Origin of the sequence: Streptosporangium sp. NPDC002524 (genome assembly GCF_040295985.1) — a bacterium.
In the GTDB taxonomy this organism is placed as follows: domain Bacteria; phylum Actinomycetota; class Actinomycetes; order Streptosporangiales; family Streptosporangiaceae; genus Streptosporangium.
In genome coordinates, this window is the sequence record NZ_JBEOWK010000021.1 from 57672 (window position 1) to 114148 (window position 56477).

56 protein-coding genes, 3 tRNA genes and 1 pseudogene (2 of these 60 cut by a window edge) are annotated in these 56477 nt (G+C 71.0%); 32 read left to right on the forward strand and 28 right to left on the reverse strand.

The window, feature by feature from the left end; all coding sequences use genetic code 11:
- From ABT053_RS31065 to ABT053_RS31075, 3 genes are all read left to right on the forward strand, one after another.
- On the forward strand, positions 1-650 hold the 3' end of the coding sequence (locus ABT053_RS31065; RefSeq protein ID WP_350973787.1) for an ABC transporter family substrate-binding protein. It extends 1087 nt beyond the left edge of the window; the window shows 650 of its 1737 coding nt (coding positions 1088-1737); its start codon lies off the left edge, out of view; the stop codon is at positions 648-650.
- A gap of 81 nt (positions 651-731) precedes the next feature.
- Entirely contained in the window at positions 732-1124 is a 393-nt protein-coding gene (locus ABT053_RS31070; protein ID WP_350973790.1) for a DUF3224 domain-containing protein, read from the forward strand.
- 644 nt (positions 1125-1768) lie between these two features.
- A complete protein-coding gene (locus ABT053_RS31075) occupies positions 1769-5416 on the forward strand; it encodes a CARDB domain-containing protein (protein WP_350973792.1) in 3648 nt (1215 codons plus the stop codon).
- A 300-nt stretch (positions 5417-5716) separates the two neighbouring features.
- Here the strand turns inward: ABT053_RS31075 and ABT053_RS31080 are convergent, their stop codons facing one another.
- The 5 genes from ABT053_RS31080 to ABT053_RS31100 form a co-directional block, all read right to left on the reverse strand.
- A complete protein-coding gene (locus tag ABT053_RS31080; RefSeq protein WP_350973794.1) occupies positions 5717-6145 on the reverse strand; it encodes a type II toxin-antitoxin system VapC family toxin in 429 nt (142 codons plus the stop codon).
- Positions 6142-6429: a hypothetical protein gene (locus tag ABT053_RS31085; protein WP_350973796.1), complete on the reverse strand. Its 288-nt coding sequence runs from the start codon at positions 6427-6429 to the stop codon at positions 6142-6144. Before ABT053_RS31085 ends, ABT053_RS31080 begins: the two co-directional genes overlap by 4 nt.
- A gap of 328 nt (positions 6430-6757) precedes the next feature.
- Positions 6758-6830 (reverse strand) — tRNA-Ala (locus tag ABT053_RS31090).
- Between the two features lie 211 nt (positions 6831-7041).
- Positions 7042-8640 (reverse strand): vWA domain-containing protein, encoded by a 1599-nt coding sequence (locus ABT053_RS31095; protein ID WP_350973797.1) that lies wholly within the window; start codon positions 8638-8640, stop codon positions 7042-7044.
- 106 nt (positions 8641-8746) lie between these two features.
- Positions 8747-9280, reverse strand: coding sequence for a TIGR03086 family metal-binding protein (locus tag ABT053_RS31100; protein WP_350973799.1), 534 nt, complete (start codon positions 9278-9280; stop codon positions 8747-8749).
- A gap of 65 nt (positions 9281-9345) precedes the next feature.
- Here ABT053_RS31100 and ABT053_RS31105 point away from each other — a divergent pair, with 65 nt between their 5' ends.
- On the forward strand, positions 9346-11181 hold the full coding sequence (locus ABT053_RS31105; RefSeq protein WP_350973801.1) for an asparagine synthase-related protein: 1836 nt from the start codon (positions 9346-9348) through the stop codon (positions 11179-11181).
- Positions 11178-12029 carry a DUF6597 domain-containing transcriptional factor gene (locus ABT053_RS31110; RefSeq protein WP_350973802.1) on the forward strand — a complete coding sequence of 284 codons (852 nt, stop codon included), beginning with the start codon at positions 11178-11180 and terminating at the stop codon, positions 12027-12029. The genes ABT053_RS31105 and ABT053_RS31110 overlap by 4 nt, the downstream gene beginning before the upstream one ends.
- A 2-nt stretch (positions 12030-12031) precedes the next feature.
- On the opposite strand, the gene ABT053_RS31115 is transcribed toward ABT053_RS31110, so the two are convergent.
- A complete protein-coding gene (locus ABT053_RS31115; RefSeq protein ID WP_350973805.1) occupies positions 12032-12508 on the reverse strand; it encodes a rhodanese-like domain-containing protein in 477 nt (158 codons plus the stop codon).
- A 261-nt stretch (positions 12509-12769) separates the two neighbouring features.
- Here ABT053_RS31115 and ABT053_RS31120 point away from each other — a divergent pair, with 261 nt between their 5' ends.
- The 5 genes from ABT053_RS31120 (at position 12770) to ABT053_RS31140 (ending at position 20021) form a co-directional block, all read left to right on the forward strand.
- Positions 12770-13843: a helix-turn-helix domain-containing protein gene (locus tag ABT053_RS31120; RefSeq protein WP_350973806.1), complete on the forward strand. Its 1074-nt coding sequence runs from the start codon at positions 12770-12772 to the stop codon at positions 13841-13843.
- Between the two features lie 977 nt (positions 13844-14820).
- Positions 14821-15696, forward strand: a complete 876-nt coding sequence (locus ABT053_RS31125; RefSeq protein ID WP_350973809.1) for a hypothetical protein — start codon at positions 14821-14823, stop codon at positions 15694-15696.
- A gap of 747 nt (positions 15697-16443) precedes the next feature.
- Positions 16444-17829, forward strand: coding sequence for a selenium-binding protein SBP56-related protein (locus ABT053_RS31130; protein WP_350973811.1), 1386 nt, complete (start codon positions 16444-16446; stop codon positions 17827-17829).
- Positions 17830-17971: 142 nt separating this feature from the next.
- Complete coding sequence (locus tag ABT053_RS31135; protein WP_350973812.1) at positions 17972-18613, forward strand: hypothetical protein; 642 nt, start codon at positions 17972-17974, stop codon at positions 18611-18613.
- Between the two features lie 157 nt (positions 18614-18770).
- A complete protein-coding gene (locus ABT053_RS31140) occupies positions 18771-20021 on the forward strand; it encodes a serpin family protein (protein ID WP_350973813.1) in 1251 nt (416 codons plus the stop codon).
- A gap of 122 nt (positions 20022-20143) precedes the next feature.
- On the opposite strand, the gene ABT053_RS31145 is transcribed toward ABT053_RS31140, so the two are convergent.
- Positions 20144-20977, reverse strand: a complete 834-nt coding sequence (locus ABT053_RS31145; RefSeq protein WP_350973814.1) for an SCO6745 family protein — start codon at positions 20975-20977, stop codon at positions 20144-20146.
- A gap of 237 nt (positions 20978-21214) precedes the next feature.
- Between ABT053_RS31145 and ABT053_RS31150 the strand changes: the two genes are divergently transcribed.
- Positions 21215-22036 carry a MerR family transcriptional regulator gene (locus ABT053_RS31150; RefSeq protein ID WP_350973816.1) on the forward strand — a complete coding sequence of 274 codons (822 nt, stop codon included), beginning with the start codon at positions 21215-21217 and terminating at the stop codon, positions 22034-22036.
- Positions 22037-22175: 139 nt separating this feature from the next.
- Here ABT053_RS31150 and ABT053_RS31155 read toward each other — a convergent pair whose 3' ends face one another.
- The 3 genes from ABT053_RS31155 to ABT053_RS31165 all read right to left on the reverse strand — a co-directional run bounded on the left by ABT053_RS31155 (position 22176) and on the right by ABT053_RS31165 (position 24698).
- Complete coding sequence (locus ABT053_RS31155; RefSeq protein ID WP_350973818.1) at positions 22176-22670, reverse strand: SRPBCC family protein; 495 nt, start codon at positions 22668-22670, stop codon at positions 22176-22178.
- On the reverse strand, positions 22667-23587 hold the full coding sequence (locus tag ABT053_RS31160) for an oxidoreductase (protein ID WP_350973819.1): 921 nt from the start codon (positions 23585-23587) through the stop codon (positions 22667-22669). The genes ABT053_RS31155 and ABT053_RS31160 overlap by 4 nt, the downstream gene beginning before the upstream one ends.
- 166 nt (positions 23588-23753) lie before the next feature.
- Positions 23754-24698: a diacylglycerol/lipid kinase family protein gene (locus ABT053_RS31165; protein WP_350973820.1), complete on the reverse strand. Its 945-nt coding sequence runs from the start codon at positions 24696-24698 to the stop codon at positions 23754-23756.
- 224 nt (positions 24699-24922) lie between these two features.
- Here ABT053_RS31165 and ABT053_RS31170 point away from each other — a divergent pair, with 224 nt between their 5' ends.
- Positions 24923-25420: a hypothetical protein gene (locus ABT053_RS31170; protein WP_350973822.1), complete on the forward strand. Its 498-nt coding sequence runs from the start codon at positions 24923-24925 to the stop codon at positions 25418-25420.
- Between the two features lie 32 nt (positions 25421-25452).
- Positions 25453-25986: an NTPase gene (locus ABT053_RS31175; RefSeq protein WP_350973823.1), complete on the forward strand. Its 534-nt coding sequence runs from the start codon at positions 25453-25455 to the stop codon at positions 25984-25986.
- On the opposite strand, the gene ABT053_RS31180 is transcribed toward ABT053_RS31175, so the two are convergent.
- Positions 25952-27526: a helix-turn-helix domain-containing protein gene (locus ABT053_RS31180; protein WP_350973826.1), complete on the reverse strand. Its 1575-nt coding sequence runs from the start codon at positions 27524-27526 to the stop codon at positions 25952-25954. The two genes, ABT053_RS31175 and ABT053_RS31180, sit on opposite strands and share 35 nt — an antisense overlap.
- Positions 27527-27803: 277 nt before the next feature.
- Between ABT053_RS31180 and ABT053_RS31185 the strand changes: the two genes are divergently transcribed.
- Positions 27804-28247 (forward strand): ATP-binding protein, encoded by a 444-nt coding sequence (locus tag ABT053_RS31185; RefSeq protein WP_350973827.1) that lies wholly within the window; start codon positions 27804-27806, stop codon positions 28245-28247.
- A gap of 293 nt (positions 28248-28540) precedes the next feature.
- Here ABT053_RS31185 and ABT053_RS31190 read toward each other — a convergent pair.
- Together ABT053_RS31190 and ABT053_RS31195 are read right to left on the reverse strand one after the other, a co-directional pair.
- Positions 28541-28613: transfer RNA gene (locus tag ABT053_RS31190), tRNA-Ala, on the reverse strand.
- Between the two features lie 19 nt (positions 28614-28632).
- Positions 28633-30063, reverse strand: a complete 1431-nt coding sequence (locus tag ABT053_RS31195) for an MFS transporter (RefSeq protein ID WP_350973829.1) — start codon at positions 30061-30063, stop codon at positions 28633-28635.
- A 118-nt stretch (positions 30064-30181) separates the two neighbouring features.
- On the opposite strand from ABT053_RS31195, the gene sigJ reads away from it, so the two are divergent.
- A complete protein-coding gene (sigJ, locus tag ABT053_RS31200) occupies positions 30182-31138 on the forward strand; it encodes an RNA polymerase sigma factor SigJ (RefSeq protein ID WP_350973830.1) in 957 nt (318 codons plus the stop codon).
- Between the two features lie 47 nt (positions 31139-31185).
- Positions 31186-32397, forward strand: a complete 1212-nt coding sequence (locus ABT053_RS31205) for an NAD(P)-binding protein (RefSeq protein ID WP_350973832.1) — start codon at positions 31186-31188, stop codon at positions 32395-32397.
- A gap of 119 nt (positions 32398-32516) precedes the next feature.
- Here the strand turns inward: ABT053_RS31205 and ABT053_RS31210 are convergent, their stop codons facing one another.
- The 4 genes from ABT053_RS31210 to ABT053_RS31225 all read right to left on the reverse strand — a co-directional run bounded on the left by ABT053_RS31210 (position 32517) and on the right by ABT053_RS31225 (position 35633).
- On the reverse strand, positions 32517-33746 hold the full coding sequence (locus tag ABT053_RS31210; protein ID WP_350973834.1) for a CynX/NimT family MFS transporter: 1230 nt from the start codon (positions 33744-33746) through the stop codon (positions 32517-32519).
- Between the two features lie 387 nt (positions 33747-34133).
- Positions 34134-34826: an SRPBCC family protein gene (locus tag ABT053_RS31215; protein WP_350973836.1), complete on the reverse strand. Its 693-nt coding sequence runs from the start codon at positions 34824-34826 to the stop codon at positions 34134-34136.
- Positions 34827-34893: 67 nt separating this feature from the next.
- On the reverse strand, positions 34894-35274 hold the full coding sequence (locus ABT053_RS31220; protein ID WP_350973837.1) for a hypothetical protein: 381 nt from the start codon (positions 35272-35274) through the stop codon (positions 34894-34896).
- On the reverse strand, positions 35271-35633 hold the full coding sequence (locus tag ABT053_RS31225) for a hypothetical protein (protein ID WP_350973839.1): 363 nt from the start codon (positions 35631-35633) through the stop codon (positions 35271-35273). The genes ABT053_RS31220 and ABT053_RS31225 overlap by 4 nt, the downstream gene beginning before the upstream one ends.
- 86 nt (positions 35634-35719) lie before the next feature.
- On the opposite strand from ABT053_RS31225, the pseudogene ABT053_RS31230 reads away from it, so the two are divergent.
- A pseudogene (locus ABT053_RS31230) lies at positions 35720-36205 on the forward strand (2-thiouracil desulfurase family protein); the annotation flags it as partial.
- Positions 36206-36330: 125 nt separating this feature from the next.
- Here ABT053_RS31230 and ABT053_RS31235 read toward each other — a convergent pair.
- Positions 36331-37020, reverse strand: a complete 690-nt coding sequence (locus ABT053_RS31235; protein ID WP_350973841.1) for a hypothetical protein — start codon at positions 37018-37020, stop codon at positions 36331-36333.
- Between the two features lie 50 nt (positions 37021-37070).
- Here ABT053_RS31235 and ABT053_RS31240 point away from each other — a divergent pair, with 50 nt between their 5' ends.
- The 6 genes from ABT053_RS31240 to ABT053_RS31265 all read left to right on the forward strand — a co-directional run bounded on the left by ABT053_RS31240 (position 37071) and on the right by ABT053_RS31265 (position 43589).
- Positions 37071-37748, forward strand: coding sequence for a response regulator transcription factor (locus ABT053_RS31240; protein WP_350973844.1), 678 nt, complete (start codon positions 37071-37073; stop codon positions 37746-37748).
- Positions 37745-39085, forward strand: coding sequence for a sensor histidine kinase (locus ABT053_RS31245; protein WP_350973845.1), 1341 nt, complete (start codon positions 37745-37747; stop codon positions 39083-39085). Before ABT053_RS31240 ends, ABT053_RS31245 begins: the two co-directional genes overlap by 4 nt.
- Before the next feature lie 466 nt (positions 39086-39551).
- The gene (locus ABT053_RS31250) at positions 39552-40538 is read left to right on the forward strand and encodes a helix-turn-helix transcriptional regulator (RefSeq protein WP_350973846.1); all 987 of its coding nucleotides are present in this window, start codon (positions 39552-39554) and stop codon (positions 40536-40538) included.
- 159 nt (positions 40539-40697) lie between these two features.
- The gene (locus tag ABT053_RS31255; RefSeq protein WP_350973848.1) at positions 40698-41606 is read left to right on the forward strand and encodes a hypothetical protein; all 909 of its coding nucleotides are present in this window, start codon (positions 40698-40700) and stop codon (positions 41604-41606) included.
- A gap of 257 nt (positions 41607-41863) precedes the next feature.
- Positions 41864-42892 (forward strand): DUF4397 domain-containing protein, encoded by a 1029-nt coding sequence (locus ABT053_RS31260; RefSeq protein WP_350973850.1) that lies wholly within the window; start codon positions 41864-41866, stop codon positions 42890-42892.
- A gap of 1 nt (position 42893) precedes the next feature.
- On the forward strand, positions 42894-43589 hold the full coding sequence (locus ABT053_RS31265) for a class F sortase (RefSeq protein WP_350973851.1): 696 nt from the start codon (positions 42894-42896) through the stop codon (positions 43587-43589).
- Between the two features lie 193 nt (positions 43590-43782).
- On the opposite strand, the gene ABT053_RS31270 is transcribed toward ABT053_RS31265, so the two are convergent.
- From ABT053_RS31270 to ABT053_RS31300, 7 genes are all read right to left on the reverse strand, one after another.
- Positions 43783-45903: a WD40 repeat domain-containing serine/threonine protein kinase gene (locus ABT053_RS31270; protein WP_350973852.1), complete on the reverse strand. Its 2121-nt coding sequence runs from the start codon at positions 45901-45903 to the stop codon at positions 43783-43785.
- Positions 45904-46313: 410 nt separating this feature from the next.
- Complete coding sequence (locus tag ABT053_RS31275; protein ID WP_350973853.1) at positions 46314-47318, reverse strand: hypothetical protein; 1005 nt, start codon at positions 47316-47318, stop codon at positions 46314-46316.
- Positions 47319-47815: 497 nt separating this feature from the next.
- Positions 47816-47888: transfer RNA gene (locus ABT053_RS31280), tRNA-Ala, on the reverse strand.
- 148 nt (positions 47889-48036) lie between these two features.
- The gene (locus tag ABT053_RS31285; protein ID WP_350973854.1) at positions 48037-48690 is read right to left on the reverse strand and encodes a histidine phosphatase family protein; all 654 of its coding nucleotides are present in this window, start codon (positions 48688-48690) and stop codon (positions 48037-48039) included.
- Positions 48687-49094: a ribosome silencing factor gene (gene rsfS / locus ABT053_RS31290; RefSeq protein ID WP_350973855.1), complete on the reverse strand. Its 408-nt coding sequence runs from the start codon at positions 49092-49094 to the stop codon at positions 48687-48689. The genes ABT053_RS31285 and rsfS overlap by 4 nt, the downstream gene beginning before the upstream one ends.
- Positions 49095-49851: 757 nt before the next feature.
- Positions 49852-50418 (reverse strand): SMI1/KNR4 family protein, encoded by a 567-nt coding sequence (locus tag ABT053_RS31295; RefSeq protein WP_350973857.1) that lies wholly within the window; start codon positions 50416-50418, stop codon positions 49852-49854.
- A 493-nt stretch (positions 50419-50911) separates the two neighbouring features.
- A complete protein-coding gene (locus ABT053_RS31300) occupies positions 50912-51136 on the reverse strand; it encodes a hypothetical protein (protein ID WP_350973858.1) in 225 nt (74 codons plus the stop codon).
- A 185-nt stretch (positions 51137-51321) separates the two neighbouring features.
- On the opposite strand from ABT053_RS31300, the gene ABT053_RS31305 reads away from it, so the two are divergent.
- The 7 genes from ABT053_RS31305 (at position 51322) to ABT053_RS31335 (ending at position 54027) form a co-directional block, all read left to right on the forward strand.
- Positions 51322-51912, forward strand: coding sequence for a hypothetical protein (locus ABT053_RS31305; protein ID WP_350973861.1), 591 nt, complete (start codon positions 51322-51324; stop codon positions 51910-51912).
- Positions 51909-52127: a hypothetical protein gene (locus ABT053_RS31310; RefSeq protein WP_350973862.1), complete on the forward strand. Its 219-nt coding sequence runs from the start codon at positions 51909-51911 to the stop codon at positions 52125-52127. Before ABT053_RS31305 ends, ABT053_RS31310 begins: the two co-directional genes overlap by 4 nt.
- 74 nt (positions 52128-52201) lie before the next feature.
- Entirely contained in the window at positions 52202-52537 is a 336-nt protein-coding gene (locus tag ABT053_RS31315) for a hypothetical protein (protein WP_350973864.1), read from the forward strand.
- The gene (locus tag ABT053_RS31320; protein ID WP_350973866.1) at positions 52534-53277 is read left to right on the forward strand and encodes a DUF2637 domain-containing protein; all 744 of its coding nucleotides are present in this window, start codon (positions 52534-52536) and stop codon (positions 53275-53277) included. Before ABT053_RS31315 ends, ABT053_RS31320 begins: the two co-directional genes overlap by 4 nt.
- The gene (locus ABT053_RS31325) at positions 53274-53501 is read left to right on the forward strand and encodes a hypothetical protein (protein ID WP_350973867.1); all 228 of its coding nucleotides are present in this window, start codon (positions 53274-53276) and stop codon (positions 53499-53501) included. Before ABT053_RS31320 ends, ABT053_RS31325 begins: the two co-directional genes overlap by 4 nt.
- Positions 53498-53860: an HNH endonuclease gene (locus ABT053_RS31330; protein ID WP_350973869.1), complete on the forward strand. Its 363-nt coding sequence runs from the start codon at positions 53498-53500 to the stop codon at positions 53858-53860. The genes ABT053_RS31325 and ABT053_RS31330 overlap by 4 nt, the downstream gene beginning before the upstream one ends.
- Positions 53860-54027: a hypothetical protein gene (locus ABT053_RS31335; RefSeq protein WP_350973871.1), complete on the forward strand. Its 168-nt coding sequence runs from the start codon at positions 53860-53862 to the stop codon at positions 54025-54027. The genes ABT053_RS31330 and ABT053_RS31335 overlap by 1 nt, the downstream gene beginning before the upstream one ends.
- A 666-nt stretch (positions 54028-54693) precedes the next feature.
- Here ABT053_RS31335 and ABT053_RS31340 read toward each other — a convergent pair.
- Entirely contained in the window at positions 54694-54981 is a 288-nt protein-coding gene (locus tag ABT053_RS31340) for a GntR family transcriptional regulator (protein WP_350973872.1), read from the reverse strand.
- Between the two features lie 49 nt (positions 54982-55030).
- Here ABT053_RS31340 and ABT053_RS31345 point away from each other — a divergent pair, with 49 nt between their 5' ends.
- The gene (locus ABT053_RS31345; protein ID WP_350973873.1) at positions 55031-55171 is read left to right on the forward strand and encodes a hypothetical protein; all 141 of its coding nucleotides are present in this window, start codon (positions 55031-55033) and stop codon (positions 55169-55171) included.
- Positions 55168-55365 carry a hypothetical protein gene (locus tag ABT053_RS31350; protein ID WP_350973875.1) on the forward strand — a complete coding sequence of 66 codons (198 nt, stop codon included), beginning with the start codon at positions 55168-55170 and terminating at the stop codon, positions 55363-55365. The genes ABT053_RS31345 and ABT053_RS31350 overlap by 4 nt, the downstream gene beginning before the upstream one ends.
- Positions 55366-55679: 314 nt before the next feature.
- Here the strand turns inward: ABT053_RS31350 and ABT053_RS31355 are convergent, their stop codons facing one another.
- Together ABT053_RS31355 and ABT053_RS31360 are read right to left on the reverse strand one after the other, a co-directional pair.
- Positions 55680-55808, reverse strand: coding sequence for a hypothetical protein (locus tag ABT053_RS31355; protein ID WP_350973876.1), 129 nt, complete (start codon positions 55806-55808; stop codon positions 55680-55682).
- A gap of 293 nt (positions 55809-56101) precedes the next feature.
- On the reverse strand, positions 56102-56477 hold the final stretch of the coding sequence (locus tag ABT053_RS31360) for a hypothetical protein (RefSeq protein WP_350973878.1). Its footprint extends 3107 nt past the window's final position; 376 of the gene's 3483 nt are visible here — the last part of the coding sequence; its start codon lies off the right edge, out of view; the stop codon is at positions 56102-56104.

Sequence of the window (56477 nt, forward strand, 5' to 3'; positions counted from 1 at the left end):
TCTCGCCCGCCGCCAAGCCCCTGGAGGTCCGCACCGTGGCCCCGTTCCAGGCCAACAGCGCGGCGGTCGTCGCGGCCAGCGGCAGCGCGGGCGTGTACGCGCGGCAGGACATCGCGGGCGCCAGGGCGTTGCTGCGGAAGGCGGGCAAGACAGGGCTGGAGATCAACATCGGCTACCAGACCCCGAACCCGCGCCGTACCGCGGCGGTGCAGCTCATCATCGACGCCTGCAACAAGGCCGGTTTCAAGGTCGTCGACAAGGGCTCCGAGGACTTCCTCGGCACCGTGATGCCGGCCAACGGCTACGACGTGGCCCTGTTCGCCTGGTCGGGGTCCGCCCTGGTCAGCAACTGGGCCTCCAACTTCGTATCGCCCTGGAAGTGCGACGCCCAGAACAAGGGCAACAACAACGGCTGCTACTCCAACCGGCAGGTCGACCGCCTCATCGCGAAGCTGAACTCGACGGTGGACCTGGCGGCCCAGAACCCGATCATCGGCGCGATCGAGAAGCGGCTCTGGCAGGACCTGGCGACCATCCCGCTGTTCCAGCACCCGGGTCTCAGCGCGTGGGACGAGACGCTCCAGAACGTCGTCCCCAACCCCGCGCAGTCGACCATCACCTGGAACATGGACAAGTGGAGCCTCTCGTAGAGGGTTCCGTATCTGACATCAGGTGACAGGTACGGTCGCCAGGATGGGCGCGAAACCCCGGAATTCTCCAAGGGAGCCCATATGCCGCACGCCACCGGAACCTTCACCGTCGACAGCTGGGAACAGCGGCCCTACGACGAGGCCGAGGGGGCCACGCTCTCCCGCGTCCACCTCACCAAGACCTTCGACGGCGACCTGGCCGGCACCAGCACCACCGACATCATCACCGCGATCGCCCAGGTCGAGACGTCGGCGGCCTACGCAGGCTTCGAGCGCTTCACCGGCACCGCGCACGGCCGCAGGGGCACCTTCGTGCTCCACCACACGGCCACGAGCGGTCCCGGCGAGTCGGCGCTGAGCTGGACGATCCTCCCCGACTCCGGCACCGGCGAGCTGCTGGGCATCCGGGGCGGCGGCCAGATCGTCAACGACGACGGCGCCCACTCCTTCCACCTCGACTACGAGCTGGACTGAGGACGGCCGCCCCACGCCGACGATCACCCACGCCCGCGCGAGGCCGCCCCGCCCTGACGGCGGCCTCGCGCCGGTAACCGTCCAGCCGTCAAGACCGGTGCCCACAACCTGGTACGCACACCCTCGCGCCGGTGACCGTCCAGCTGTCAAGACCGGTGCCCACAACCCGGCACGCACGTCCTCGCGCCGACGGTTGTCCAGCTGCTAAGACCGGTGTCCACAACCCGGTACGCACACCCTCGCGCCCACCCGGCCGGCGTCCACCCCCGGCATCCCCGGCATCCCCGGCATCCCCGGCATCTGCGGCATCCGCGCCCGGCGTTCACGACCCGACGTTCGCGACCCGACGTTCGCGACCCGACGTTCACGGCCCGGCGTTCACCGGCGTTCTGACCTCTTGTCACATCTCGCGTCGAGCCAGTTGAGAAAGCTGCTTCACAGCCGTTGACGCGCCCGTAGCACGTATGTAACATTTGGCCAACGTCATGCAAGAATATTGCAATCTCTTGTTCAGTTTCTTGCTATTCCTCGCAACTCTCCAAGGATGCACTGCGTCGTGCACCTGCCCCCCAATTACGTGTGCGGTGAAGGCGCAGCCTTCACGCCTCGGCCCTGCCGTGCCTGACGAGAGAAGAAGAGCGCGAATGAGAATGCTGTACAGACCGTTACGGCTGGTGGCGACGATGGTCGCCACCGGCTTACTCCTCATCGTGGGGTCGGTCGTCCCGGCCTCCGCCGCAGCCGGACCCAACCTGTCGCCGGGCAAGGCGACCCTGGCGAGCAGCTCCACGGGCGGGCAGGCGGTGTCCGCCGTCAACGACGGAAACGCCTCCACCTACTGGGAGAGCGCCAACAACAGCTTCCCGCAGTGGGCGCGGATCGACCTCGGCACCGCCACGAGCGTCGACCAGATCGTCCTGAAGCTGCCCCCGGCGGCCGTCTGGCAGACCCGCACCCAGACGCTCTCCGTCCAGGGCGGCGCCGACGGCAACACCTTCAGCACGGTCGTGGGCTCGGCGACCTACACGTTCAACCCGGCGACCGGCAACACGGTCACGATCAACTTCGGTGCCGCGTCCCACCGCTACTGGCGCGTCAACATCACCGCCAACACCGGCTGGCCCGCCGCGCAGATCTCCGAGTTCGAGATCTACGGCGCCGCCGGCACCGGCGGTGACACCCAGAACCCGTCGGCCCCCGGCGGCCTCTCCTACACCCAGCCGGCCACCGGCCAGATCAGGCTCGCCTGGAACGCCTCCACGGACAACGTGGGCGTCACCGGGTACGACATCTACGCCAACAACCAGCTGCGGGGCAGCGTCGGCAACGTGCTGACCTACACCGACAACCAGCCCGCGTCGGCGACCGTGACGTACTTCGTGCGGGCCAAGGACGCGGCGGGCAACCAGTCGGCCAACAGCAACTCCGTGACCCGCACCGGCACCGGCGACCCGGGGTCGAACCTCGCGATCGGCAAGGAGATCGTCGCGTCGGGCCACGTGCACTCGTTCGTCCCCGCGAACGCGAACGACAACAACCTGGCCACCTACTGGGAGGCCAACTCCGGCGCGTTCCCGAACACGCTGACCGCCAGGCTCGGCGCCAACGCCGCCGTCACCTCGGTCGTGGTGAAGCTCAACCCCGACTCCGCGTGGGGCACCCGTACGCAGAACATCCAGGTCCTGGGCCGTGAGCAGAACGCCACGGGCTACACCAACCTGGTGTCGGCGCAGAACTACACGTTCAACCCGGCCTCCGGCGGCAACTCGGTGACGATCAACGTCAGCGCCACCGTCGCCGACGTGCAGCTGAGGTTCACCAGCAACAGCGGCGCGCCCGGCGGTCAGGTCGCCGAGTTCCAGGTCCTCGGCGTCCCCGCGCCGAACCCCGACCTCACGGTCACGAACCTCACGTGGACCCCGGCGTCCCCGAGCGAGGCCAGCGCGATCACGCTGTCGGCCACGGTCAGGAACGCGGGCAACGCCGCCGCCCCCGCGGACAGCGTCAACCTCAACCTCGACGGCACCCTCGTCGGCACCGTCGCCGTCCCCGCCCTGGCCGCCGGCGCCACGGCCACGGTGACCCACAACATCGGCACCCGCGGCGAGGGCAGCTACACGGTCAGCGCCAGGGTGGACGCGGACAACACCGTCTTCGAGCAGAACGAGGGCAACAACGTCCTCACCGCGTCGTCCCCGCTGGTGGTCGCGCAGGCTCCCGGCCCCGACCTGCAGGTCCTCAGCGTCACCTCCAACCCGCCGAACCCGGCCGTCGGCGCGCCGGTCACGTTCACCGTAGCGGTGCGGAACCGGGGAACCGCCGCCTCCGGCGCGACCACGGTCACCCGCGTGGTGGTGGGCGGCACCACGCTCAACGGCAACACCGCGTCGATCGCCGCGGGCGCGACGGCCAACGTGGCCGTCAGCGGAAGCTGGACCGCCACCAGCGGCGGCGCCACCATCACCGCCACCGCCGACGCGACCAACACCGTCACCGAGACCAACGAGAACAACAACACGTTCTCGCAGTCGATCGTGGTCGGGCGCGGCGCGGCCGTCCCGTACGTCGAGTACGAGGCCGAGTCCGCCAGCTACCAGGGCACCCTGCTGGAGACCGACCCGCTGCGCACCTTCGGGCACACCAACTTCGCCACCGAGTCCTCGGGCCGCAAGTCGGTGCGGCTGAACAGCACCGGGCAGTTCGTCGAGTTCACCTCGACCAGCCCCGCCAACTCGATCGTCGTCCGCAACTCCATCCCCGACGCGGCGGGCGGCGGCGGCATCGAGGCCACCATCAGCCTCTACATCAACGGCACCTTCTCCAGGAAGCTCACCCTCTCGTCGCGCCACAGCTGGCTGTACGGGAACACCGACGGCCCCGAGGCGCTGACGAACACCCCCCAGGGCGACGCCCGGAGGTTGTTCGACGAGTCGAACGCGCTGCTCTCGCAGAGCTACCCGGCCGGCACCAAGTTCAAGCTGCAGCGTGACGCGGGCGACACGGCCTCGTTCTACATCATCGACCTGATCGACCTGGAGCAGGTGGCACCGCCGACGAGCCAGCCGGCCGGTTGCACCTCGATCACGAACTACGGCGCGGTGCCCAACGACGGTCTCGACGACACGGCCGCCATCCAGCGGGCGGTCACGGACGACCAGAACGGCGTCATCAGCTGCGTGTGGATCCCGGCGGGCCAGTGGCGCCAGGAGCAGAAGATCCTCACCGACGACCCGCTGAACCGGGGTCAGTGGAACCAGGTGGGCATCAGCAACGTCACGATCCGCGGCGCGGGCATGTGGCACTCCCAGCTGTACACCCTGACCGAGCCGCAGGACGTGGTGGGCGGCATCAACCACCCGCACGAGGGCAACTTCGGCTTCGACATCGACAGCAACACCCAGATCTCCGACATCGCCATCTTCGGCTCGGGCCGCATCCGCGGCGGAGACGGCAACGACGAGGGCGGCGTGGGCCTGAACGGCCGGTTCGGCCCGAACACCAAGATCACCAACGTGTGGATCGAGCACGCCAACGTGGGTGCCTGGGTCGGCCGCGACTACGACAACATCCCGGCCCTGTGGGGTCCCGGCGACAACCTGCTGTTCAGCGGGATGCGCATCCGCAACACCTACGCCGACGGCATCAACTTCACCAACGGCACGCGGAACTCGCGGGTGTTCAACTCCTCGTTCCGCAACACCGGTGACGACGCCCTCGCGATCTGGGCCAACCAGGCCGTGAAGGACCGGGTCGTCGACAACACGCACGACAACCACTTCGTCAACAACACCATCCAGCTGCCCTGGCGGGCGAACGGCATCGCGATCTACGGCGGCTACGACAACTCCGCCGAGAACAACCTGATCTACGACACCATGAACTATCCGGGCATCATGCTGGCGACCGACCACAGCCCCCTGCCCTTCTCGGGGACCACGCTGCTCGCCAACAACGGGCTGTACCGCACGGGTGGCGCGTTCTGGAACGAGGACCAGGAGTTCGGGGCGATCACCTTGTTCCCACAGGGCAACGAGATCCCCGGTGTCACCATCCGCGACACCGACATCGTCGACTCGACCTACGACGGCATCCAGTTCAAGACGGGCGGCGGCAACATGCCGAACGTCGCGATCACCAATGTGAGGATCGACAAGTCCAACAACGGGGCCGGAATCCTGGCCATGAGCGGCGCCCGGGGCAACGCGATCCTGTCGAACGTGACCATCACGAACTCGGCGGACGGCAACATCGTGAGGCAGCCGGGAACGAGCTTCGTGATCACCGGCCAGTGATCCCTCCGGCGAACGCTCCGGTAACCCCTCATCAGGGGCCCGGCGCCTGAGAAAACGACCGGCCATGTGGCGTGCTCCCCGGGGAACACCTGGGGAGCACGCTCATGGCCGCTTCGCGTTCATCCCGGCGAAGCTCGCCGATCACGCCGCGCCTCCTCCGACGAAGGACGAAGAGATCCCCGGGAGCGAGCTTTCCGCCCACGAACAGCGGGCCTCGGTCACCGAAGTGGATCCGGTACCGCTTACTCGAATTACTCGAACACCGCGCCGCAAGTGGCAGACTGCCTCACGTGCCCGCGGCTAACCTGTCGCACCGTAAGGGCGCGTCACGGCGAGCACGTCCACTATCCGTTCCAGGCCGTCGAAGTCCTTGGGGTTGGCGGTGAACAGCGGCAGCTCGTTACTGGCGGCCGTCGCGGCGATCATCAAGTCAGCGGTCCGGCTTCGCGGCTGCCGGCCCTGCGCGTACACAACGGCACAGATCTGCCCGAACATACGGGCCGCCTCGGCGTCGTACGGCAGCGGGTCACCGAATGCCGCTTCGGCGTACTGAAGCACCGCGATCCTTCCCGCCCGCTTGACCGGATCATCGGTGGCGTACGGACCACGCGACAGCTCGCCGAGCGTGACGGCCGTGATCGCCGACTCCGCCGGCAGCTCGGCGGGGTCGAAGAGCTTGAAGGCGGCCACGATGTTGGTGTCCAGAACGCCGCGCTCGTGCCGGATCACAGACCGGTCCCGTCGAACGGATCACGCAGTTCGTCATCGATCACTGTGTCCAGATCGGCCCGCACCCGGTCCCAGTCGACAGCCGGAGCGGTGGCGAAGACGGCTTGCGCCTCGGTTGTGGGAACAAACCGGCGGCGCTTGATCGGTTTCACCTCCGCGAGCGGCTCGCCGTTGATCGTCAAGATGTATCGCCTCCCCTCACGCAGGCCACGCGTGATGCTGCCGGAGTCGTTGACGAATTGGCGCACGCTCACCTCGGTCGGGCGAAGCCTCGGAACATCCATGGTTCAACCGTACCTCGACGTACCACGGCATACCATGTCCAGCCGTAGGACCTCTATGACCTGGGCGCGGTCAGGGAGCCGAGGAGCCTCAGCCGCACCCGGGCCGTACCCTGGTCGGGTTTGCCGGGGACGGGACGCCTTGATGCCGCCGACTTCAGCCGCGTACCGGTACAGGTCAAGGAGCGCCACTCTCATGCCTGGATCCGGTAACCGGAGACGACCGGGAGGGAAGCGAGGACCAAGAGGGAAGCGGCCATGCGCCCCCGCCCCGGCCACGACGAGAAGCACAAAGGCCTCGGATCGAAGGATCCGAGGCCTTTGTGACCGGTGGAGCTATGGGGATTCGAACCCCAGACCTCCTCCATGCCATGGAGGCGCGCTACCAGCTGCGCCATAGCCCCTCGGGTGTAACCGATGTCCCCGGGCGGGCCCGGCGACCACGCCAGTGTATAGGAAATCACCCCGCACCCTGTAACCGCCGCGACGCCGGCCAGGATCCGGCTTCCCGGCCGGCTGCGCCGCCTCGCGCCCGAGATCCGGCCACCGGACAGAACCCGCGGCGAGGGCCGGTCCACGGGAACCGGCCCATCCGGCCACGGCGTGTACGGGCACCTACCTGAGTGACGCGGCCTTCTCGATCAGCCCGGCGAGCTCGGTCACCGCCGGGTCCTCGGTGGACGCGGCCAGGCGGGTGGCGTGGGCGGCGAGGTCGTCGGGCCCGGCTCCGGCGATCCCCTCCCCGGCGCGGAGATACTCCGCGAAGCCCGCGGCCACCACGTCGACCTGGAACCTCGGCGTGGGCCCCTCCCACGGTGAGGCCGCCAGGTCGCCCGCCTCCAGGGAACGGGCGGCTTCCGAGGGGGCGCGGGTGTCGGGATCCTGCCAGCGCACGGTGGCGGTGGCCAGCTGTCCCGACGCCCCGCCGCGCAGCCGGACCTCGTACAGCGCCGTCACCGAGTGGCCGGGGCCGATCTCGCCGCCGTCCTTGCCGTCGTCCCGGAAGTCCTCGGTCGCGATCTGCCGGTTCTCGTAGCCGATCAGCCGGTAGGACTCCACCACCGAGGGGTTGAACACGACCTGCGCCTTGGCGTCGCGGGCGCGCAGATCGAGGTTGGTGGCGAGCTGCTCGACGAAGACCTTGCGCGCGTCGTCGACGGAGCTGACGTAGACCGCGGCGCCGTCGCCGTTGTCGGCGAGCTGCTCCATCAGCTCGTCGCCGTAGTCGCGGCCGACGCCGACGCACAGCAGGGTGATCTTCTTGCCCGCGGCGTCCGCGACCCGGTCGAGGATGCCCTGCCAGGTGGTGTCGCCGGTGTTGGCCAGGCCGTCGGAGAGCAGGATGACGCGGTTGACGGCCACCGGCCGGAAAGCCGCCGCGGCCTCGGCGTACCCGCTGGTCAGCCCGGCCTCCAGGTTCGTCGACTGCTGGATGGCGAGGCGTTCGACGGCGGCGTGGAGCCTGTCCCTGTCGGTCGCCGGGGTCATGGAGAGGACGACGTCCGCCCGGTCGCTGAAGGCCACGAGGGAGACGTGGTCGCCGGGCCCGAGCTGGTCGACGAGCTTGTGCAGGGCCTCCCTGACCAGGTCGAGCCTGCCGTCCTCGTCCATCGAGCCCGACACGTCCACCACGAAGGTGAGGTTCGCCGGGCGCCGGGCCTCCGCGCTCGCCCCGCGGGTCTGCAGGCCGACGCGGAGCAGCGCGGTGCCGTTCCCCGGCGTGCGGGCGCCGTCCATGTGCACGGTGAAACCGTCGTCCTTGGGCTCCGCGTAGTCCTGCTTGAAGGAGTTGACGAACTCCTCCGGCCTGACCTGGCCCGCCTCCGGCAGCCTGCCCTCGGTGATGGCCCGTTTGCTGTAGCCGTACGAGGCGGTGTCCACGTCGAGGGCGAAGGTGGAGATCTGCTCGGCGGAGGTGTCGCGCCGCCGGGCGGCCTCGGTCTTGGACTCCTCGCTCCCGGTGGTGGCCCGAGCCCTGGTCTCGGTCTCGGCCTCGTTCCCGTTTTCGTTCCCGTTCTCGTTCCCGGCCTTGGCGGTGTCGTCTCCGGCCTCGGGCGGACGGCCGTCCGGGGGCATGGACGGGACCGCCTTCCCGGATTCGGGCATCGGCTGGCCGGCGGATTCGCTCGCGTCCGAACCGCCGCAGGCGGCGGCGAACATCAGGGCGAACAGCGCGAGCACGGCGAGGGCAATGGCGAGCGGACGTGACTTCATGTCGCCTCCTGGGATGCGGGTCATCCCCTACGACGACTCCTCGCCCCGGTCCGCCGGGAGCTTGACCCAAGCGAGCGCAAACCGTGTTCGGCGCGTGATCAGGGTTTCAGCGTCTCCACGCCGGGTCCCGCCCGCTGAGCCCGAGCGCCCGCTCGAACGGCGAAGCGTCCTCCGCCACGGGCACCTCCTCCCCGAAGACCCCCATCCGCCGTCCCTGCGGCGCCATCCCCGCGACGAAGGCGGCCACGGCCTCACCGGTCTCGGCGTCCACCGCGTAGTCCTGGCCGGTGGCCCTGGCGAGGTCCCAGCCGTGGATCGCCATGTCGCCCAGCACCAGCTGGAGCACCAGGGCCATGGGCATCCCCAGCGTGGGACTGGTCCCCTCGGTCACCCCGGGTGCGGACCAGGCGGCGAGCACCGCGCCGGCCCGATCGGCGAAGGGGGCGTGATCGGCGTCCTGCGGCGGCGGCTGCTCGCGGCGGGCCAGCGCCTCGAACATCGCCGCCGTCCAGGCCAGGTGGCCGAGCAGCTCCCGTACGTCGAAGCCCTCGCAGGGGGTGGGCAGGTCCAGCTGGTCGTCGCGGACGCCGCGGGCGACGGCCGCCGTGCCGGTGACGGCGCGTGACAGCATCTCGTTCATGACGGCCATGCTGTCGAGCCGGACTCACAGCTGTCTTGAAAAAACGCGACATAGGATCCTGCACCATGCGCGTGTACCTCGGCCTCGCGGCCAAAGACCCGGGAGCCGGAATACCGGAGGCGATGCTGCACACCGTCAGGGGCGCGATCGACAGCGCGTTCCCCGTACCGCCCGAGGTCATCAGGTCCCGGGAGTGGCACCGTCCCGGCGTCTCCGTGTTCGCCTGGACCAACGAGCCGGACGACTCGCGGCGGCCTCCCCTGCTGGAGACCGGGCACGACCGGGTGACCGGGGTGAACGGCTACCTGGCCGCGCCGGACGACGTGAACCGGCTCGCGGCCATGCCCACTCTGGACACCGAGGCGGTCGGCGGGTGCTTCTCCGCGTTCCGGGCCGCCGAGGACGAGCTGTCGGCCGCCACCGCGATCCACCGGGTCTGCCCGGTCTACTACGCCGAGACCCCCGACGCGCACGTGATCGGCAGCAGGGCGCTGCTGGTCCACCTCGCGGGCGGCGGCGACCGGGTCGAGTGGGACGTGCTCGCGCTGCAGTCGATGATCCGGCAGGGGTACTTCCTGTCGGACGAGACGCCCTACCGGGGGGTGAGCGCGCTGCCGCCGTCCTCGTCGGTGACCGTCAGGGGCGGCCGTCGTACGGTCACCACGACCCCGCTCCCCGCCGCCGTGCCCGCGCCCACGTCGCGCAGGGGGAAGAAGGAGCTGGTCGGCGAGCTGGCGAGCGCGCTGCTGGCGACGGTGGAGCCGCTGCGCGCGGCCGGGGAGCCGGTGAACCTCGCCCTCACCGGCGGCAGGGACAGCCGGCTGATCGCCGCGACGCTGCACGCGGCCGGCATCCCGCTGCGCGCGACCACCAACGGCCTCGACACCCATCCCGACGTGATCATCGCCGGTCGGGTCGCCCGCGCGCTCCGCGTCGAGCACACCGTCATCCCCCCGGCCCGCACCGGGAACGCCGGGAACACCAGGAACACTGGGAACGCCGGGAACGCCGGGAACGCCGGGAACGCCGGGAAGAAGGACGCGATCGTCGTCGAGCACCCCCTCGCGCGGGCCTACGAGACGCTGCGCGCCTGCGAGGGCATGACGTCGGCGTACGAGTCGATCGTCGGTTATCTCCCCTACAGCGCCAAACCGACCATGTCGGGGCAGAGCGGGGAGATCCTGCGGGCCGGGGGCCTGCTGCTGCTCCAGACCGACCTGACGGAGAAGGCCCTGCGCCGCCGGGTGGACGTGACCTTCCTGCGGGACCCGGCGCTGTTCACCGAGGAGGCCAACGCGCACGCCCGCGAGCTGGCCGGGCCCTGGCTGGAGCGGGCCCCGCTGGAGGCGCTCGACCACATGTACATCTCCTACAAGGTCGGCCGCTGGCACGCGGGGGCGCGGGCGGGCTCGCTGCGCAGGGGCGACCAGATCTGGCCGTTCCTCGACAACCGGGTGGTCCGCGCCGCGCTGGGCCTCGACCAGACCTGGCGGCTGTCGGAGGAGGTCATCTACGAGCTGCTCGGTGTCCTGGCCCCCTCGCTCAGGGACATCCCGGTCGAGGGCAAGCCCTGGCGGTTCAGCGTCGGGAGGCGCTACTACCCCTGGCAGCGCAGGCCACAGGTGCTGACCGCGCCGAAGACCGGCGGGGGCGGCTGGAACTGGCGGACCAGCCCCGGCGAGGAACTCACCGGCCTGATGCGCGACCACGTCCTCGGCCGCCTGGACCTGCTGGCGCCCATCGTCAGGCCCGACGAGGTCCGCAAGCTGTTCGCCGAGCCCGTCCTGAGGAAGCCCAACCAGGCCTGGCACCTCTACACCGTGGCCACCATGCTGGGCGGGGACTACCCGGGCAAGGAGCCGCAGGGCCTGCCGAAGGTCCACATCCCCATCCCGTCGTGAGCCACCCATCCGGCCCCGGGACCTCTCCGGGCGGGACGGGGGTTTCCCTTGGTGGGACGGGGGCGCCCGCCGGCGACACCCGGGGCATCCTGAACTTCGGGGCGGCCAAGTTCCGCTACGGGCGCCACGCGTGCCACCCGGCCCTCGCCCCCTTCGTCGAGCACCACTGGATCGTCCGCTGGGAGCTGGCCGAGCCGTACGAGCAGCGGATCGTCTCCCACCCGTCGGTGAACCTGGTCTTCCACGAGCACGGTTCCCGGGTGGCCGGGGTCATCACCGGCGACTACCTGGAGGTCCTGACCGGCACCGGGGTCGTGGTCGGCACCCGCTTCCGGCCCGCCGGTTTCCGGCCCTTCCTCGGCGCCCCGCTCTCCACGATCACCGATCGTTTCACCCCCGCCTCCCGGATCCTCGGCCCGGACGCCGACGCGGTGGCCCCGGCCGTACTGGCCGCCTCCTCGGACTCCGACGCGGAGGCCCTGCAGGTGCTGGAGGGGTTCCTGCTCGCGCGGCTCCCCGCCCGCGACCCCGTCGCCGAGCGGGCGGCGAACCTCGTCGCGAGCGTGCTCGCCGACCCGGCCATCGTCCGCGTCGGCGACCTCGCCGCCCTGCACGGGCTGAGCGTGCGGCACCTGCAGCGGCTGTTCAGCGACTACGTCGGCGTCTCCCCCAAGTGGGTGATCCGCCGCTACCGCATCCACGAGGCCGCCGAACGGGCCGGGCCCGCCACCGACTGGTCGCGGCTGGCCGCCGATCTCGGCTACAGCGACCAGTCCCACTTCACCCGCGACTTCACCGCCGTGATCGGCATGCCTCCCACCGCGTACGCCCGCCGCCTGGCGGAGTGACGTCAGCAGGCGCAGGCGATGCCGGAGACCGGCGCGGTCAGGGCGTCGACGGGGCGGCGGGACACCCCCGCGCCGGTCTCGACGGGGAAGCCCTCCCTGGCCCAGTACTCGAAGCCGCCGAGCATCTCCTTGACCGGGTAGCCGAGCCGGGCGAACTCCAGCGCGGCCCGGGTGGCGCCGTTGCACCCCGGCCCCCAGCAGTAGGTCACCACGGTCACATTCGCGGGGACGACCGAGCGGGCGCGGGTGGCGATCAGCGCGGTGGGCAGGTGGAGGGCTCCCTGGACGTGACCCTGGTCCCAGCTCTCCCGGCTCCGGGAGTCGACCACGACGATGTCCGCGACCCCGGCGGCGAGGTCGGCGGCGACGTCGGACACGTCGGTCTCGAACGCCAGCCTCGCGGCGAAGTGCGCCAGCGCGTCGGCGTTCCCCGCCGCCGGTACCGCGGTGACGGAGGAGGAGTGAGTGGTGACGGACATGTGTGACCTTTCAGGTAGGGGTGACGAGGGACGCGGCGGGGCGACGGTGCCGCCGCGACGCCCGGACCGAGCTCCGGCACCGGTCGCCGGGCGATCTCACCGGTCGCCGGGTGATGGTGCTGGTCGCGAGTGTCAGTAGCCGGTCGCGATGTCCCGTGTCGCGCGCCGGTGCGGGTCGTGACGCCCGACACAGGTAATGGTGCCGGTCGTGATGCCGGACCCGACAGTGGCACGAATGCCGCTTATCGTTAATATCTCGCCATGTTCGTCCCGCCGCCGGTACCCCGCGCCACGCGTCCCACCGTCTCCGTGCTCGCCTTCGACGGCATGTCCCCCTTCGAGCTGGGCTGCGTGGTCGAGATCTTCGGCATCGCCCGCCCCGAGTTGGAAGTCCCCTGGTACGAGCTGTCGGTCTGCGCCGAGAGCCGCACCGACCTGCGGGTCACGGGCGGGTTCACGATGCGGGCGGAGCACGGTCTCGACGTGCTGACGGCCGCGGACACGGTGATCGTGCCCGGCGTGGCGGACGTCCACGGCGAGGTGTCCCTCGAGGTGGTCGCGGCCCTGCGGCGAGCCCGCGACCGGGGGGCGCGGGTCGTGTCCATCTGCTCGGGAGCGTTCGCGCTGGCCGCCGCGGGACTGCTGGACGACAGGGAGGCGACGACCCACTGGAGGTACGCCGACCTGCTCCAGCGGAGGTTCCCGCGGGTCAGGGTCGATCCGGACGTGCTCTACGTGGACGGTGAGGACGTGCTGACCAGCGCGGGCAGCGCGGCGGGACTGGACCTGCTGATCCATCTGGTACGCAAGGACCACGGGCCGGGCGTGGCCAACGAGGTCGCGCGAAGGCTCGTCATCCCCCCGCACCGGGACGGGGGGCAGGCACAGTTCGTCCAGGCCGCGGTCACCCCGGTGGAGGACGGTGCCGCCATGGCGGCCGCGATGACCTGGGCACTGGAGCACCTCGCCGAACCCATCACGATCGCCTCCCTCGCCGAGGCCGCGCACATGTCCCGGCGTACGTTCATCAGGCACTTCGGGCGGCAGACCGGAACGAGCCCGCTGCGGTGGGTGATCTCCCAGCGGGTCACGGCCAGCCTGGCGATGCTGGAGTCCACCTCCGCGCCGGTGGAGGAGATCGCGTCCGCGGTGGGCTTCGACAGCGCGGCGACCTTCCGCCACCACTTCACCCGGACGATGCGCACCTCCCCCTCGGCCTACCGGCGGGCCTTCCGCGCCCCGGCGCCGTCCGGCCCCGCGAGCTCGCACGGATCCGAGCACCGGACCGGGGAGCTGGATCCGGCCACCGAACTTCACCGCGAAGCAAGCCGTTAGCGTAATTTACCCTTTATCTTATCGTGGTTCACTTATCCGACTAATCATGACAACGGCGCCATTAAACTTTTATACAGAGACCCAAATTTGCGGAACGCAAAGAAACGCGCACCCCCCATCAAGCTTCCATTCCGGATTCGAAGCACACTTCTCCCGCCTATCCCCCGGACGCCCCAAGAATAGCCGTACAGCGTTTTCTCTCAATAGGAGGGGAGAGACAACGCACGTGTCTACTTTCATGAAACGGACCCTTGCGGGCGGCGCGCTCGCCGGGGCCGTCCTTCTTTTGCACTCCCCTGTCCCAGTTTCGGCCGATTCGCAACTTCAAATATCGGCGCAAGCCCACCACGACGAGATCCGGTCCATCGGAAGCACACAGGGCGACCCCTGCCCCACGGTGCTTTCCAGCATTTGCACGAACTTCATCTCCGTACCTACGGTGATCCGCAGCAGGGATGTCGTAGCCACCGGAACGATCATCCACGACGGGTTGCGTCCGACCGCGAGCGACGCGATTTACCTCCCGCTGTGCAGGTGGCTGGGGCTGCCCAGTTTCCTCTGCCGGATCCCTGACGGGATTCAGGGCCCGCCCGGCCCCGCGGGTCCCGCGGGACCCGCAGGCCCCAGGGGCCCGGTAGGCCCCCGAGGCCCCGCAGGCCCGGCCGGTGCCGACGGCACCGACGGCGCACCCGGACCCGAGGGACCCAGGGGACCGGTAGGCCCGAGGGGACCGGCAGGCCTCCCCGGACCCGCAGGACCGGCAGGACCGGAAGGCCCCGCAGGCACTGACGGCGCACCCGGACCCGAGGGACCCGCAGGACCGGCAGGACCCGCAGGCGCCGACGGAGCACCCGGAGCCGACGGAGCACCCGGACCTGAGGGACCAGCAGGACCCGCAGGCGCCGACGGCGCACCCGGACCGGAAGGACCGGCAGGACCCGCAGGCGCCGACGGAGCACCCGGAGCACCCGGAGCCGATGGCGCACCCGGACCCGAGGGACCCGCAGGACCGGCAGGACCGGCAGGACCGGCAGGCGCCGACGGCGCACCAGGAGCCGACGGAGCACCCGGACCTGAGGGACCCGCAGGACCCGCAGGCGCCGACGGCGCACCCGGAGCACCGGGAGCCGATGGCGCACCCGGACCCGAGGGACCCGCAGGACCCGCAGGACCCGCAGGCGCCGACGGCGCACCCGGAGCACCGGGAGCCGACGGCGCACCCGGACCCGAGGGACCCGCAGGACCCGCAGGACCCGCAGGCGCCGACGGCGCACCCGGAGCACCGGGAGCCGACGGAGCACCCGGACCGGAAGGACCCGCAGGACCGGCAGGACCGGCAGGCGCCGACGGCGCACCAGGAGCCGACGGAGCACCCGGACCTGAGGGACCGGCAGGACCCGCAGGCGCCGACGGAGCACCCGGAGCACCCGGAGCCGATGGCGCACCCGGACCTGAAGGACCCGCAGGCGCCGACGGCGCACCTGGACCCGAGGGACCCGCAGGACCCGCAGGCGCCGACGGCGCACCCGGAGCACCGGGAGCCGACGGCGCACCTGGACCCGAGGGACCCGCAGGACCCGCAGGCGCCGACGGCGCACCCGGAGCCGACGGAGCACCCGGACCCGAAGGACCAGCAGGACCCGCGGGCGCCGATGGCGCACCCGGGCCCGAAGGACCGGCAGGACCCGAGGGACCCGCAGGACCGGAAGGGCCTCCCGGGCCTCCTGGACCTCCCGGAGCCGAGGGACCCGAAGGACCGGAAGGTCCCGCAGGACCGGCAGGACCCGAAGGCCCCGAAGGGCCGGAAGGACCTGCAGGACCTCCGGGAGCCGACGGTGAGACCGGCCCGATAGGCCCCGGCGCCCCGCCCGGACCGGAAGGACCCGCAGGACCGGCAGGACCGGCAGGACCTCCGGGACCGGAAGGACCGGCAGGACCCGCGGGCGTCGACGGCGCACCCGGCGCACCCGGGCCCGCGGGACCGGCAGGACCTCCGGGACCTCAGGGTCCCGTCGGACCTCAGGGTCCGATCGGGCCGCAGGGCCCGGCCGGATCGTCGCCGGTCAGGGCACCGTTCGCCGCTTACCCGGTCGTCAGTACCCCGGTCGTCAGCGTCCCGGTCTACTGGGCCTATCCGAGGGCCTGCACGGCGGCGGCTGTACGAGTCTGCTGAGCTTTTCCGGGGGCCTCCGAAAAGAGGCCCCCGGAAAAGACCCCGAAAGGGCCTCATGAAAGCAGGCCGCTTGACGCGTCCCGGCCCGGCTGTTCACTTCGAAGGTCCAGTAGGACCGGAAAAGTGAAACCCGGAAACGGCCGCGCGGGCCAGGTGGCCGTCAACTGAAACACGGAGAGGTGCGGGGCATTACGCCTCGCACCTCTCCGCGTATCCGAAACATTCTCTCGCCCCCTCCACCCGCAACCCTCACCAGAGGATCCCGCGCCTCACGCGGACCACCTTCCACGTTCACCGGCCCGGCGAACCGGCAGGACCCGGCAGCCGGAGACTCCCGCCGGTCACGCAACATGACCTCTGGACAACAGACAGTTTTCCTACATGATTAGTTGGGTACCGGTTCCGGCTACGAGTTCAGGAGTTCACCGTGGCGCTCATCCAGCCCGATCCCACCTTCTACCCCTCGGCCCGCGAGGCCATGGCGGCCCCGAAGGAGGAGCTCGCCTACGTCGCGCTGCTCGCCACGACCGGCGACGACCGGCCTGACGGGCTCGCCACGATCGACCTGTCGAACGGGTCGATCGCCGACGTGCACGACATGTCCGTCCCCGGCGACGAACTCCACCACTTCGGCTGGAACGTGTGCAGCGCGGCCCTGTGCCCGTACGCGCCGCACCCCCACGTGGAGCGGCGCTACCTGGTCCTTCCCGGCCTGAGGTCCAGCAGGATCTACATCTTCGACGTCAAGGACGACCCCTGGTCCCCCAAGCTCGTCAAGACGATCGAGCCAGAGACGATCTTCGAGAAGACCGGCTACAGCCGCCCGCACACCGTCCACTGCGGCACCGACGCCATCTACGTCAGCGCGCTCGGCAACGTGGACGGCGACGCGCCCGGCGGTGTGTTCACGCTCGACCACGACACCTTCGAGCCCAAGGGCCGCTGGGAGGCCGACCGGGGCTCGCAGCGGCTGCACTACGACTTCTGGTGGCACCTCGGGCACGACACGATGATCACCAGCGAGTGGGGGACGCCCAACCAGATCGAGCCGGGGCCCTCGCTGGAGTTCCTGGTCGGCCGGCAGTACGGTCACAAGCTGCACGTATGGGACCTGGCCAAGCGCAGGCACCTCCAGGAGATCGACCTGGGCGACCAGCACCAGATGGCCCTGGAGCTCCGGCCCGCCCACGACCCGACCAAGACCTACGGCTTCGTCAACAGCGTGATCAACGTCGAGGACCTGTCGGCCAACATCTTCACCTGGTACCTGGAGGACGGCGTCTGGAAGGCCCGTAAGACGATCACGATCCCGGCCGAGCCCGCCGACCCCGGCCTGCTGCCCGAGCCGCTCAAGCAGTTCGGCGCGGTGCCCCCGCTGGTCAGTGACATCTCGCTCACCCTCGACGACCGGATCCTGCTCGTCTCCGCCTGGGGAACCGGCGAGCTCAAGGCGTACGACGTCTCCGACCCGTTCGCGCCGCGCGAGACCGGTTCGGTGCGGATCGGCGGGATCGCGAGGCGCGACGGCCACCCCGCCGCCCCGGGCCGGGCGCTGAACGGGGGTCCGCAGATGGTCGAGGCGAGCAGGGACGGGCGTCGGGTCTATTTCACCAACTCGCTCTACCGCTCCTGGGACGACGTCTTCTACCCCGACGGCATCTCCGGCTGGATGGCGAAGGTGGACATCGCCGACGACGGTTCGATCGCCCTCGACCCGGGCTTCTTCGTCGACTTCGCCTCCGACGGCCGCCGGGCGCACCAGGTCCGCCTGCAGGGTGGCGACTCCTCCTCCGACTCCTACTGCTTCCCGTGACCGTGACCGTGACCGTGACCGAGACCGTGACCGAGACCGTGATCCTGCCCCGCCCCCTGCCCCCGGCCCCGGTCGCGGGCCCACCGGACCCACCGGGCCCACCGGACGCCGCCACTTTCCCACTCTCCGCGAGGCGTGACCGATGGATCTGACGTCCCTGCTCATCCTGGCCGGGCTCGGCGCCTTCCACGGCCTGAACCCGGCCATGGGCTGGCTCTTCGCGGTCGCGCTCGGGCTGCAGGAACGCTCGCGCGACGGGGTGCTGCGCGCGCTGCCGCCCATCGTGCTCGGCCACGCGGGCTCGGTGCTCATCACCCTCGCGCTGGTGTCGGCGGCCCGGCTGGCCGCGCCGCCCAAGGTGGTCTCGTACGGCGTGGCGGCCGTGGTGTGCGGGTTCGGCCTCTGGCGGCTGCTGAGGCGGCGCCATCCCCGCTGGGTCGGCATGAAGGTGACGAAGTGGCAGCTGGCCGGGTGGTCGTTCCTGATGGCCACCGCCCACGGGGCCGGGCTGATGGTGCTCCCGGTCACCCTGAACAGCGGACACAGTGGACATGGCGGACACGTTGGGCACGGCGGCCACGAGGGCGAGGCCGCCGCGCTGGCCTCGCAGAGCCTGCTGACGACCGGGGTGCACACGATGGCCATGCTGGTGACGACCACCGTGCTGGCCCTGGTCGTCTACGAACGGCTGGGGGTGGCGGTGCTCCGCAAGGCGTGGTTCAACCTCGACCTCGCCTGGGCCGTCGCCCTCATCGGGGCGGGCGCCTTCGCCGCGCTCACCTGACGCCGCCCGGGGAACGCCCCGAACACCACGCGAACCGGACGTACGAACCAAACACGCGACCCGAACGCCGCACGAGCCAGACACACAGGCCGAACACGCGAACCCAACGCCGCGCGAACCGGGTGAACCACCCGGCGGCGGCGTACGTTTCAGGATCATGCGCCGACTGTTACCCGCCCTGCTGGCCGTCGCCGCCCTCTCGGCGTGTGCCATGACCGAGTCCAGCGCGATCACCGCGAAGGGGGTGAAACGCGAGGTCCCCAAGGATCCTCCCATCGCGGAGACCGTACGCGGTCTGACCTCCTTCGGGCACGCCCTGTTCGCCGCGACCGCGAAACCCGGGACCAACGCCGTCCTGTCGCCCCTGAGCATCGGCTACGCCTTCGGACTGGCGAGGGCGGGAGCCGCCGGGAGCACCGCCACCGAACTCGACGAGGTCTTCGGATTCCCCTCCGAGGGGCCGCACACCTCCCTCAACGCGCTCACCCGGCGGATCGTCACGACCGACGACCCGCCGCCCCTCCCCGACCCGGACGCGGAACGGGACGCCCAGGCGGGCGCACCCGAGCCGCCGGTCGTGGGCATCGCCAACGAGGTGTTCACCCAGGAGGGGCTGAGCGTCAAGCCCGGGTTCCTGCGCACGCTCGCGGCGCAGTACGGCACCGGCGTGCGCCAGGTGGACTTCGCCGGGAACGCCACGGAGGTCATCGACGCCTGGGCCGAGGAGCGGACCGCCGGGCGGATCAAGAAGGTGTTCGACAGGCTGCCCGCGAGGACCAAGCTGGTCATCGCCAACGCCGTCTACCTCAGGGCCGACTGGACGACGCCGTTCACCGACCCGCCTGAGGAGGGCGCCACCTTCACCCGCGCGGACGGCACGACGGCCCGCACGACCCTGATGCGCCGCGAGGGCTTCATCCCGTACGCGGAGGGGTCCGGCTGGCAGGCCGTGGAGCTGCGCTACGCCGGGGACGAGCTGGCCATGTGGGTCCTCGTGCCGCGAGCGGGCGGCTCCCCCGCCGACCTGCTCTCCCCCGACGTGATGACGCGGGTCGCCACCGGGCTCGGGGAGCGGCGGCCGGTGCGGCTCGCCATGCCCCGGTGGGACTTCTCCGCGAGCCTGGACCTGGCGGAACCGCTCGCGAGGCTGGGGCTGCGGGGGAACGACTACTCGGGGCTCGTCGACGGGGCCACGCTCGACCAGGCGGTCCACCGCGCCAACATCACCGTGGACGAGTGGGGCACCGAGGCCGCCGCCGTCACCGGTCTCATGTTCGCCATATCGGCCCCGCCCCCGCCGGAGGCCGAGGTCCGCGCCGACCACCCGTTCGCCTTCGCGATCGTCCACCGGCCGACGCTGACCCCGCTCTTCATCGGCCAGGTCGGCGACCCGTCCGCGGGCGGCTGAGCCGTCCTCCCCACGCGGTCGCGAAAGCCCCGCGCGGTCGCGAAAGCCCCGCGCGGTCACGAAAGCCCCGCGCGGTCACGAAAGCCTGGCGAAGTCGCGAAGGCCCCGCGGGGACACGAGGCTCAGACGGAGAGGGTGAGCAGGCCGTTGTCCACCACGGCCCGGCCGAAGACGCGCGCGAGCTCGGCCAGGCGGGCCAGCTCGTCGTCGGAGAGCGCGGCGTACGCGGGCAGCGCCAGCTCGTCGGTGCGGTCCTCGATCCGCTGCCTGAGCGCCGCGCCCTCCTCGCTGAGCCCGTCGCCGTCCAGCAGGCCGCGCCCGCGCAGTCCCTCCTCGGCCGCGGCCCACTCCTCCTCGGGCCAGTCGCGGCTGAACTTGAGGAACACCGTGGGGACGTGCCCGCTCGCGGCGTGCAGGACCAGCGCGTCCAGCGGGCCGACGCCCTCGGTCAGCAGGGCCGCGACGTGCCCGTCACCCCGGAACTCGCGAAGCAGCGTCTGGGCGTGCCAGAGCCGCAGGAGCGGCTCCGAGGGCCAGGGCAGCGCGGCGTGCGCGGCGAACAGCGGGCGTCCCTGGGGGTGCTCGCAGGCCCGCTCCGCGGCGCGGGCGGCGAGCTCCGTCGTCTCGGCGAGGGTCTCGATCTCGTGGATCCCGGCCCGGCGCAGGGCCGCCCCGGCGGCTTCGAGACGGGCTGCGAGCAGCTTCTCCGGCGTCGTGACCTGCCACGCGGCGGGGAGCGCACGCCGTACGAGGGCGGGGTGGAAGTTGTAGAAGGTCGCGATGACCAGCTCGGCGGAGGCGGTGCCGAAGGCGGCGGAGCGGGAGGCGAAGTAGCCCGCGCGGCTGTCGAGGCCGAGCGCGGCGTAGCGCTCGGTGGCCTCGGGCACGAAGTAGATCATCCCGTGGACGGGCTCCAGGCGGCGCCAGGATTGACGGGCCAGCCGGACGTCGGTCATTCACGCCTCCAGGGAGTCAGCGAACGGCCGGCGTCCAGGATCCCCGGCCTCGCACCGGGCGAGGCATATGTCCCTTTTCAAACCGACCAGTTGGTATCTGGAAACCTATTCCTACTCGCCAGTAGCCGTCAACGACACCTGGCCGAGGTGTCACGGTGACGGCCGCGAGCCAGGACGCACGGGCGGGGTCCGAGGGTTGCGGCTGACACGGTGTCAGCCCCTATACCTGGAGGCACCATGTTCAGTATCGGAGAGTTCTCCCAGCTCGGCCAGGTGTCGGTGCGCATGTTGCGGCACTACGACGCGATCGGCCTGCTCCGGCCCGCCCACGTCGACCCGGGCAGCGGGCACCGCTTCTACCGGGCCGACCAGCTGTCGCGGCTCAACCGCGTCATCGCCCTGAAGGACCTCGGCCTCACCCTGCGCCAGATCGGTTCGATCCTGGACGAGCGGGTCGACGCCGCGGAGCTGTACGGGATGCTGCGGCTGCGCCGCGCCGAGCTGGAGGAACGGATCGCGTCGGACACGGCCCGGCTCGTCCGGGTGGAAGTACGGCTCACGACAATCGCCAAGGAAGGTCACATGCACCCCGAAGAGGTTCTTCTCAAGTCGATCCCCTCGACGCGCGTGGCGGAGCTCAGCGCCGTCGCGGCCAGCTACGACGGCGAGGACATCGGCCCCGTCATCCAGCCGCTCTTCGCCGACCTGTGCTGTCGCGTCGGCGCCGCCGGGGTGAGGATCACCGGATACGGCATCGCCCGGTACGAGCCCGAGGCCGACGGCCGGGTGACCATACGCGCGGGGCTGGAGGTCGACGCGGAGACGGGCGGCGACCACGACTTCGCGGTCGTGGACCTGCCGGAGATCGAGCAGGCCGCCACCATCATCCACCGAGGCTCGATGGAGGAGGTGGGACCGACGTTCCAGACGCTGGCCCACTGGATCGACGAGCACGGCTACCGCGGCGTCGGGCTGGCCAGGGAGGTGTCCATCGACTGCCCCGAGGGCGACTACGACAACTGGGTGACCGAACTGCAGATGACGGTCACCCGGGCGTGACCGTCCCGCGGCGGCGACACCACGGCCCACGTCCGCACGAACGCGACCCCCGCACCGCCGCGTCCACCCAAACACCAACACCGCGATGACCACGGAAAACCGTCATGAGGACGGCGACGCCACGTTCACGCGAACACGGTCACCGCGATGACCACGGACGCCGGTCGCGCGGGGTGGCCGCCGTCCGCGGGTGGTGCCACGCGTCCGTGGTGACCAGGTCGCCGAGGCGGCGGACGTTCTGCTGGAGCTTGCGCCTGAGCATGCGTTCGAGCAGGGGAGCGCGCAGCCGCAGCAGGCCGGGGAGCCTGAGCCGGAACCACATGGTCACCCGGCACCGGTCGTCGTCCAGGGGCACGACCGACCTGCCGCCCTCGACGTCGATCCCCGACGTCCCCCGCCAGAGGAACTCCCTCCCGGGCACCACCGAGGTCACCAGGCCGCTGATGTAGAAGCCGCGTCCGGCGAAGCGCAGGGCCTCGTCGGTGGTGGTGCCCGGGACGACGAGGCCCGGCGGGTCGGGCGCCATCGTGGTCACGCCCGCGCGCCACCGGGGATCCTGGCCGAAGTCGGCGACGATCCGCCAGATCTCGGCCGCGGGACGGTCTATGTCGATCGACACCCTCAGATCGATCACAGCTCGTACACGATCCCCGTCAGCCGCTCGGACTCCGCCCACAGGCGGGCCTGGGCGGCGGCGTCGTGCGAGGCGGGGCTGGAACGGACGAGTACCGGGTGGCCGCGCAGCCCGCCCGGTCCCGACGGGCCGTAGTACTCGCCGCCGCGGGCGCCGGGGTCGACGGCCGCGCGCAGGGCCGGCAGCGCGCCCATCCGCGGGGGCTGCAGGAACAACGGGCCCACGGCGGCCATGAGGGCCCGCTGCGTCCGTGGCATGTGGCGGTTGAGCTCGGTGACGGACACCCCCGGGTGGGCGGCCAGCGCGACCGTCCCCGCCCCGGCGGCGGCGAGCCTCCGCTGGAGCTCGTACGTGAACATCAGGTTCGCGAGCTTGGAGCGGCCGTAGGCGGCGGAGGCGTTGTAGGAGTGCTCGGACGGCGGGGTGTCGAGGTCGAGCGTGGCCCGCAGGTGGGCGATGCTCGCGACGGTGACGACCCGGGAGCCGGGGACCGGCAGGAGGCGGTCGAGGAGCAGGCCGGTGAGGGCGAAGTGACCGAGGTGGTTGGTGCCGAACTGCAGCTCGAAGCCCTCCGCGGTACGGCCGAACGGCGGGAACATCACCCCGGCGTTGTTCACCAGGAGATCCAGCCGCTCGTGGCGGTCGCGGAACTCCCCCGCGGCCTTGCGTACCGACTCCAGGGACGCCAGGTCGAGGTGGAGCACCTCGATCTCCGCGCCGGGGGCGGCCTCCGCGCGGACGCGGTCCGCCGCTCCGGCCGCCTTGCCGGTGTCGCGAGAGGCGATCACCACGGTCGCCCCGCGCGCGGCGAACACCCGGGCGGTCTCCAGGCCGAGACCGGTGTTGGCACCGGTGACCAGCACGACCCGCCCCGACTGGTCGGGAACGTCGGCCTCGGTCCAGCGGTTACCGGCCATCGACCCGCTCTTTCCTATTAAGCGAAATTAGTCGACAAACCATACCCAATCTGCATTTGTCATGAATGTTAACTAAAAGGGGTTTTTAAGGACGGCCCCGCACCGGCCGTGCGCGGTGACCCGCGATCACGGCCGGTCGGAGCCTGTCAGGGTCGGTGATCCGGGATCACCCCTTGCCGGAGTCCTCCGAGCCCTCGGAGGCGGGCTCGGACTCGGACTCGGGAACGCGGATGGTGATGCCGCCGGGCACGACCTTGGCCTTGAGCTCGGTGACGGTGCCCTTGGCGCCGCCGTCCAGCTCGTAGGTCATCGGGGTGGCGAACGTGGCGGTCACCTTACGCGCCCGGGACATCCGGACGAACGGCGACTCGTCGGACCGCCCCACGCTCATCCGGCCGAGCACGCGGGCCCACTGGATCGGCCCCGTCGCGGTCGTCACGCCGATCTCCAGCCATCCGTCGTCGGGACGCGCGTCGTCGAACGCCTCGATGCCGCCGGTGATGGTGCCGACGTTGCCCAGCAGCAGGCAGCTCGCCTCGCCCTCGAACCACGTCACATCGTCGATCTTGACCTCCATGCGCACGAGCTCCCCCCGGACGTGGCGCAGCCCCGTCCAGACGTACGCCACGCGCCCCAGGCGGTCCTTCAGCCCCCGGTCGGCGTCCTCGATCATCGCCGCGTCGAACCCGACCCCGGCCATGACGGCGAAGTGCTCCCCGTTCACCTTCCCGAGGTCCAGTTTCCGGCTCTCGCCGTGGAAGGCGATGTGCACGGCCTTGGGCAGGTCCTCGGGGATGCCCAGGTTCTGCGCGAAGAGGTTGGCCGTCCCCGCGGGGAGGATGCCGACCGGGACGCCGGAGCCCGCGAGCGTGTCCACGCAGCGCTGCACCATGCCGTCGCCGCCCCACACCAGGACCAGGTCGGCCCCTTCCTTCAACGCCTTCTTCGCCTTCTTCGGCGCCTTCTTGCTCTTGGGCACCTCGTACCAGAGCAACTCGCCGACGCCCTCGTCGGCGAGGAGCCTGCGCAGCTCGTCGAGCCCTCCACCGAACGTCTTCTTCTGGTGGGCGATCACCGCGACCGTGCCGACCTTCTGCTTCCGGGGCAGCATCTGACCTCCTGATAACACCACGTCGGATACGTCGAACAGCACCGCGTCGGATGTGTCAACGGCTGCCCCCACCCCGGAGCGGCAAACGTCGTCCCTCGCCCGGAGAACGGGCGCCCGCCACCGCGCGCGCCCAGCTCGTGCCCTGTTTCCCCCGTTTGCCGGGCGCTTATCCAGTTCGGCCAATCGGTGATGATCGGATCCCGGGAGTCACTATCGTCACACCCATGGAGCAACTGGCGTTCGCCTCGACCACCCTGGTCAACTTCAAGGACGGGACCTACCGCTGGGTGGACGTGAAGCACTTCCGTCTCGCCACCCCGCAGGACGACGAACCGCTGCTCACCGCGCTGCTCTCCCACCAGCTGTACCGGGACGACTATCTGGGCGCCGACTCCCGGAAGGACGGCGGCCCGGTGCACGGCCCCTACCGCCTCGACGCGCTCTCCCCCGCCTCGTTCGAGGAGGTCGACCAGGAGGCCGCCCGCGCCACGATCCACACCTGGGCCGGAAGGTACGCCGACCTCCCCGAGACGATCGCCCACGACCTGGAGGCCGAGGTCTACCCTCTGATCCGCGCGGCCACCTCCCGCTACCGCCTCCGCGACCTCGACGAGGCGTCCCGCGACGACGACCTGGGCTGGATCCTCGGCGAGTTCCACGAACTCATCCTGATCGACCGGAACCGGGACTCCCTGGCCGTCATCGTCGCCTCCGACGACTGACCCGCCCCGGCCCTACCTGTCATCCTTTCCCCATGCCGTTCCTGCTCACCGCTCCGCCCGGTACCGGCAAGACCACCGTCGTCCGCCGCCTGGTCGGACTGCTCCAGGCGGAAGGAGTGCCGGTCGGCGGCTTTGTCACCCATGAGATGCGGGAACACGGTCGGCGGGTCGGATTCACGGTCGAGGAGATCGGCGGGTCGTCGGCGGTCATGGCGCATGTCTCGTGGACCTCCGGCCCTCGAATCGGCCGCTACCGCGTCGACCTGGCAGCCTTCGAGCGCGTCGCCCTGCCCGCCGTGGGTCGCGCCATGGGCGGGGCGGGTGCGGTCATCGTCATCGACGAACTCGGCCCGATGGAGCTGATGTCCCCGACGTTCGTCACCAGGCTCGACACGCTTTTCAGCGTGGGCACCCCGCTTCTCGCCACGGTTCACCAGGGCGCCCACCTGGTGACCGACGCGTTGAAAGCCCGTCCCGACGTCGAGCTGATAGCGGTGACAGTGGAGAACCGCGACCAGTTGCCCGCGAGTCTCAGCCGGTCACTCGTGGACTGCGGCCACTTGTGAGCGCGGACGATTCGGTGGCCCTCAGCAACTCGTCGACCTCTCGAACCTCCTTGGCGTCGGCACAAGAACCCAGCACCCGCCGCGCGTCCACGATACGGGTGTGCTTCTCGGCGGAACGGGTGTGCTCGTTGCGCGCGAGCGCGGAGGTCATTCGGGCAGTGGCCTGCTCGACCTCGCCGAGTTTGGCGTGGGCCAGGGCGAAATTGGCGTCCAGCGTCACCTGGTAACGCCGGAACGCCGCCGAGGTCCGCACTTCGAGGCGGGTCAGGACACGCAGCGCCTCGGGATCACCGAACTCGGCCAGGACGATGGCCGCCTGGCGATCGACGAACGAGCCATCGGTAACGCCCAGCCATGCCGACGGAGTCTCGTGTCCGGTACGCCCGGCCAGGACATGCGCGTGTTCCAGCGCGCCGAGCGCTCGGTCACGATCGTGGGCGGCGGCCTGGGCGTGGGCCTCGTACACCGCGACGTAACACTGGGCGGCGACGGACAGCGGCAAGCTCCCAAGCTGCCTGAGAACGGAGACGGCCAGCGCGTCGTGGCCGTCGCGGGCGTGCATGTACGCCACTCCGCACATCGCGAAAACGTAGAGATCCTGCGCACCGGCCTGGGCGGCCAGTTCGGCCGAACAGCGATACCACTCGATGGCCTGCGTCCGCTCGCCCTGGTCGAATGCCTGGTATGCCACCAGATGGCAGGTGTCGGCCGCGATTTCGGCGAGCTCGGCCCGGAGCCGCGAGGGACGGTCGGTGAGCCGCCAGAAATTCGCCAGGCCACGAGCATGGCGAGTCGTGGCGGGCAGCAGGCGGAGAGAGCCTTGCCGACGGTCGAGCCAGCGAAAGCCCTCGGTCTGGGCTCGAAGCTGGTCCAGGAGATCGTCGGTCAATTCCGGCAGGGGTGCCACTCGCCGGTCGGGCCAGCCATGGATCAACGGCGGGGCCAGGATGCCGGCCAGAGTGGCGCCGCTCAGCATCAGGAATTCGCTCCTGCGCACGTTGTCCGCCTCCTCCCGGGCCATCTGAACCGCTCTGGTTTCCACGGTCTCGCAGACGGCGGACGATGGCGAGCCGGGGTTCGCATAGCCGGCGGGCGCATACGACGCGTGCGAGGAAAACGAGTCACCTGCGCTGGCAGCCGCTGGTTGCCCGTCAGGCAGCGTGAACCACAGGAGGGCGGGCGGCAGGCCGAGAAGCCTGGCCCGGGCGGTCAGCCGGGTGAGATCCTGAACGGGCCTTCCCGACTCGATACGGCTCAGCTGTGTCTGGCTGAGGTGCAACCAGGCAGCCACGCGTTCCTGGGAAAGAGATCGCTCGTGCCAGGGATGGAGCCGGTAGGCGCGAATGATCTGCCCGATATGACGGGCCTTGATTCCTTCCTGTAGTCGGGCGTCGGCCCAAAAATCCGATGGCACGGACGGTGGCCCGACGAATGGCCCGAGTCTTCGACGTTGGCATGGACCGCAATGAACCTCGGGGTTGTCACCGGCCAGGCGTGTACCGCACACCGCGCACGATCGAAGGGGTCGGCGTGTCGTCATGGCTCGTCTCACTCAGCCCTCGCGCTTCGTCTACGAACCGAGTGTAAAACGCCCCGTACAGGGCGTGACCGCTTATGCGCGGGACGCATAAAAGGCTCCATGCGCAAAGCGGCATAGCGCTGCCGGGGCCGCGAACAGCAACGTCTGTTGGCGGGAACCAACGTCGATCCGACGTCAACCGGCCACACATGCGCCTTCTTCGGCACGCCGGTGTCGTCTCACAGCCGAGACAGGTACGGAATCGCGCCTGCCCTGGCAACGTCCATCAGGAGCACCGATGACAACCTTGGTCACTCGACGGCACTATGCGGAGCTGGCCGTACATCCCATCTCGCCGTCGTTCGCCCGGTCCCACGTCGAGCGAACGCTGGCCCGCTGGGGCCGCGAGGAACTCACCGAAATCGCCCAGCTCATCATTTCGGAACTGGTGACGAACGCCATCAAGGCCACAGGCGACTTCGGTGAAACCGGTGAGGACGACATCGAGAAGTACGCCATGCACAGCGGCCCATCCGAGTACGTCTGGATCGGCCTGTACGAGACCAAGGGGCACGTGGTGCTGGAGGTATGGGATTCCAGCCGTACGCCTCCGAAGCTGACCGATGCCGATCCCGACGATCTCGGCGGACGCGGACTGCGACTCGTCAACGATCTGGCCGTCGCCTGGGGGCATCGCTGGCCCAAATCCGGCGGCAAGATCGTCTGGGCGGCCCTGAGATGAGATTCCGACATCCGGGGGCACGGCAGATCATGTCCTCGCAGCGCGCCCGTCAAAACATCGCTACCAGGTTTGACGAGTCCCGCAGGCACATCCGAACGCTCCCGGCACAACCATCGTGGGCGATTCCGAGACCGCCCAGCCCGTAAGGCGACCTGAGCGAAGCGAAGCCCGGGGGCCGTGGGGGCGGAGCCCCCACACCGGGGGCCCAGGGGGCGTCCCCCCGAGGAAACGACGAAGGGGCCCGCCGGGAGCAGGCCTTCAAGCCTGCGAACAGCGGACCCCAGTCACCGAAGTGGAGCTATGGGGATTCGAACCCCAGACCTCCTCCATGCCATGGAGGCGCGCTACCAGCTGCGCCATAGCCCCTTGCGATGCAGATGAAATCCTAACCGATTCGGGACAGTCCTCGCGCCCTCATTCCGGTCACGAGCGCGACGGCCGCGGAGCCCACGGCGCTCGCGGTGATGATGCCGAAGGAGATCACGTACGCGTCGCGGGAGGGGACGGAGGTGCCGGAGATGGTGATGGAGGTGAGGAGGGCCGAGGTCGCGGCGCCGGAGATGCTGCCGCCGATGGAGCGGACCAGGGAGTTGATGCCGCTGGCGATGCCGCTCTGGTCCATGGGCACGTGCTGCACGGCGAGCGCCCCCAGCGCGGCGTAGCCGATGCCGAACCCCAGCCCCTGCACGGCGTTGGAGCCGATCAGGTGGAGCACCGAGTCGTTGAAGAGGGTGAACCAGCCGAATCCGGCCGCGCACAGGCCCGCGCCGAGGGCGAGGGAGTAGGCGGGGCCGAGGCGGGCGGAGAGGCGGCCCGCGGTGAAGGAGGCGAGCAGCGTGGTCACGGTGCTGGGCAGGGCGTAGAGGCCGACGTCGAGGACCGACCCGCCGAAGCCGTACCCGGCGGACGGGGGCGTCTGGACGAAGCTGGAGATCAGGGCGAAGAAGCCGAACATGGCGAAGCCCAGGAGCATCGAGGCCAGGTTGGCGGGCAGGGACTGGCGGCCGACGAGCAGGTGCAGCCGGACCATCGGCGCCCGGAGGCGCATCTGGCTGACGACCCATACGGCGCAGAACACGGCCGCGCCCGCGAACAGCCCGACGACGGTTCCCGAGCCCCAGCCCCAGTCGTTGCCCTTGGAGATCGCCAGCAGCAGGCAGACGAGCCAGATCGACAGCAGCGCCGCGCCGACGAGGTCGGGGCGGCCACCGGCGCCGTTCCCGCCGTCGCGGGCGCTGAGCGCGATGAGGACGATCGCGGCCACGCCGAGTCCCGCGGTGATCCAGAAGACGGGGTGGTGGCTGGGGGTGCGGTCGGCGATCAGGCCGGTGACGATCATGCCGAGGCTGCCGCCGACGCCCATGGTGGCGCTGACCACCCCGATGGCCGTCATCACCCTGGCGGGCGGGAAACCGTCCTTGATCATGCCGATGGCCAGCGGGATCAGCGCGGCCGACGCGCCCTGCAGGGCCCGCCCGGCGATCAGCACGGGAAGGGTGTCGGACAGCGCGCAGACGATCGAGCCCAGGACGAGCAGGCCGACGGTGAACAGGATCATCCGCTTCTTGCCGTACATGTCGCCCAGGCGCGAAAGCAGTGGCGTGGCCACCGCGGCGGCGAGCAGCGAGGCGGTGAAGACCCAGGTGACCTCGGCCACCGACGCGCCGAAGGTGACCATCAGCCGGGGCAGCAGCGGGATGACCACCGTCTGCTGGACGGACACGACCATCCCGGCCATGGAGAGCGCCACCAGGGTGAGCCAGAGATGTCTGCCCTGCCGCGTGGTATCCGTTTCGGCAAGGGTCGTTCCCGTCACTGCCCGCTCCTCCGCTGTCTCCGCCGCCGGCTTCCGCCCTCGCATGGTAGAGGGTGGCTGTAAACAACCGTTTACCGGGTCGTGTCACATCGGGGTGCCGTGATACGTCTGTCCTCCTATGGCCGTCGAGCGTTTCGAAGAGCACCGCGACCTGCTCACCGGGGTCGCCTACCGGATCCTGGGCAGCGTGACCGACGCCGAGGACGTCGTCCAGGAGGCGTGGCTGCGCTGGTCGGGGGTGGACGTCTCCCGGGTCGACGACGACCGGTCGTACCTGGTCAAGGTCGTGACGCGGCTCGCCATCGACCGGCTGCGGTGGGTGAAGGCCCGGCGGGAGGCCTACGTCGGGTCGTGGCTGCCGGAGCTGGTCGTCACCCCGGACGTGGCCGAGCACGCCGAGCTGGCCGACTCGGTGGAGCTGGCGCTGCTCGTGCTGCTGGAGACCCTGTCACCGCTGGAGCGCGCGGTGTTCGTGCTGCGGGAGGCGTTCGGCATGCCGTACGCGGAGATCGGCGAGATGATCGAGCGCAGCGAGGCGGCGACCCGGCAGCTCGCCCGGCGCGGCAGGGAGCACGTCCAGGAGGGCAGGCCGAGGTTCGAGGTCGACCGGGGCGTGCGGCGCAGGCTCACCGAGCGGTTCGCCGAGGCGGCCGTGGGCGGCGACCTGGGGGCGCTGACCGCGCTGCTCGCCGAGGACGCGTCGCTGGTCAGCGACGGCGGCGGCAAGGCCAAGGCCCCGCTGCGGGTCATCACCGGCGCGCGTAAGGTGGCGCGCTTCCTGACCTCGATCGCGACCGGGGACCGCCTGCGGGCCTTCATGGAGAGCATCGGCGCCGGACCGGTCTCCGGCTTCGGCGACGAACCGGTTCCCGGCTCCGGCGCCGGACCGGTTCCCGGCTTCGGCGACGGCCCCGTCTCCGGCTTCGGCGTGGAGATCGCGGAGGTGAACGGCGGGCCGGCCGTGCTGGTGACGGCGCAGGGGCGGCCGGTCACCGTGTTCTCCCTGGTCGTCGAGGACGGTCTGATCACGACCGTCTTCCTGGTGGCGAACCCGGAGAAGCTCGCCCATCTCTGATGTCCGGTGGATGTCACGAACGGCACCCTCCGATCCGTCGTACGGGCATGACACGAGAGACGCGAGACATCGGCGGCAACGGCAGCGGCATCACCATCGTCGGCGGCGGGCTCGCCGGCCTCACCGCGGCCATCGCGTGCGCCGAGGGCGGCGCACGGGTCACCCTCCACGAGGCGCACCGGGAGCTGGGCGGCCGGGCCAGGAGCACCGCCGCGCCGTACGTCGCCAACGAGGGCACCCACGTCTTCTACTCCGACGGCGAGCCGTGGCGCTGGCTGGCGGCCAGGGGGCTGGTCCGGCCGTACACCGGGCTCACGCCGGGCATGCTCGCCAGGAGCAGGTTCCGCCACGGCGGCCGGCTGTCGGGCATGCCGCCCTGGTCGCTGCTGCGGGCGCTCGCCAGGCGGCGGCTGCGGGCGCCGGTGGACGAGGACTTCGGGACCTGGGCCACCCGCCGTTTCGGCGAGGAGGGCATGCGGGCCCTTTCCGGGCTGGTCGGCGTGATCACCTACGACGCCGACCCCGGGCGGCTGTCGGCGGCGTTCGTCTGGGAGCGCGCGCTGCGGGCGGCGGCGCCGGGGTATCCGGCGCCGCGCTACGTCACCGGCGGCTGGGGGCGGGTGATCGACCGGATGGCCGTCCACGCGCGCGGCCTGGGCGTGCGGATCGAGACCGGCTCGCGGGTGGACCACCTGCCCGAGGACGCCCCGGTGATCGTGGCGACCTCGCTGGACGCCGCCAGGACGCTGCTCGGCGACGGGTCGCTGCGCGGGGAGAGCGGGAAGGCCGTCCTGCTCGACCTCGGCCTGCGCGCGGGCGCCGGGGATCTCTTCCTCGTCTCCGACCTGGACGAGGGAGGCTTCCTGGAGCGGTACAGCCTGCCGGACCCCTCGCTCGCCCCGGACGGGCACAGCCTCTGCCAGCTGCAGATGCCGGTCAGGCCGGGCGAGGTGAAGGCGGAGGCGATCTCCCGGCTGGAGCGGGTGGCCGATCTCGGGCTTCCCGAGTGGCGGGAGCGGACGGTCTGGCGGCGGGAGGCCACGTGCTACGGCCGCACCGGCGCCCTGGACCTGCCGGGGACCACCTGGCGGGACCGGCCCGCGATCGACCGGGGGAACGGCGTCTGGCTGGTCGGCGACGCGGTGGCGGCCCCCGGCCTGCTCAGCGAGGTCTCCTCGCACAGCGCCCTGATCGCGGCGGAGGCCGCCCTGCGGGCCGTCTCGGGGGCGGGCCGCTCGACGCGACGCCTGAGCGCGTGACCTGCTGACCGGCCGGTTCCCGGGGGGCCGCGCCGGGCATCGGAACACGGGTGACCTCGATGTACCGCCGCGGCTCGCGCCGCCCCCGCGAGGACGCGAGCCGTGCGGTCACGGTGAGGTCAGCGCGCGAGGGCCCGCTCGTCCTCCAGGTAGCCCGGACGGCCCGCGTACCAGCCCGCCACGAGCTGGACGGCGACCACCGCGAACAGCAGCAGGAACGGCAGCGTCCAGCCACCGGTCGACTCGTGCATGACACCGACGAGCAGGGGTCCGGCACCCGCGATGAGGTATCCGGTGCTCTGCCCGAAGGCCGACAGCGCGGCCGTCGCCTCGGGGGTGCGGGTGCGCATGGCGAGCATGGTCAGCGCGAGCGGGAACGACCCCATGCCGACGCCGACCAGACCGGCGAAGGCCCAGGCCAGGGCCGAGGGGGCGAGCCAGAGCCCGAGGAAGCCCACCGTGTAGAAGAAGACGAAGGCGGCCACCACGGGCCTCTGGTCGGAGAACCTCGACGCGATCGAGGGCACGACGAGCGAGACCGGGATGCCGATCGCGGTGAAGACGCCCAGCACCAGGCCCGCCTGCGAGGTGGTGTAGCCGCCGTCGGTGAGGATCTTCGGCAGGAAGCCGAACATGATGTAGGCGACCATGCTCTGGGTGCCGAAGTAGGCGGCGACCGCCCAGGCCATCCTGCTGCGGAGCAGGGCGCGGGCACCCGTTCCCCCGCTCGCTCCGTGCCGCTCCGGCTCACTGCGCGAGAGCGCAAGCCACGGAATGGCGGCGACGGCGGCGAACGCCCCCCACACCCCGAGGGCGACATGCCAGTTGCCGTCGGTGGCCCGCTGGATGGGCACGGTCGCGGCGGCCGCGAGCATCGTGCCCACCGCGAGGGCGGTGGTGTAGACGGTGGTCATGGTCCCGGCCCGGCCGGGGAAGTGGCGCTTGATCAGGCTGGGGATGAGCACGTTGCCCACCGCGCCGCCCGACAGCGCCAGGGCGCTGCTGTAGAGGAAGACCTCGGCCGAGCCCACCATCGACCGGATGAGCAGGCCCGCGCCGAGGACGAGGAGGGCGAGGAGCAGAAGGCGGTGCTCCCCGACCTGCCTGGACAGCGCGGGGGTCACCGCGCCGACCGAGGCGAAGATGAGCACGGGGAGCGTGGTGAGCAGCCCTGCCCCGACGGCGGTCATGCCGAGGCCGGAGGTGATCTGGTCGAGAACCGGCCCGACGCTCGTGACGGCGGTGCGCAGGTTCAGCGCCGCGAGAACGATTCCCAGCACGAGCAACCAGGCGAGGGAGCCCGTCGTTCCACCGGTGCGGCCCCTGGTCTGATGGGTGAGCACGCTCATGCTGGTTCCAGTCCTCCTCAGTGGTTTCATCCAATCGTAGGATGATTGGCTGACCCCGACTGTAACAGGAGTGAAACCTTGATTTGTTCCTGACCGGACGTGCCGAGCCGCGACACGGCGAATCGCTGACAGCATGAAAGCCGGGCCACGTCCCTCTTTACAGAACGTGACCCGGCTCTCTCACGCACCGGTGCGGCTCTCCGGCCTCCGAATGCCCGGAATCCCGGACGGTTCGGGCACCGGACACCTGGATGGCGACACCGGGCGCGCCTGCGTCGGGCACGCGGCCCGGAAGCGTCCGGCACCGGACGCGCACCCAGGCCGATCTTCCGCCGCCCGGTCAGGGCGGCGGGGCCTCGGGTGCGCGGCTCCGGCGGGCGTACGTCGTCAGATGCGCGGTCCCGGGGTGGGCGGCGGCTCCTCGCCGAGCCCGCGACCGGCCGGGGGCAGCGGCGTGCCACCGGGCGGGGGCAGCGACGGGTCCGCCGGGTAGGGCTGGCCCACCGTACGCGGAGGAGCGGGCTCGTCGAGCCCGTACCCGCCTCCCGTGCCGGTGCCGCCGTGCTCGCCCGGCCTCTGGTCACCGGCGTCACCGGTGCCGCCGGTGGCGGCGTCGCCGTGCTGGTGCGGGCCGGGCACGTCGCCGCGCCACGCGCCGGTCTCGTCGCCGCGCGACTCGATGAACGTCTTGAAACGCTCCATGTCGCCGCGGACGCGCAGACGGACGAGCTGCAGCCAGTCGCCGACGGTCTCGACGACGCCCTCGGGGTCGTACTCCATCTGCAACGTGACCCGGGTGGTGTCGGGGCCGAGGTGGTGGAAGGTCACCACGCCCGCCTGGTGCGGCCGCTCGACCGACTTCCAGGCCACCCGCTCGTCGGGGTGCTGCTCGGTGATCTCCGCCTCGAACTCCCGGCGGACCCCCGCGATCTCGACGACCCACGCCGTGCGCGTATCGCTCAACTGCTTGATCGACTCGACGCCTTCCATGAACTCGGGAAAGCTCTCGAACTGGGTCCACTGGTTGTACGCGGTCCGGATCGGAACGTTGACGTCGACGGACTGTTCAATCGAGCTCATGACCGTGCCTCCCTGTGTGGTTTGGTCGGTTCGGGAGGCACCCATGCCCGGTGAGGTGCGGGCCTAACTAGCGGCGCCGCAAAAGCCAGTAAAGCCCCAGGACAGGAAGCACAAGCGGGATGAACAGGTATCCACTTCCGTAACCCGACCAAACCGTGGCACGCGGGAAGGCCTCGGGGTCGGCCATGCTGAGCGTTCCCACGATGAGCACCCCGGCCAGCTCGACCCCGCAGGCGGCGAGCGCCAGGGTCCTGTTCCCCCTGGCCAGAGCCACGGTGAGCACGACGTAGACGGCCGCGGCGAACGCCGACAGCGAGTAGGCCAGCGGGGCCTCGTGGAACCGGGTGGCGATCTGCACGGCGGCGCGGGCCCCCGCCGCGAGGGCGAACACCCCGTAGACCGCCACCAGCGCGCGTCCCGGGCCGGTACCGATCGCCGGCTCGCTCACGGCAGGCCCTGCCAGACCTGGAGCATCCGCCCGACCATCCCGGGGATCGCGAAGCCCGCCACCGCGATCACCGCGGGACCCCAGCGCGAGCGCTCGCCGTGCCCCCAGAACGCCGCCACCGGCGGGATCACCAGGCTGCCCGCCAGGTAGCCGATGAGTGTGGCCGTCTCCGCGGGCCCCTCGCCCCTCACCAGCGCGGCGACCACGAACCCGGCCTGGACGAGCAGGCCGAGCTCCAGCACCGCGAGCGCGACGAGGAGCGTTCTTCCCATCGCCCTGTTCCTCATCGTGGTGACGAGGCCGAAGATCCCGATCAACAGAGAGAACAGGATCAGGCCGGTCGCGAGCGGGCCGATCATCGAGACCCCCGGACATCGAGAAGCATGGGCAGCAGGGTACTGCCCGGCCCCCTCGCCCCTCGCGCCGCGCCACGTACTCTGGGACCGTGGAGAGGATCCTGGTCAGCGCCTGCCTGATGGGGCGGAAGGTCCGTTACGACGGGGCCGCCAAGACCAGCGGCGACGCGCTGCTGGCCACGTGGCGGAGGGAGGGGCGGCTCGTCCCGTTCTGCCCCGAGGTCGAGGGCGGCCTGCCCGTTCCGCGCCCGGCCGCGGAGATCGAGGGCGGAGCCGGGGGCGAGGCGGTCCTGGACGGGACGGCCCGGGTGCTGACCGCCGGGGGCGCCGACGTCACGGAGGCCTTCCTCATCGGCGCGCGGGCGGCGCTCGACGCGGCGCGGGCCCACGGTGTGAGGGTGGCGATCCTGAAGGAGGGCAGCCCCTCCTGCGGCAGCCTGACCGTCTACGACGGTACCTTCGGCGGCCGGCGGGTGCCCGGCTACGGGGTCACCACGGCCCTGCTGGAACGGCACGGCGTCGCGGTCTTCGGCGAGGAGCGCGTCGCCGAGGCCGCCGCGCGACTCCGCGACCTCGGCGGACTCGGCGGACCCGGCGGACCCGGCGGACCCGGCGGACTCGGCGGACTCGGCGATCTAGGGGACCTCGGCGGCCTGGGCGGACTCGGCGACCTCGGCGGACCCCGCGACCTCGGCGGCCTCTAGTACTCCCACAGGTCGGTGCGGTTCTCCCCGCCGATGCAGAAGACCGCCGAGCCGTGCTGTCCCTGGACGAGGTCGACCCTGATCCAGCCGGTGGCCGAGGCGACCTTGGCCTCGTAGCCCGCGTTGGGGGCGGCGGCGATGAGGCGGCACACGCCGTCCTCGATGGCGAACGAGACCGAACCGCCCTTGACGTTCACCACGCGCAGGTTCTCGGTGGAGATCGACTGCGTTCGGGTGGCCGTCGCCCTGGGCGCGGCGGACGAGGAGGAGGCGGGGGCGGCCCGGGTCGCGGCGGGCCCGGACGGGGACCGGGAGGGGGACGCCGACGGCCCGGGTCGGGAGAGCCCGGTCTCCCGCGTGCGTACCGGCGTCGCGGCGGTCCTCGACGGGGAGCGGTCCGGCCGCGGCCCGGCGGTGTCCCGCGCGGGCGGGGTGAGGCGGGGCGCCGGGGTCCGGCCGGGCGCGGCGGAGGAGGCGGCCGGAGTGCCGACGACCTGCGGCCCGGTGGGCGCTCCCTGCGGGAACGCCGAGTCTCCCGTACGGCCGATGGCGGCGTTGAGCGGTTCGACGCTCGCGTCGTCGAAGACCTCGCTGCGGAGCACGTCCCGGACACCGAACCAGGCGACCGAGATCGCCAGGACGGTGGCCCCGCACCACACCGCTATGAATCCCAGCGTCTGCCGCATGTCGTGAATTATTACGCCATATGTCTCATTGTTCACTACCGTTACATGGCATGGCGACGGTTCTGGTGGTCGAAGACGACGAGTACGTACGATCCGCGATCATTCAGGAACTCAGCAGGCGCCAGCACGCCGTGCGCAGCGCGGGGCGCGCCCTCGACGCGCTGAGGGAGATCACCCAGAACCCCCCGGACGCGGTGGTCCTCGACCTCGGGCTGCCCGACCTGGACGGGGCGGAGGCGCTCAAGATGGTCCGCAGCGTCTCCAGCGTGCCGGTCATCGTGGCCACGGCCAGGGACAACGAGGCGGAGATCGTCCGCCTGCTCCAGGCGGGGGCCGACGACTATCTGGTCAAACCGTTCTCCGGCGACCACCTGAACGCCCGCCTGGACGCCGTGCTGCGCCGGGCGCGGAGCGCGTCCCCGCCCTCGGTCCTGTGCGTCGGCGCGCTGTCGGTGGACCTCAACCGGCGTGAGGCCGGGCTGGACGGCGCCCCGCTCACCCTCACCAGGCGCGAGTTCGACCTCCTCGCCTACCTCGCCGCCCGCGCCGACCGGGTGGTCTCCCGCAAGGAGCTGCTCACCGAGGTGTGGCAGCAGTCCTACGGGGACGACCAGACGATCGACGTCCACCTGTCCTGGCTGCGGCGCAAACTCGGCGAGAGCGCGTCCTCCCCCCGCTACCTGCACACCGTACGCGGCGTGGGGGTCATGCTGATCACGCCGCCGTGAGGCGGACCCTCGCCCTGCTCACCGTCGCGGGAACCTCGATGGTCGCCCTGGCCTTCCTGATACCGCTCGGGCTCATCGTCAGGGAGATCGCCCACGGCCGGGCCATGGCCGAGGCGGAGCGGCAGGCGTCGGCGCTCGTCCCGGTGCTGGCCATCACCGTCGACCCGGACCGGCTGACCCACGCGCTGCTCAGCACGGGCGCGCGAGACCGGATCGCGGTCCACCTGCCCGGCGGCGGCTCGGCCGGCACCGTCAGGGCCCCCGCCGAGACCGTGGCCGCGGCCTCCCGCCTCACCCGGGCCATCACCACGGAGATGGACACCGGCTACCTCCTGCTGCGCCCGGTCGCCCTGGACGGCGGCAGGACCGTGGTCATCGAGATCTTCATCCCGTCGGCGGACCTCACCCGGGGCGTCGCCTCGTCGTGGGCGGTGCTGAGCGGGGTGGCGGCGGTGCTCGTCGCCGGATCGCTGCTGGTCGGCGACCGGCTGGGGGTGCGCGTGGTGCGCTCGGCCCGGCGGCTGGGCCGGGCGGCGAGCGCCCTGGGCGCCGGGGACCTCAGCGTCCGCATCGAGCCCGAGGGCCCGCCCGAGCTGGTCGCGGCCGGCGAGGCGTTCAACAGCATGGCCGACCGCGTGGTCCAGCTGCTCGCCGCCGAACGGGAGATGGCCGCCGACCTGTCGCACCGCCTGCGCACCCCGCTCACCGCGCTCCGGCTCAGCCTGGACCACCTGGGACCCGAGGCCGAGCAGAGCAGGAGCGCGCTGGGCCGCCTGGAGGCCGAGGTGGACCAGATCATCGCGGCGGCCAGGCAGCCCTCCCGCGCGCCGGAACTCGTCCACTGCGACGCCGCCGAGGTGCTGCGCGAACGGCTGACCTTCTGGTCCGCGCTGGCCGAGGACCAGCGGCGCCCCTGGGAGCTGATCGGCGCCTCGGCGTCCGTGCGGGTGCCGGTCGCGGCCACCGAGCTCAGCGCCGTGCTGGACGCCCTGCTCGGCAACGTCTTCCGGCACACCCCCGAGGGCACGGCGTTCACGGTGACCCTGCACCAGGGCGCGGGCACCGTCGGCATGCTGATCGCCGACGCCGGTCCGGGCATCCCCGACCCCGAGGCGGCGCTGCGGCGCGGGGCGAGCGGCGCGGGGTCCACCGGGCTCGGCCTGGACATCGCCCGCAGGCTCGCCGAGTCCTCGGGCGGCACGCTGCGGATCGACTCCTCCTCCCTCGGCGGCGCCAGGGTCCAGCTCTGGTTCCGCACCGACCGGCACGACCGGCCCCCGCGCACCGCCCGGCGCCTGGTCGGCGACCGCTGGCCGCGCAGGAACGCGGCGCGCTGAGACCTGTCCGGGGGTGCCTCCGGGGAGGGTTGGTTAGGTCACCCGTAAACCCACCTTAAGTAAGGCTAAAACGCGGTGTCTCACCGTTCCGACTGACCAATCATGAAGAGGAGCGCGGACGTCACCCGCGTCCGTGGTTCCCGGCTCGCCCTACCGTGCCGGCCTCGCATCCAGACGGAGGAGGCGCGGCCGGCGCGGCAAGGGCGAGCCGGGAACCCGCTTCTCCGGTCATCGCCCGAAAACGGGAGGCCGTCTCTTCGCTCCCGCCCGGCAACGGGAAGCCGTCTCCCGGCCCTCGGCCGAACAGCGGGAATCCGCTTCTTCGGCCTGGCCCGGTGACGGGAAGCCGCTCCTTCGGCCCTGCGACGGGAAGCCGCTTCTCCGGCCCTGCGACGGGAACCCGCTTCTCCGATCCCGCCCGGGGCGGCGGCCCCCGCTCCTCCGGTATCGCCCGATAATTCGTGACATGCGCGCGAGCCGTCTCATCTCCCTGCTGATGCTCCTGCAGACCCGCGGCAGGATGACCGCCCGGGAACTGGCCGCCGAACTCGAGGTCTCGGTCCGGACCGTCTACCGCGACGTGGACTCGCTCCACTCGGCGGGCGTGCCGCTGTACGGCGACGCTGGCCCCTCCGGCGGCTACCGGCTGCTCGACGGTTACCGCACCCGGCTCACCGGGCTCACCGCGGGCGAGGCGGAGTCCCTGTTCCTGACGGGGATGCCGGGCCCCGCGGCGGAGCTCGGCCTGGGCCCGGTGGTGACGGCCGCGGGGCTCAAGCTGATGGCGGCGCTCCCGGTCGAGCTCAGGGACAGGGCCGGGCGGATCCGCGAACGCTTCCACCTCGACGCGCCAGGCTGGTACCACGGCGCCGACGAGACCCCGTACCTCGCCGCGGTGGCCGACGCCGTCTGGAACGAGCGCCGCCTGGAGATCCGCTACCACCGCTGGAAGGCTCCCCAGGACGTGGTCCGCACGCTGGAGCCGTACGGGCTGGTCCTCAAGGCGGGGTGCTGGTATCTCGTCGCGCGGGGCGGCGAGCGGGTGCGGACCTACCGGGTCTCGCAGATCCTGGAACCGCCCGCACTCGGGGAACCGTTCGAGCGGCCCGCCGGTTTCGACCTCGCCGCCCACTGGAGCGGCGCCCTGGAGGAGTTCGAGGAACGGCTCCTGGGGGGCGAGGCCGTCATCCGGCTCTCGCCGTTCGGCATGAAGCGGCTGCCGGACATGGTCCGCCCGGCCGTCCTGCGCGCCGCCGAGGCCACCGCGCAGCCCCCGGACCACGAGGGCTGGACGCGCGTCACGGTCCCGGTCGAGTCCCCGGAGCACGCGCTGGCGGAGTTCCTGCGCTTCGGCGCGGACCTGGAGGTCGTCGCCCCGGCCGAGCTGCGCGACCTCGTCGCGGAGACGGCGCGGGCGGTGGCCGGGATCTACGGCGGGTCCGGAACCAAATGACCGCAGGTCAGACGAGCACAAACCCACCGATGCCGGTTATGGTGTCGCATGTCCGGGTAAACGCGGTGAATATTATCGGCGCCTCTGTGTAACGAAGACCGATGACGAACTTATCTAACTACCACTAAATAATCTTATGTCGCACGAATAGGGATCCCCGTGTCCACGCACGCCGTCCGTCACTGGATCTCCACCGCCCAGGGCAGGGTCGTGGTGGCGCTGGCCGTCGCGGTCACGACGCTCCTCGCGACCGGCGGTGTCGTCGCCCTCAGGGGCGGCGCGCAGACCGCGTCCACCGCCCCGGCCGCCAGGCCGGAGCCGATGAGCCTCGACACGGCCGTGGAATGGCGGGCGCGGGCGGCCGAGTGGACGGCCAGGGAGATCGACGCGGGCCGGACCGTCGCCTGCGACCCGTCGACGTGCGAGGAACTCGCGGGCCGCGGAACCCCCGCGGGCTCGCTGCTCCGCCTCGACGGTCCCGACGGCCCCGGGACGATCCTGCAGAGCGACGTGGTGATCGTGACCGCCCAGGTGCGCGGCACGCTCGCCGCCCAGCTGGAGGTGCTGCTCAGCCCCGAGGTGCTGGCCAGGTTCGGTACCGGTGCCAGCCGCTTCGAGGTGCGCGAGGTCGCCCCGGAGGGCAGGGCCGCCTACCGGGCACGGCAGGCCGCCGACGTGCGCGACCGCCGCTACGCCGGGCACGAGCTGCTCGCCAACCGCAGGCTCGGCGTCACCCCCGACGTGGCGCGCCAGCTCTCCGCCGGGCAGGTCGACGGCCGGCTGCTCACGGTGATCGCGATGCTCAGCGCCGACCGGCGCCTGTACCTCCGCTCCTTCGGCGACGCCGGGGAGACCTCCGGCGTCCCCCTGCGCAGCGTGGACATCGCCACCGTCGACGGCAGGCCGCCCCCGGCGACCGCCGTGACCGGCATCGGCCGCGTCCTGCGCGACCAGGAACCGCGGTTCCGCCCCGCCGAGACCACGCTCGCCACACCTCCCGAAGGAAGCACCCCCGTCCTGCGCATCCGGTACGGAGCACCGAGCCCGCTCGGCCTGCTCACCCCCTGAGCTTTCCCGAGTCCCTTGAGCCTTCCCGAGTCCCGAGCCCCCGGAGCTCTGAGCCTTCCCGAATCCCGAGCCCCCGGAGCTCTGAGCCTTCCCGAATCCCGAGCCCCCGGAGCTCTGAGCCTTCCCGAATCCCGAGCCCCCGGAGCCCTGGGCCTTCCCGAGCCCTGAGCCCCTAGAAAACCCTGAGCCTTCCCGAGTCCCCTGAGTTCACAGAGTCCCCCCGAGTTCCCCCGAAGTTCTTCCTGGAGACAACAGCGATGAAGTCCACGCGTCTGCTGACGCTTCCCCTCATAGCCCTGATCGTCCTCTGCGCCACCCCCTCCGCCGCCGCCACGCCCTCCGGGCCCCGGGCCGCCGACGGATACGTGCGGCTTGCGCACTTCTCCCCCGACACCCCCGCCGTGGACGTCTACCTCTACGACTTCGGCGGCGAGAAGGCGCGGCTGGTCCTCGAACACGTCCCGTACGGGGCGCTCTCGCCCTACCAGAAGCTCGCTCCCGGCCAGTACACCGTGGCCATGCGCGCCGCGGGGGCGAAGTCCTCGACACCCCCGGTGCTCTCCACCAACGTGCGGGTCGTACCCGGCCGCGCCTACACCGTCGCGGGCACCGGCCCGTTCAAGAGCATCAGGCTCTCGGTGCTGCCGGACACCGCCGACGTACCCTCGCAGCGGGCCGGGCTCCGGTTCGTCGCCGCCTCGCTGAAGACGCGGTTGCTGCGGCTGGGGGTGGGAGACGGCACCGTGGCGTCCAGGCTCCGCTTCGGCGCGGCCTCCGACCACCTCGTGCTCCCGCCCGGCGAGCGCACCGTCACCGCGAAGGGCGCCTCCGGCGAATCGGCCACCTCGAAGGTGAGCCTGGCGCCGGGCGCCGTCCACACGGTCGTCGTCCTCGACGGCGAGACCGGCCTGACCCTGCTGGACGTACGCGACGCCGCGGGCCCGGGCATCACCCCCGAGGGCGGCGTCGACACCGGCCTCGGCGGCCTCGCCACCACCGCACCCGCCGGTACCACGGCCACCGACACCACCGGCACCGGCACCGCGAACACCGGCACTGGCACCGGCACTGGCACTGGCACTGGCACCGCGAGCATCGGCACCGATTCTCCCGGAAGGTTCCTCGCCGTCGCCGTCCTCGCCGCCCTCATCGCCGGAACCGCGGTCACGGTACGCCGCCGCGCCCCCGTCCCCGCCGCTCCCTCCGCCAGCTCCGGCCGCCCCGGCCGCTCAGCCCGCTCCGGCCGTGACCGGGTGGTGGAGCGTTCCCGGTGCGACTCCCGCTGACGTGAAGGTTTCCGGGGCACTCGTTCCCCTCCTGTGCGCGTGGCTCCTGACCGGCGGGTGCGGAAACGCACCCGCCGACGCCCCCGCACCCCAAACCACCCCTGCCACCCGTGCCGTCTCGGCCTCTCCAACCGCCCCTCCGGGAGGCTCCGCCACCACCTCGTCCTCACGCGGCACGACCACGCCCGGCCCCGTCTGGTCGGCGGTACCCGGCCAGGTCGCGGTCCCGCCCACCCCCTCGCCCGGCGCGCGGCACGCCGAACCTGCCCTCGTCACCATCCCGGCCCTCGGCGTCCGAAGTGACCTGGAACGACTGACGATCGGGCCCAACGGGGAACTGACCCCGCCCCGCGCCTTCGACCGGGCGGGCTGGTACGCGGCCGGAGTGCGGCCGGGCAACACGGGCCCGGCGGTCATCGCGGGCCACGTCGACAGCGAGAGCGGCCCGGCCGTCTTCGCCGAACTCGGGCGGCTGCGCAAGGGAGACGAGATCCACGTCGGCCGTACGGACGGCACGCGGGTCCTCTTCGAGGTCGACGCGGTGCGCACGGCGGCCAAGGCCGACTTCCCCACCGGGGACGTCTACGGCGCGACCCCCGACGCCCAGCTCCGGCTCATCACCTGCGGCGGGCGGTTCGACGACGAGCGCGGCCACTACACCGACAACGTGATCGTCTTCGCCTCCCTGAAACCCTGACCGCGACCGGAGCCACCGCGCAGGAAAAAGTCCCGGAGCGACCGGGGCTCCCGGCGCGGACGGTGGTCTCGTGGCGGACAGGAGTGCGGCGCGAACAGGCATGAGGTCACAACGCCCCCCGAGCCCCAGCCCGACCCCCATCGCCCCCAGCCGGATCCCCCCGAATCGACGGAGCCGACCGGGTCCCCCGGTGTCAGCGGCGCGGATCCAGGCTCCAGGCCCTGACCGCGCGGTCGTTGCCCCCCGCGACCACGACCGGCCGGTCGCCGACCCGGGTCACCGCGACGGAGCTGACCCAGCCGGTGGATCCGGTGAGCGGGGCCCCGAGAGGGCTGCCGGTCGCGAGATCCCACACCCGCACGGTCCCGTCCCAGCTGCCCGAGACGACCGCGGGGCTCCCGTCCAGCTCCGTGACCGCCAGGGCGGCCACCCTGTCGGTGTGACCGGTCCACGGCTTCCCGACGGGCGCTCCCGTACGCAGGTCACGCACCCGCACGGTCGCGTCGCCCCCGTGCAGGATCACCGGCCGCCCTCCCACCGACCCGACGGTGAGAGCGGTGACCGGCGCGCCGCCGACCTCGTACGGCCCCGCGACAAGGCGTCCGTCGGCCGGGTCCCACACCCGTACGGCGTTACCGGCCCCCGCCGCCACGATCACCGGGCGTCCGTCCAGCTCGGCCCGCGCGAGCGAGGTGACCTCGCCGTCCTTGCCGCGCAGCGGCGAGTCGACCTCCTCGCCGGTCGCCGCGTCCGAGACGAGCAGCCCGCCGTGTCCTCCGGAGACCACGACGCCCCGCCCGCCCAGCTCGGTGAGGACGACCGACAGCACGTCACCCCGGTGCCCCCGGAACGGGCGTCCCAGCATGGCGCCCCCGGCGAGGTCCCAGACCCAGAGGCCACCGCCGAGGCCACCGCAGACGACCACCGCCCGGCCGTCCACCTCGCCCGCGGTGAGCGCCGACACGTACGAGGTGCCGACCTTGAAGGACCGCCCCGCCCGCCCGCGAGACCCCGGCTCCGAGACGCGGACGACGCTGTCCCGCCCGGCGGACACGGTCACCGCGCGCCCGTCCACGGTGGCGGTGGCGACGGCGAGCACGTCGGCGGTGTGGCCGGTGAACGGGCCGCCGAGGGGAGCGCCGAAGCGGGGGCCTACGGCGAGGGCCGTCACCGGCGTCGGCCGGGGCGCGGCGGGAGTGTCGCGTTCCGGGCCGGACAGCACGACCGGCACCACGACGACGGCCGCGACCAGGAGCAGCGCCACCCCCGCGACCACCGCCCCGGCCGCTGTCGGCCGCGCGGGCCAGGTGGGCCGGGTGCCTCCCGTCACCGGGCCGGTGGCGGGCGCCGGATCCTCGCGCGTGCCCGGTGCGGGCCGGACGCCTCCCGTCTCCGGGCCCGCGGCGGATGCCGGGCCCTCGCGCGTGCCCGGTTCCGGAGGGGGCGACGCGGTCGTCTCCAGCGTGTCGCCCGGCTCACCGCTCCCGTACGCCCACCGGCCCTCCGCGTCGCTCCCCACGAGCGCGTACAGCACCTGACCGGAGGTGGGGCGTTGCCGCGGGTCCTTGGCCAGGCAGGTGGCCAGCAGCTCGCGCAGCCGCTCGGGAACGCCGTCGAGATCGGGCTCACGGCTCATGATGCGGTTCATCACCGCGGGGATGCTGTCGTTGCCGAACGCCGGGCGGCCGGTCGCCGCGAACGTCATCAGCACCGCCCAGCTGAAGACGTCGGAGGCCGGCCCCGGCCGCCATCCCTCCAGCTGCTCGGGCGACATGTAGGAGGGGGTGCCCTGGACCTCGCTCGCCAGGGTCGCCGCGACGTCGACCATCCTGGCGATGCCGAAGTCGATGACCCGCGGGCCGTCGGGGCCCAGCAGCACGTTGCTGGGTTTCAGGTCGCGGTGCACGATGCCCGCCCGGTGGATCGCCGCCAGCGCGGCGGCGGTCCCGACGGCGAGCCGGTCGAGCGCGCCACGGTCGCGGGGCCCCTCCCTGCGCACCAGCTCCTCCAGCGACTCGCCCCGGACGAACTCGCTGACGATGTACGGCCGGTCGTGGGTCACGTCGGCGTCGAGCACCCGGGCCGTGCAGAACTCCGCGACCCGCCGGGCCAGCTCGATCTCCCGCAGGAAGCGCGTCCGGGCACCGGCGTCGGCCACCAGCCTCGCGTGCAGCACCTTGATGGCGACCGGGACTCCCGAGGGGGTCTCCCCCAGGTAGACCGTGCCCTGGCCACCCTCCCCGAGCAGGCCCACGAGACGGTACTCGCCGATCGACTCGACCTCGCCCGGCCGCAGCGGACGGCTGTCCGGCACCTCGACCTCCCCGGCGATCCCGTGAACGCTCGACGGCAGGAGACCCGCGGACGCCCTCGGAGGGGAGCGCGGGGCCGACGGCCGATCGCCCCAGCCTACGGCCCCGGCGCAGGTGGGCCGTTCCGGTCGCGGGGGCCGGTGATTCGCGCCCTCCCGCGCAGGTGGGACCGTTTCCGGGCCGGGGTGCCCGGACAAAGGAGCCGGACAAAGGGACCGGACAAAGAGAACCGCCCCGACCGGCACCGGAGCGCGGGCCGGGGCAGGCCGGGGGCAGGTCGAGGCGGGCCGGGGAGTGGAGCCGGCAACGGCTACGGCTCACCCGAACACGTCCTGCCGGCATGAGGAGCCACGAAAGCGAATCAACCCGCCCTGCCCCAGGTCGCGTTCCACCTCGGGCTCACCGGCCTGAACTAGTCTTCGTAGCGGAGGGTCACCACGAATCCGGTTCCCTCCAGCGCCTCACCGACGGGAGTCGTCTCCCACACGGCCAGCTGGCGGTCGTGCGCCACGGCGAGGTTCAGCACCTCCACGAGCTCGGAGGCGCTGGGCGGGGTGGCGAGCACGCAGCGGAGAATCGTCTGGCCGGTCTCGGAATCATCGTCGTCATCCAGGTCATCGGAGATCCATCGGCCGATCTCCAGCTGCCAGGCGGCCTCCCTGGATCCCGGCATGGGGGCGAAGATGTTGAGGAACTGACGGTGGCCCGGCTCTTCCCAGGGATCGAAGTCGACGAACAGGGAATCCTCGATGATCAGGTTCGCCCGTTCGTTGTCACATCGATCGAAGGCGTCGTACAGGATCCGGAGATCATCGACGGCCTGCTCAAGTCGTTTCCGGGAAACCCCGAACTCGAGGCGGTCCAAGCGGAGGCGTTCCCCTTTCAGGCAGTGGGGATCGCCGAGGTAGACGTTTCCGCGCCGGCTCTCGAAGGTCACGAACGGATTGTCGAACTCACACAGGCGCAGGTCGCCCGGTCCTTCGGGCCCGGGGTCCTCCGAGGCCCTGATCAACGCGCTCACCTCCGCGTCGATCTCGGCCTTGACCGCGGTCCGGACCGGCTCGGGGACCGAGGCCGTCGCCGCGTCCAGGTCTGTCAGCGCTCGGCGAAGCAGCAGTTTGACGTACTCGTACCAGAGGCTGTGCGCGCCATGGAGCAGACCGTCCCGCGCGTCCTGTTCGACGAGCGCGGCGAGATGGCCGGCCGGGTAGCGCCCCGTGGCGCCTCTGCGCTCGTCCCACACGGTGAGCGGGACGGTGGCGTAGGCGGAGACTCGGTTGAGGGCGTTGACCAGAGGCGTGGCCAGCGCGGTGTTCTCGACACTGGTCACCGTCACCGACCGGACGCCGTCCGGCGCCTGATAGCTGGCCAGGATCTGGACTTTTCCTCGATTTGCGTGCTGGGAGTAAATGGTCATGCGGGCGCGTCCTTTCGGCCGAAGGGACGGGTGAGGTCCGATCGGCTCGAGGAAAGAGGAATTCGGCACGGGTCGCGGGATTCGACCGGCACCTCGAAGATTCGCGGCGGTGGCTCAGATCCGATTCCAAGCTCCATGCCCGTGTTGAAGAGTACGCCTCGCATCGCCTGGAACGCACGCCCTCCGGCACGGCACCGGCTGTTCCCAAGTCCTGCGGGAGAGCGCGAGAGGTGGAGCCCTTCACCCGGGAGCGACCGCGACGGCCGAAGACGCGAAAACAGCCCAGGACGATCGCGAGGAGACGCCGGCCCCTCGCGTCGATGACGGACGAGGAGAAAAACCGGCAGGAGGTCGCCCGAGCGAGGCCTTACCGGGAAGCGCGAGGGGGGCGAAAGCCCTGGGGTCCGGGAATCGTCCCCCGTGTACGCGAAATGGCCCGTGGCGGTCGGCCCCGAAGGGACAACAACCACAGGCCATTCATTTCGCGTGAAGCCGTGTGGAGCTATGGGGATTCGAACCCCAGACCTCCTCCATGCCATGGAGGCGCGCTACCAGCTGCGCCATAGCCCCTGGTCACCGCTTCGAGTGCTCTCGTCGCGGCGCTCGGGAAGCATATAAGGACACCCGCGTGTTCACCTAATCGACGACCACCCGGCCCGCGCCCGCCACCGGGGCGCAAGCCGCACCCGAGCCGCACTCAAGTCGCATCGCTCGGAGGTCACTCCCGGGCGGCCTCGGGGCCGTCGTCGGTGGCCTCTGGGCTGTCGTCGCTGCTGACCGGCTCGGGGAGGGTCCCGGCGTTGTGCTCCAGCAGGCGCCAGCCCTTGCGCGCCTCCTCCAGCACCGACCACGAGCAGTTTCCGAGCCCGCCCAGGGCGGGCCAGAGCTCCTGCGGCAGGTTCATCAGCTTGGCGATGCCGAGCCTGATCGCCGCCCCGTGCGAGGCGACGACCAGCAGTCCGTCGGAGTCCATCTCCCCCGCCCAGCGGCGCACGGCCGAGGAGACCCGGTCGGCGACGTCGCCGACCGCCTCACCGCCCGGGGCCTCCCAGGCGGTGAACTCCCGGGGCCACCTCTCGGAGATCTCCTCCCGGGTGAGCCCCTCCCACTGGCCCCCGCCGCGCTCGCGCAGGTCCTTGTCGACGGTGACGTCCAGGCCGGTGACGCGGCCCAGTGCCGAGGCGGTGTCGAAGGCCCGCTGGAGATCGGAGGAGACGATCATGGTGGGACGGAGCGCGGCGAGCAGCGAGGCCGCACGGGCGGCCTGCGCGATCCCGGTCTCGTCGAGGGGGATGTCGCTGTGACCCTGGAAGCGATGCTCGACGTTCCACAGCGTCTGGCCATGCCTGAGGCAGACGACGCGACGACTCACTCAGCTACCGCCCCGCGGGCGCGCTGGGCGGCGACCTGGGTCACGCTGTCGGGCAGCGCGATGGAGGGGCAGTCCTTCCACAGGCGCTCCAGCGCGTAGAAGGTACGGTCCTCCTCGTGCTGGACGTGCACGACGATGTCGATGTAGTCCAGCAGCACCCAGCGGCCCTCGCGCTCGCCCTCGCGGCGGACGGGCTTGGCGTCGGCCTCGATCCGCAGCCGGTCCTCGATCTCGTCGACGATGGCGCGGACCTGGCGGTCGTTGGTGGCGGAGCAGAGCACGAACGCGTCGGTGATGACGAGCTGGTCGCTCACGTCGTAGGCAAGGATGTCATCGGCCAGTTTGTCGGCCGCCGCCTCGGCGGCGAGCCTGACGAGCTGGACGGATCTGTCGGTTGCTGTCACGGTGTGGGTCAGTCCTCCTGCTAGTCGGCGCTGTCACCTATCAGGGTGCCCGATTCGGCGCTCGTTGAAGAGCCGCCTTCTGAACAACGCCTATCGTGTGCCACCCGATTCCGCGCCGCAAACGAATTGGCGGCCTGATCAGGGGCGTCCTTCGCGGTCGGGACCGCGCTTGTCGATCTCGGGTGGAACGGGCACCGGCCGGGCCGTTCGACGATCAGGCCGGGTGAGCTGCGGGTACTCGTCCCACGCAAACTTCCCAAATCATAGCGAATTTCATCGGAACACGTTCTAGCCTGCGGCATTTCACTAGATCATCGCGATTAACAGGATTTTTCACCATCCGTCACTCCAGCCCCACCCCGCACCGACCTCGCCCCCTCTCCCGACCTCGCCCGACCTCGCCCGCCCGATGGACCCTCTCCCGCCCTACGGACCCTCGCCCGGCCCGCGAGCCCTCCACCCGACCCACCCGGCCCACCCGGCCCACCCGGCCCACCCGGCCCACCCGGTCCACCCGGTCCACCCGGTCCACCCACCCTCGGCCCGCCCACTCCCGGGACACGCGAGCACACCCTCCTCCCGCGCTCCCCTTCGGCATCGGCTTCCCCTTCGGACGGACTATCCGATCCTCCGGACGGACCATCCGGAGCGGACTCAGGGGAGATCTACGCCCGAAATAGCAAATTTCATGATTAACCACACCCATCGCCCCAACGAGCAGGCAGAAGTCAGAAGACAGAGCCACCCCGTCATCGCCTCAGGCGATGTCGAACCATGACCGGCCCGCCGCCCAGTGCCTGACCCATCCGGCGAACCCGGGATCCCCCGTGGTGAAACCGAACCCGGCGCCGAAGGGAACGGCGCCCTCACCGCTGATCTGCCAGACATGCCCCCGGTGCGGTCCGCTGACGACGAGGTGCCAGTACATGCCGCATCCGTCGGTGCCCAGAACGATCGAGCCATGGTCGAAGACCTGGTCGAGAAGAGGGTCGATCTCCTCCTGAGGGCGAGGATCCCCTTCCCACAGCCACATCCTCGTCAGCGGAAAGGGCCGGGCCAGGACCCGCCGAGGCCGGTCGTCTCCCCAGTCATCGGGCAGGTCGGCCAACGGCACGAGCCCGTGGTCCGGCGGCCCGGAGGAGGACCCGTCGCAAATCTCGGCGACGAACGTCCGGTACGGCTCCGGCAGGACGATCCCGTGCTCCGCCTCGAAGGCGCGTACGGCGTCCCGGCCCAGTGGCGGCTCACACGCGCCGACGTCGAAGGCGGCGCGAAGGGCGGCGAGGTCGGCGGGATCGGCGTGATCGGCGTGATCGGTGTCCATACGGCCCATGGTTATCACCGCGAGCCGGAAGGCCCGTCAACGAGTCCTCGCCCCGGACGGCGCCATCGCCGTGGCCGAAAGACATCACCGTGGCCGAGAAGCGCCACCGCCACCGTCGCCGTTGGCGGCATTTCGCGGAGGACCGACGCGACAGGAGGCGGCCGTGACACCGTGAACCCCGGCAACCCCGAAAACCCCCCGTGGACGGCGAACAAGGCGCGACACCGGCCCTGTTCAGAGCGGCCTGTCCGAAGACACCCTGCCCAGGCCCTGTCCAGGCCCCGATCAGAATGCCCTGATCAAGATGCCCTGATCAGGGCCGCGCGTGACCGTACAGGCCGCGCTTGTTGATGTACTGATGCCTGCAATGTCCGGACCTGCAGCTATACGGGCGACATGTCCCCTGACCTGCAAATACGCGTCTCGGCTGGTCTCGGCAGATCTCGCCGAATCTCGTGGTGGTGTGCCCTCGATGTGCCCTGCGATTTGGACGTCATTCCTTGAGGCGGCCAGTCTCGCGCGCCCAGTCGAGAATGTCGGAGAGCCACCACCAGTCACGGCCGGAGATCTTCCCTTCCGGCTCCGGGATCTTGGCGACGTTCACCCACTCCTTCGCCGAACGGCGACGCCAGGTGACGACTGTGTTCTCTGAGACGCCGAGATGCTCGGCGATGCCGTCGATGCCTACAGGAATCCACGGCGGCTTGGGGCGCTCCATGCCATCAGTGTAGATGCTGGGCGCACGCCTGCCCACGCATGGCGGATGTCCAAGATATGCGCATGCCTGAGGTTGACAGGTGAATGCCTGAGACATACGGTCGAGAAAGCAAAACGGGCCGAGCTGGTGCGACGAACACCGGCCCGACCCTTGAACCACAACCTGCGCAGACAGGAAGTAGCTCCATGCACAACCTTAAGACCAGCTCCACCGGCACGGTTCACGCCGCGGTTGACGGGCGCCCCGCCTGCCCGACCCGTACGAAGACCGCCCACGCATACAGCGACACCACCGACGCCGTCACCTGCGGACACTGCCTCAAGCTGCTCGCCGAGGTCCAGCGGATCGAGGCCGAGGCGGCGGGCGAGACCATCACCGGCCCCCGCCACCGGATCGCCACCGCTCGTCGACTGTTCTTCGCCACGCCCGCCGTGACCTTCCCCGCCGAGGCGCCCGTCCACGGCAAAGACGACGTCGCACCCAAGCTCGTCGCCGCCGCGAACCTCCCCGACATCAGCTGGGACGAGCAGCCCGCCGAGATCCGAGACGACCTGCTGCTCGTCGCGATGAGCTTGGGGATGCTGCTCGGCCTCGAAGCGGTCGACGAGTACGGCTACGAATCCGCCGAGCGCATCATGTGGCGGATGAGCCGACGTGAGCTCACCACGTTCGACATCGCCGAGATGTCCGCGACGTTCCGGGAAGTGTTCCTCCGCAGGCAGGACGCCAAACAGTGCAGCGAGGGCGACTGCCTGATGTGTGAGGCGGTCGCATGAGCGGCCACAGGTCGTGGTGCAAGGAGCACCACGGGGATTACTGCCACTCGACTCCCTCGGAGCCGGGCAAGGCCTACCTCCTGGCCGACCAGCTCGACGAGCAGCCGTACATCTTCTTCTACGTCGACGGTGACTCGCTGCCGGTCGACGCGGCCGAGAAGTTCGCTCAGGCGATCCTCGCCCAGGTCGCGCTCGCCCGAAGCACTTCCTCATAGCAAGACGGCACGGGCCGGTGCTCGAACACCGGCCCGTGCCTCGACCCCACACCTGCCAACACAGGAGCAAGATCGTGCAGCAGAATCTACTCCCTCCGCTCCAGCCCGGACAGTGTCCGGTGTGGTGCGAGCGTGAGCACATCCCCGGCGACCCGGTTGTCATCCACGGCGTGATCGTCACGTACGGCGAGATCGAGATCGTGTGGGTGCAGGTCGAAAAGGACGGCGTGGTCCAGGACCCGCTCGTCAGGATCGCCCACCCGGTCGGCGACAGGCGCCGGCACCTGGAGTGGCGGCCGGAGACGTCGGCGGACGTCGGCGACCTCCTCGCGTCCATCAAGGTCCAGGACATCGCCGACGTCGCGGCCCGCCTGATCGCGTCCTTCGACCAGCTCGGAGGCACGCTGTGATCCGCTTTTTCACGACCCTGGTTGTCCTGCTGCTCGCTGCGGTCGCGGCGGTCGTCAGCTACCGGCACGCGTTCGAGGTGGTGATCGCCAACGGCGAGTCGGGGTTCACCGCCTACCTGGTGCCAACCACTATCGACGGCGCGATCTTCGCCTCGTCCATGGTGCTGCTCGACGCGGCCCGGCGGGGACACGCCGTCCCTGCCCTCGCCCGCTGGACTCTCGGCCTCGGCATCCTCGCGACGCTCGCCGCGAACGTGGCGCACGGGTGGGCGCATGGCGTGGTGGGGTCGATCGTCGCGGCCTGGCCAGCGATCGCCCTGGTACTCAGCTACGAGTTGTTGATGGGCATGGTGCGGCGTGGAGCCACACCGTCACCTGTCCAGAATTGGACACCTGAGGTCGAGGTCGTCGAGCAGGCGTGGCGGGATGTCGAGGAACTCCTGAAGCTCGCCGACCAGGCCGAGGTACACCTGCCGCCTGTACCTGCGCAGGTCAACGACTCGACGGTTCCAGCAGAGCTGCCCGATCTGTCTGGCATGCCGAACGGCGAGGTACAGCCCGAAGGTGTACCTGACCCCGACGCGGAGCTGTACCCGCTGGCCCTGAGCAACTTCCTGGGCGACGTCACACAGGGCGAGTTGCCGAGTGTCCGCACCATCAAGACGCGGATGCAAGTCGGTACCGAGCGGGCGCGACGCCTGCAGTCCTACCTCGGCGGCCTGGTCGAGGCGACGTCATGACCCCCGGCGACTTCGAGCACGTTGACGGCCTCGTCATCGAGAGCGAGGAGACGTTCTCCATCAGCCTGGTTCGCGAGAAGGGCACCGACCGGCTGTTCGTCGAGGTGCTCCACGGCCAGCTCCACGGCGAGAAGTACATGTACGCGCCGCTCGACGTCGACATCACCCGCGTGGGGTCGCTCGACACCCTCGCCGAGGCCATGGGGACGGAGGAGGGGCGGTGAGCCGCACATCGAAGGGCAGGCCCCGCCACCGGCCCGCGTTCACCCGTGGCGAGGAAGGGCGGCAACTCCGCCGACGCCTCGCTGAGCGGGACGGCTCCCGGTGCTTCTTCTGCTGGGAGCCAGCCGAGGACCCGACGAGTCTGACCCTGGATCACTACATCCCGAAGTGCCTGTGGCAGGCGAGCAAGTTGTACAACCTCGTGCTGGCGTGCCACGGGTGCAACAACGCGAAGGGTGACACGCTGCCGTGGCCGCTGGTGTGGCTGCTGCTGGCGCGGTTCTCGGCGCCGGATCCGGCGTCCAATGCGCAGACGCGGGCGTGCCCGCGTGCGGGTACCACCCTGGCCGAGGCGGCGTGATGACCGAAGACGACGAGATCCAGATCAGCGACGAGCAGTGGGACCTCGTCTTCGACATGATCAGCCTGACTGATCTGGAGATGGCCTGCGTGGTGGTCCTGCTGTCGGACGTCGAGCGGGGGGCCGTTCACCGGGCGGTCCAGCGGATGAAGGCCACCAGGGACTAGCAGACCCCAGGCGCCTCAAGAGGGGTGCCTGAGCGCCCCCCACGACCCCCACACGGGTCCCGTATCCCCAGGTCGGACCCGTGTGGGGGTGCCACGTGGGGGTGCCACGTGGGGGTCGTGGGGGTGTGGGGGTGTGGGGGTGTGGGGGTGCCGTGGGACTCCCACGCGTGGGGGTTGTGGGGGTCACGGATCGTGCCCCCTCCCCGGTCCCCCCTGGGGAGGGGGCTCCACACGCGGGCGCACGTGCGGGGGCGTGGGGGCGTCCGTTGGACATCGCCGCGGACATCATGTGGACGTCGCTGTGGACATCCGAGCATCACCAGGAGTGACCGAGACGGGGGATGGGCCTCGACGGGCAGAACGTACCAAGGAATGTCCCACCACTCCCCTATACGAGGGGCGGGGGAGGGGCTGGGGACAATTCCCCGAGAGGGGCTGTGGGACATTTACCGGTCACGGAGCGTGGCAACTGTGATGCAAGATCACGTCACAGTTACGCGGACAGAAATCGGGCGTTGGCCCCCGCTCCCCTAAGGACACGAGGCGGAACAGTTGGGCCGTCACAGTTGCCGTCACAGTCCGTCCGGCACTGGGCGCGGCTCGGCGGACGCGCACGGAGCGCAACCAAGCAAGAGTTGGAGCACGTGGCTTCCCGGCGCCGGGAACCTACTCCTTCGGCCAGTTCTCCCGGTCGGCGACGAATGATTCGCGCTGCGGCATCGTCACGACGTAGCCCTCCTCGCGCAGCAGAGCGACTGCGGCCCGCGCTGTGTCCCTGGCGATCCCGTGATCACCGACAAGACTCGACTCCGACGGGATCGGGTCGCGCGGCTTCAACTCACCGGCTCGGATCTGGGCGCGGATGATCGCGGCCACCTGCCGGTAGATCGCCTCTCGGTTGAACCTGTCGATCTCCATGAGGGAGACGCTAGAGACGTGGCCCACCTCGGTCATATGGCCAACGTCCTAGACGAGGTAGACAAGGCCAACGTATGGTCGGGACATGGCCGACACCCCCACCGGCATCAGCTGGACCGCCCCATCTCAGCCCCGGGACTGGCGCACCGGGCACCCCGACTCCCCCACGATCAAAGCAGGGGTGGTGTCCTCGATCCTCGCCACGTGGCGGGAGGCGTGGACGTGACCCCCGAGGACATCGAGCGGATGCACGCCGACGCGGTGAAGAACGGCGCGGACCCCAAGACGTTGGAGAAGCAGCGCCGGGAGGCGCTCGCCGAGTGCGGCGGGGATCCAGAGCAGATGGCGCGCTGGGCTGACTTCGATGACCGCCTCGATCGCTACTGGCAAAGCCTACGCCCGTCACGCAGACGGCACTGATCTTCCGTGCTGGGCGAGTCCCGCGTCACCGGGGCCCAGTACGGAAGACGACGGCCCCGAACCGGAGGGACCGGGGCCGCCGTCATACGCTGGTCTCCGCCCGAGGTCTAGTCGGGCGGAGACCAGTCAAGCTTGTTCATCGTTGTCGCTCCTCGGCGGGGCGGCGGGTATCCCGTTGAAAACCCGGGCGATGACAGCGAGGGCGCTGGGGGCGAGTGGCCCGAACGAGTTGACGAATGCCTGGATCTCAGGGGACTGGGCCCGCTCAGCGAGGTAGGCCGTATACGCCGCTTCCTCTTCGGGAGTACGGTCGCTCACTTCGTGGACTTCCGCTTCTTCATTTCCTTCCGGATGCGGCGCACGGCGGCGGAGGCGATTGACAGCCGGAGCATGTGCGCCCGGTGTCCTGCCACTGCAGCCTTTTCGCGATCTTCGATGCTCATCAGCCCATCGGGGTCGACGGTTGTCCGCCAGTACTCCAGCGAAGCAGGACTCTTCGAACGACCAGGCTGGGTGCGTGCGGGCCGATCGATGGTTTGAGACCAGGAGATCAGGGCGCCGAGGCGACCATTCCTAGAGTGACTAGTCATGAACTGAGAGTGCGCTTTCTTTGTAACCGCTTCGAGCAAGTCGAGTCAGATAGTTGGCGCCCCTGCCTCGTCCTCCGGGCGGGGGCGCCGTCGTGTTCACCGCTGACACTGATCCCGGCTCGTGTCGCCTCCGAGCCGGGACCGGATCACACTCCTTTGCTCCCGAGCCGGGAGTACAGGGCGGCGGCGACCACGTCCACGTCGGCCTGCTCGCGGACGGTGAGGGTGTCGATGTGCACGAGCGACCCGGCGACCTGCCGGGAACTGAGTGTCCCTTCGCTGCTGCCGCCGCTGGTGCTGCTGGCGGGTCCGCCTGAAGTGGACGGCGCCGCCTGCACCGGCCTGGAGGTCCTGCTCCAGTTCGTACCGCCAGACATCGCCACACTGGTGATGCTGGCCGCACCCTGCAACGCGATCTTCTTCGGCGGCTCGATCTTCTGCGTGGTCTTCACCGCAGACGCCGACATGCCCAACGGCTGGGTGCTCTTCACCGCAGATGCCGAGATGCCCGTCTTGCTGGCA

Coding starts and splice junctions, on each gene's coding strand:
- ABT053_RS31335 (WP_350973871.1), top strand. CDS start 53,860: ATGACCGAAGACGACGAGATCCAGATCAGCGACGAGCAGTGGGACCTC.
- ABT053_RS31185 (WP_350973827.1), top strand. CDS start 27,804: ATGACAACCTTGGTCACTCGACGGCACTATGCGGAGCTGGCCGTACAT.
- ABT053_RS31225 (WP_350973839.1), bottom strand. CDS start 35,633: ATGATCGGCCCGCTCGCGACCGGCCTGATCCTGTTCTCTCTGTTGATC.
- ABT053_RS31075 (WP_350973792.1), top strand. CDS start 1,769: ATGAGAATGCTGTACAGACCGTTACGGCTGGTGGCGACGATGGTCGCC.
- ABT053_RS31145 (WP_350973814.1), bottom strand. CDS start 20,977: ATGACCGACGTCCGGCTGGCCCGTCAATCCTGGCGCCGCCTGGAGCCC.
- ABT053_RS31250 (WP_350973846.1), top strand. CDS start 39,552: ATGCGCGCGAGCCGTCTCATCTCCCTGCTGATGCTCCTGCAGACCCGC.
- ABT053_RS31260 (WP_350973850.1), top strand. CDS start 41,864: ATGAAGTCCACGCGTCTGCTGACGCTTCCCCTCATAGCCCTGATCGTC.
- ABT053_RS31175 (WP_350973823.1), top strand. CDS start 25,453: ATGCCGTTCCTGCTCACCGCTCCGCCCGGTACCGGCAAGACCACCGTC.
- ABT053_RS31100 (WP_350973799.1), bottom strand. CDS start 9,280: ATGAACGAGATGCTGTCACGCGCCGTCACCGGCACGGCGGCCGTCGCC.
- ABT053_RS31340 (WP_350973872.1), bottom strand. CDS start 54,981: ATGACCGAGGTGGGCCACGTCTCTAGCGTCTCCCTCATGGAGATCGAC.
- ABT053_RS31140 (WP_350973813.1), top strand. CDS start 18,771: ATGCGCCGACTGTTACCCGCCCTGCTGGCCGTCGCCGCCCTCTCGGCG.
- ABT053_RS31215 (WP_350973836.1), bottom strand. CDS start 34,826: ATGAGCTCGATTGAACAGTCCGTCGACGTCAACGTTCCGATCCGGACC.
- ABT053_RS31295 (WP_350973857.1), bottom strand. CDS start 50,418: ATGGACACCGATCACGCCGATCACGCCGATCCCGCCGACCTCGCCGCC.
- ABT053_RS31115 (WP_350973805.1), bottom strand. CDS start 12,508: ATGTCCGTCACCACTCACTCCTCCTCCGTCACCGCGGTACCGGCGGCG.
- ABT053_RS31150 (WP_350973816.1), top strand. CDS start 21,215: ATGTTCAGTATCGGAGAGTTCTCCCAGCTCGGCCAGGTGTCGGTGCGC.
- ABT053_RS31105 (WP_350973801.1), top strand. CDS start 9,346: ATGCGCGTGTACCTCGGCCTCGCGGCCAAAGACCCGGGAGCCGGAATA.
- ABT053_RS31165 (WP_350973820.1), bottom strand. CDS start 24,698: ATGCTGCCCCGGAAGCAGAAGGTCGGCACGGTCGCGGTGATCGCCCAC.
- ABT053_RS31095 (WP_350973797.1), bottom strand. CDS start 8,640: ATGAAGTCACGTCCGCTCGCCATTGCCCTCGCCGTGCTCGCGCTGTTC.
- ABT053_RS31170 (WP_350973822.1), top strand. CDS start 24,923: ATGGAGCAACTGGCGTTCGCCTCGACCACCCTGGTCAACTTCAAGGAC.
- ABT053_RS31120 (WP_350973806.1), top strand. CDS start 12,770: ATGTTCGTCCCGCCGCCGGTACCCCGCGCCACGCGTCCCACCGTCTCC.
- ABT053_RS31345 (WP_350973873.1), top strand. CDS start 55,031: ATGGCCGACACCCCCACCGGCATCAGCTGGACCGCCCCATCTCAGCCC.
- ABT053_RS31300 (WP_350973858.1), bottom strand. CDS start 51,136: ATGGAGCGCCCCAAGCCGCCGTGGATTCCTGTAGGCATCGACGGCATC.
- ABT053_RS31355 (WP_350973876.1), bottom strand. CDS start 55,808: ATGAGCATCGAAGATCGCGAAAAGGCTGCAGTGGCAGGACACCGGGCG.
- ABT053_RS31325 (WP_350973867.1), top strand. CDS start 53,274: ATGACCCCCGGCGACTTCGAGCACGTTGACGGCCTCGTCATCGAGAGC.
- ABT053_RS31085 (WP_350973796.1), bottom strand. CDS start 6,429: ATGGATGTTCCGAGGCTTCGCCCGACCGAGGTGAGCGTGCGCCAATTC.
- ABT053_RS31305 (WP_350973861.1), top strand. CDS start 51,322: ATGCACAACCTTAAGACCAGCTCCACCGGCACGGTTCACGCCGCGGTT.
- ABT053_RS31135 (WP_350973812.1), top strand. CDS start 17,972: ATGGATCTGACGTCCCTGCTCATCCTGGCCGGGCTCGGCGCCTTCCAC.
- ABT053_RS31210 (WP_350973834.1), bottom strand. CDS start 33,746: ATGAGCGTGCTCACCCATCAGACCAGGGGCCGCACCGGTGGAACGACG.
- ABT053_RS31310 (WP_350973862.1), top strand. CDS start 51,909: ATGAGCGGCCACAGGTCGTGGTGCAAGGAGCACCACGGGGATTACTGC.
- ABT053_RS31070 (WP_350973790.1), top strand. CDS start 732: ATGCCGCACGCCACCGGAACCTTCACCGTCGACAGCTGGGAACAGCGG.
- ABT053_RS31240 (WP_350973844.1), top strand. CDS start 37,071: ATGGCGACGGTTCTGGTGGTCGAAGACGACGAGTACGTACGATCCGCG.
- ABT053_RS31125 (WP_350973809.1), top strand. CDS start 14,821: ATGGCGCACCCGGACCCGAGGGACCCGCAGGACCGGCAGGACCGGCAG.
- ABT053_RS31235 (WP_350973841.1), bottom strand. CDS start 37,020: ATGCGGCAGACGCTGGGATTCATAGCGGTGTGGTGCGGGGCCACCGTC.
- ABT053_RS31205 (WP_350973832.1), top strand. CDS start 31,186: ATGACACGAGAGACGCGAGACATCGGCGGCAACGGCAGCGGCATCACC.
- sigJ (WP_350973830.1), top strand. CDS start 30,182: ATGGCCGTCGAGCGTTTCGAAGAGCACCGCGACCTGCTCACCGGGGTC.
- ABT053_RS31275 (WP_350973853.1), bottom strand. CDS start 47,318: ATGACCATTTACTCCCAGCACGCAAATCGAGGAAAAGTCCAGATCCTG.
- ABT053_RS31180 (WP_350973826.1), bottom strand. CDS start 27,526: ATGACGACACGCCGACCCCTTCGATCGTGCGCGGTGTGCGGTACACGC.
- ABT053_RS31160 (WP_350973819.1), bottom strand. CDS start 23,587: ATGGCCGGTAACCGCTGGACCGAGGCCGACGTTCCCGACCAGTCGGGG.